At 59.8% G+C, this 57671-nt stretch carries 45 protein-coding genes, 4 tRNA genes, 1 pseudogene and 1 riboswitch (1 of these 51 only partly in view); of the genes and pseudogenes, 14 read left to right on the top strand and 36 right to left on the bottom strand.

Annotation, left to right across the window (positions count from 1 at the left end):
• The first annotated feature begins 522 nt into the window (after nt 1-522).
• Complete coding sequence (gene rne / locus ACI77D_RS19150; protein WP_407017260.1) at nt 523-3792, top strand: ribonuclease E; 3270 nt, start codon at nt 523-525, stop codon at nt 3790-3792.
• 176 nt (nt 3793-3968) lie between these two features.
• Here rne and ACI77D_RS19155 read toward each other — a convergent pair whose 3' ends face one another.
• The 3 genes from ACI77D_RS19155 to ACI77D_RS19165 all read right to left on the bottom strand — a co-directional run bounded on the left by ACI77D_RS19155 (nt 3969) and on the right by ACI77D_RS19165 (nt 7019).
• Nucleotides 3969-4559 (bottom strand): NTP transferase domain-containing protein, encoded by a 591-nt coding sequence (locus ACI77D_RS19155; protein WP_064453762.1) that lies wholly within the window; start codon nt 4557-4559, stop codon nt 3969-3971.
• Nucleotides 4556-5542 (bottom strand): XdhC family protein, encoded by a 987-nt coding sequence (locus tag ACI77D_RS19160; protein WP_407017261.1) that lies wholly within the window; start codon nt 5540-5542, stop codon nt 4556-4558. Before ACI77D_RS19160 ends, ACI77D_RS19155 begins: the two co-directional genes overlap by 4 nt.
• Nucleotides 5543-5684: 142 nt before the next feature.
• On the bottom strand, nt 5685-7019 hold the full coding sequence (locus ACI77D_RS19165; protein WP_064453764.1) for a dicarboxylate/amino acid:cation symporter: 1335 nt from the start codon (nt 7017-7019) through the stop codon (nt 5685-5687).
• A gap of 343 nt (nt 7020-7362) precedes the next feature.
• Here ACI77D_RS19165 and ACI77D_RS19170 point away from each other — a divergent pair, with 343 nt between their 5' ends.
• Nucleotides 7363-8361 carry an AraC family transcriptional regulator gene (locus ACI77D_RS19170; RefSeq protein ID WP_407017262.1) on the top strand — a complete coding sequence of 333 codons (999 nt, stop codon included), beginning with the start codon at nt 7363-7365 and terminating at the stop codon, nt 8359-8361.
• Nucleotides 8362-9470: 1109 nt separating this feature from the next.
• On the opposite strand, the gene ACI77D_RS19175 is transcribed toward ACI77D_RS19170, so the two are convergent.
• The 3 genes and pseudogenes from ACI77D_RS19175 to ACI77D_RS19185 all read right to left on the bottom strand — a co-directional run bounded on the left by ACI77D_RS19175 (nt 9471) and on the right by ACI77D_RS19185 (nt 11796).
• Nucleotides 9471-10817 (bottom strand): ATP-binding protein, encoded by a 1347-nt coding sequence (locus ACI77D_RS19175; protein WP_064453766.1) that lies wholly within the window; start codon nt 10815-10817, stop codon nt 9471-9473.
• On the bottom strand, nt 10814-11491 hold the full coding sequence (locus ACI77D_RS19180) for a response regulator (protein WP_017138377.1): 678 nt from the start codon (nt 11489-11491) through the stop codon (nt 10814-10816). The genes ACI77D_RS19175 and ACI77D_RS19180 overlap by 4 nt, the downstream gene beginning before the upstream one ends.
• An 18-nt stretch (nt 11492-11509) precedes the next feature.
• A pseudogene (locus ACI77D_RS19185) lies at nt 11510-11796 on the bottom strand (hypothetical protein).
• 136 nt (nt 11797-11932) lie between these two features.
• Here ACI77D_RS19185 and ACI77D_RS19190 point away from each other — a divergent pair.
• A complete protein-coding gene (locus ACI77D_RS19190; RefSeq protein WP_407017263.1) occupies nt 11933-12649 on the top strand; it encodes a 4'-phosphopantetheinyl transferase in 717 nt (238 codons plus the stop codon).
• A gap of 81 nt (nt 12650-12730) precedes the next feature.
• On the opposite strand, the gene ACI77D_RS19195 is transcribed toward ACI77D_RS19190, so the two are convergent.
• The gene (locus tag ACI77D_RS19195) at nt 12731-14341 is read right to left on the bottom strand and encodes an ATP-binding protein (protein WP_407017264.1); all 1611 of its coding nucleotides are present in this window, start codon (nt 14339-14341) and stop codon (nt 12731-12733) included.
• Nucleotides 14338-15063, bottom strand: a complete 726-nt coding sequence (locus ACI77D_RS19200; protein ID WP_064453770.1) for a response regulator — start codon at nt 15061-15063, stop codon at nt 14338-14340. Before ACI77D_RS19200 ends, ACI77D_RS19195 begins: the two co-directional genes overlap by 4 nt.
• A gap of 857 nt (nt 15064-15920) precedes the next feature.
• Here ACI77D_RS19200 and ACI77D_RS19205 point away from each other — a divergent pair.
• The gene (locus tag ACI77D_RS19205) at nt 15921-18815 is read left to right on the top strand and encodes a ribonucleoside-diphosphate reductase subunit alpha (protein WP_064453771.1); all 2895 of its coding nucleotides are present in this window, start codon (nt 15921-15923) and stop codon (nt 18813-18815) included.
• A 98-nt stretch (nt 18816-18913) separates the two neighbouring features.
• On the opposite strand, the gene ACI77D_RS19210 is transcribed toward ACI77D_RS19205, so the two are convergent.
• From ACI77D_RS19210 to flgB, 5 genes are all read right to left on the bottom strand, one after another.
• Nucleotides 18914-20023: a hypothetical protein gene (locus ACI77D_RS19210; protein ID WP_407017265.1), complete on the bottom strand. Its 1110-nt coding sequence runs from the start codon at nt 20021-20023 to the stop codon at nt 18914-18916.
• Nucleotides 20024-20220: 197 nt separating this feature from the next.
• Nucleotides 20221-21531, bottom strand: a complete 1311-nt coding sequence (gene flgE / locus ACI77D_RS19215) for a flagellar hook protein FlgE (protein ID WP_064453773.1) — start codon at nt 21529-21531, stop codon at nt 20221-20223.
• 31 nt (nt 21532-21562) lie between these two features.
• Nucleotides 21563-22294 (bottom strand): flagellar hook assembly protein FlgD, encoded by a 732-nt coding sequence (gene flgD, locus ACI77D_RS19220; RefSeq protein ID WP_064453774.1) that lies wholly within the window; start codon nt 22292-22294, stop codon nt 21563-21565.
• Nucleotides 22295-22310: 16 nt separating this feature from the next.
• The gene (gene flgC, locus ACI77D_RS19225) at nt 22311-22763 is read right to left on the bottom strand and encodes a flagellar basal body rod protein FlgC (protein WP_064453775.1); all 453 of its coding nucleotides are present in this window, start codon (nt 22761-22763) and stop codon (nt 22311-22313) included.
• A gap of 3 nt (nt 22764-22766) precedes the next feature.
• A complete protein-coding gene (flgB, locus tag ACI77D_RS19230; RefSeq protein ID WP_003214246.1) occupies nt 22767-23174 on the bottom strand; it encodes a flagellar basal body rod protein FlgB in 408 nt (135 codons plus the stop codon).
• Nucleotides 23175-23314: 140 nt separating this feature from the next.
• On the opposite strand from flgB, the gene ACI77D_RS19235 reads away from it, so the two are divergent.
• A complete protein-coding gene (locus tag ACI77D_RS19235) occupies nt 23315-24280 on the top strand; it encodes a hypothetical protein (RefSeq protein ID WP_407017266.1) in 966 nt (321 codons plus the stop codon).
• A 91-nt stretch (nt 24281-24371) separates the two neighbouring features.
• Here the strand turns inward: ACI77D_RS19235 and cheR are convergent, their stop codons facing one another.
• Together cheR and ACI77D_RS19245 are read right to left on the bottom strand one after the other, a co-directional pair.
• A complete protein-coding gene (gene cheR, locus ACI77D_RS19240; RefSeq protein WP_064453777.1) occupies nt 24372-25199 on the bottom strand; it encodes a protein-glutamate O-methyltransferase CheR in 828 nt (275 codons plus the stop codon).
• Nucleotides 25200-25243: 44 nt separating this feature from the next.
• Nucleotides 25244-26176 (bottom strand): chemotaxis protein CheV, encoded by a 933-nt coding sequence (locus ACI77D_RS19245; RefSeq protein ID WP_064453778.1) that lies wholly within the window; start codon nt 26174-26176, stop codon nt 25244-25246.
• A gap of 91 nt (nt 26177-26267) precedes the next feature.
• On the opposite strand from ACI77D_RS19245, the gene flgA reads away from it, so the two are divergent.
• From flgA to ACI77D_RS19265, 4 genes are all read left to right on the top strand, one after another.
• Nucleotides 26268-27032 carry a flagellar basal body P-ring formation chaperone FlgA gene (gene flgA / locus ACI77D_RS19250; RefSeq protein WP_221295487.1) on the top strand — a complete coding sequence of 255 codons (765 nt, stop codon included), beginning with the start codon at nt 26268-26270 and terminating at the stop codon, nt 27030-27032.
• Between the two features lie 143 nt (nt 27033-27175).
• Nucleotides 27176-27499 (top strand): flagellar biosynthesis anti-sigma factor FlgM, encoded by a 324-nt coding sequence (flgM, locus tag ACI77D_RS19255; protein ID WP_128588425.1) that lies wholly within the window; start codon nt 27176-27178, stop codon nt 27497-27499.
• A 48-nt stretch (nt 27500-27547) separates the two neighbouring features.
• Nucleotides 27548-28018, top strand: a complete 471-nt coding sequence (locus tag ACI77D_RS19260; protein ID WP_407017267.1) for a flagella synthesis protein FlgN — start codon at nt 27548-27550, stop codon at nt 28016-28018.
• Nucleotides 28019-28114: 96 nt separating this feature from the next.
• Nucleotides 28115-28864, top strand: coding sequence for a flagellar brake protein (locus ACI77D_RS19265; protein WP_064453782.1), 750 nt, complete (start codon nt 28115-28117; stop codon nt 28862-28864).
• A gap of 60 nt (nt 28865-28924) precedes the next feature.
• Here ACI77D_RS19265 and ACI77D_RS19270 read toward each other — a convergent pair whose 3' ends face one another.
• Nucleotides 28925-30310, bottom strand: a complete 1386-nt coding sequence (locus tag ACI77D_RS19270) for an MFS transporter (protein ID WP_064453783.1) — start codon at nt 30308-30310, stop codon at nt 28925-28927.
• 295 nt (nt 30311-30605) lie between these two features.
• A tRNA-Arg gene (locus ACI77D_RS19275) sits at nt 30606-30682 on the bottom strand.
• Between the two features lie 327 nt (nt 30683-31009).
• On the opposite strand from ACI77D_RS19275, the gene ACI77D_RS19280 reads away from it, so the two are divergent.
• From ACI77D_RS19280 to ACI77D_RS19290, 3 genes are all read left to right on the top strand, one after another.
• Nucleotides 31010-31237, top strand: a complete 228-nt coding sequence (locus ACI77D_RS19280; RefSeq protein WP_407017268.1) for a hypothetical protein — start codon at nt 31010-31012, stop codon at nt 31235-31237.
• 11 nt (nt 31238-31248) lie between these two features.
• On the top strand, nt 31249-31428 hold the full coding sequence (locus ACI77D_RS19285) for a PA3371 family protein (protein WP_407017269.1): 180 nt from the start codon (nt 31249-31251) through the stop codon (nt 31426-31428).
• A gap of 393 nt (nt 31429-31821) precedes the next feature.
• Nucleotides 31822-32148: an Arc family DNA-binding protein gene (locus ACI77D_RS19290; protein ID WP_003193592.1), complete on the top strand. Its 327-nt coding sequence runs from the start codon at nt 31822-31824 to the stop codon at nt 32146-32148.
• 116 nt (nt 32149-32264) lie between these two features.
• On the opposite strand, the gene mgtE is transcribed toward ACI77D_RS19290, so the two are convergent.
• From mgtE to ltaE, 8 genes are all read right to left on the bottom strand, one after another.
• Nucleotides 32265-33707 (bottom strand): magnesium transporter, encoded by a 1443-nt coding sequence (gene mgtE / locus ACI77D_RS19295; protein WP_064453786.1) that lies wholly within the window; start codon nt 33705-33707, stop codon nt 32265-32267.
• Nucleotides 33708-34055: 348 nt separating this feature from the next.
• Nucleotides 34056-34132 (bottom strand) — tRNA-Arg (locus ACI77D_RS19300).
• Between the two features lie 72 nt (nt 34133-34204).
• Nucleotides 34205-34281 (bottom strand) — tRNA-Arg (locus ACI77D_RS19305).
• A gap of 108 nt (nt 34282-34389) precedes the next feature.
• A tRNA-Ser gene (locus ACI77D_RS19310) sits at nt 34390-34480 on the bottom strand.
• Between the two features lie 62 nt (nt 34481-34542).
• Complete coding sequence (gene csrA / locus ACI77D_RS19315; protein ID WP_003175645.1) at nt 34543-34731, bottom strand: carbon storage regulator CsrA; 189 nt, start codon at nt 34729-34731, stop codon at nt 34543-34545.
• A gap of 174 nt (nt 34732-34905) precedes the next feature.
• Nucleotides 34906-36147 carry an aspartate kinase gene (locus ACI77D_RS19320; protein WP_064453787.1) on the bottom strand — a complete coding sequence of 414 codons (1242 nt, stop codon included), beginning with the start codon at nt 36145-36147 and terminating at the stop codon, nt 34906-34908.
• A gap of 97 nt (nt 36148-36244) precedes the next feature.
• A complete protein-coding gene (gene alaS / locus ACI77D_RS19325) occupies nt 36245-38863 on the bottom strand; it encodes an alanine--tRNA ligase (protein ID WP_064453788.1) in 2619 nt (872 codons plus the stop codon).
• Nucleotides 38864-39009: 146 nt separating this feature from the next.
• On the bottom strand, nt 39010-40014 hold the full coding sequence (gene ltaE / locus ACI77D_RS19330) for a low-specificity L-threonine aldolase (RefSeq protein WP_407017270.1): 1005 nt from the start codon (nt 40012-40014) through the stop codon (nt 39010-39012).
• Between the two features lie 190 nt (nt 40015-40204).
• Nucleotides 40205-40374, top strand: a riboswitch (FMN riboswitch).
• Nucleotides 40375-40487: 113 nt separating this feature from the next.
• Between ltaE and ACI77D_RS19335 the strand changes: the two genes are divergently transcribed.
• A complete protein-coding gene (locus tag ACI77D_RS19335; protein WP_064453790.1) occupies nt 40488-40997 on the top strand; it encodes a 6,7-dimethyl-8-ribityllumazine synthase in 510 nt (169 codons plus the stop codon).
• 163 nt (nt 40998-41160) lie between these two features.
• Here the strand turns inward: ACI77D_RS19335 and astE are convergent, their stop codons facing one another.
• The 7 genes from astE to ACI77D_RS19370 form a co-directional block, all read right to left on the bottom strand.
• A complete protein-coding gene (gene astE, locus ACI77D_RS19340) occupies nt 41161-42165 on the bottom strand; it encodes a succinylglutamate desuccinylase (RefSeq protein WP_262666072.1) in 1005 nt (334 codons plus the stop codon).
• Nucleotides 42166-42176: 11 nt separating this feature from the next.
• Nucleotides 42177-42467 (bottom strand): hypothetical protein, encoded by a 291-nt coding sequence (locus ACI77D_RS19345; protein ID WP_003214319.1) that lies wholly within the window; start codon nt 42465-42467, stop codon nt 42177-42179.
• A gap of 39 nt (nt 42468-42506) precedes the next feature.
• A complete protein-coding gene (astB, locus tag ACI77D_RS19350) occupies nt 42507-43853 on the bottom strand; it encodes an N-succinylarginine dihydrolase (protein WP_221295502.1) in 1347 nt (448 codons plus the stop codon).
• A gap of 175 nt (nt 43854-44028) precedes the next feature.
• Entirely contained in the window at nt 44029-45495 is a 1467-nt protein-coding gene (astD, locus tag ACI77D_RS19355; RefSeq protein ID WP_407017271.1) for a succinylglutamate-semialdehyde dehydrogenase, read from the bottom strand.
• Nucleotides 45495-46520: an arginine N-succinyltransferase gene (astA, locus tag ACI77D_RS19360; protein ID WP_053257616.1), complete on the bottom strand. Its 1026-nt coding sequence runs from the start codon at nt 46518-46520 to the stop codon at nt 45495-45497. The genes astD and astA overlap by 1 nt, the downstream gene beginning before the upstream one ends.
• 51 nt (nt 46521-46571) lie before the next feature.
• Nucleotides 46572-47591 (bottom strand): arginine/ornithine succinyltransferase subunit alpha, encoded by a 1020-nt coding sequence (gene aruF / locus ACI77D_RS19365; protein ID WP_064453794.1) that lies wholly within the window; start codon nt 47589-47591, stop codon nt 46572-46574.
• A 245-nt stretch (nt 47592-47836) separates the two neighbouring features.
• Nucleotides 47837-49057 (bottom strand): aspartate aminotransferase family protein, encoded by a 1221-nt coding sequence (locus tag ACI77D_RS19370; RefSeq protein ID WP_064453795.1) that lies wholly within the window; start codon nt 49055-49057, stop codon nt 47837-47839.
• A gap of 305 nt (nt 49058-49362) precedes the next feature.
• Between ACI77D_RS19370 and ACI77D_RS19375 the strand changes: the two genes are divergently transcribed.
• Nucleotides 49363-54408, top strand: coding sequence for a dermonecrotic toxin domain-containing protein (locus ACI77D_RS19375; protein WP_407017272.1), 5046 nt, complete (start codon nt 49363-49365; stop codon nt 54406-54408).
• On the opposite strand, the gene argR is transcribed toward ACI77D_RS19375, so the two are convergent.
• From argR to ACI77D_RS19395, 4 genes are all read right to left on the bottom strand, one after another.
• On the bottom strand, nt 54409-55389 hold the full coding sequence (gene argR, locus ACI77D_RS19380; protein ID WP_064453797.1) for a transcriptional regulator ArgR: 981 nt from the start codon (nt 55387-55389) through the stop codon (nt 54409-54411).
• 246 nt (nt 55390-55635) lie between these two features.
• Nucleotides 55636-56400, bottom strand: a complete 765-nt coding sequence (locus ACI77D_RS19385; protein WP_003214336.1) for an ABC transporter ATP-binding protein — start codon at nt 56398-56400, stop codon at nt 55636-55638.
• Nucleotides 56401-56427: 27 nt separating this feature from the next.
• Nucleotides 56428-57540: a succinylglutamate desuccinylase/aspartoacylase family protein gene (locus ACI77D_RS19390; protein ID WP_064453798.1), complete on the bottom strand. Its 1113-nt coding sequence runs from the start codon at nt 57538-57540 to the stop codon at nt 56428-56430.
• Nucleotide 57541: 1 nt separating this feature from the next.
• A protein-coding gene (locus ACI77D_RS19395) for an ABC transporter permease (protein ID WP_064453799.1) crosses the window boundary here: on the bottom strand, nt 57542-57671 show its final stretch. Its footprint extends 569 nt past the window's final position; 130 of the gene's 699 nt are visible here — the last part of the coding sequence; the start codon falls outside the window, past its right edge; its stop codon occupies nt 57542-57544.

Genomic DNA, 57671 nt, shown 5'->3' on the forward strand with positions numbered 1-57671 from the left:
ACTCGCGTTCTGCGCCGATATTTACGGCCAGTTCACAAAGTGCAGTCAGTCTTGAGCCAGACCATGGCGAATACTTCGGAAACAACGCCTGTTAAGAGCTGAGTGAGAGCGCAATCGCCCACACCTAGTCTTGTTTAGCCATGAGCGTGGACTCCCCATTGGAGAACACGGTAAATGCCAACCCGCTGCGGATTCTGCGCGCGGCAGCACCCGAATTATCAGGGATACGTGTAGGGTGGAGATGCACAACCGTCGGACCGTGTAGCACTAGGCTTATATTTAGACGCTTCATCTCGTCCACAGTCGCCGGTTGATTCCTCCTCCTGACCTTAGCTTTTGTTGAAGTGGTGCCTTTGTCACCACCGCTAACAAGCAGGACGCGTCCGTCGCGATACCGGCCCACATTGGCGGGTATTGCTGGACACTGGAGTGGCCAACCACTCTTGACGCACCTGACACCGACCGTGAGAAGTCGTGTGTGCCGAACGCCGTTTCCGGCAGCCCGGAAACCGACGGTACAACATGAAAAGAATGCTGATTAACGCAACTCAACCCGAAGAGTTGCGTGTTGCACTGGTAGATGGCCAACGCCTCTACGACCTGGACATCGAATCCGGTGCACGCGAGCAAAAGAAGGCCAACATCTATAAAGGCCGTATTACTCGCATCGAACCAAGCCTTGAGGCTGCCTTTGTCGATTTCGGCTCCGAGCGCCACGGCTTCCTGCCCCTCAAAGAAATCTCCCGCGAATACTTCAAGAAAGCCCCTGAAGGCCGCGTGAACATCAAGGACGTCCTGAGCGAAGGCCAGGAAGTCATCGTTCAGGTCGAAAAAGAAGAACGTGGCAACAAGGGCGCAGCCCTGACCACGTTCATCAGCCTGGCTGGCCGTTACCTGGTCCTGATGCCGAACAACCCACGTGCCGGCGGCATTTCCCGTCGCATCGAAGGCGAAGAGCGCAACGAGTTGCGTGAAGCGCTGAACGGCCTGGTTGCACCGGCCGACATGGGCTTGATCGTTCGCACTGCCGGCCTTGGCCGCAGCAGCGAAGAAATGCAGTGGGACCTCGACTACCTGCTGCAACTGTGGACCGCTATCAAAGAAGCGTCCCTGGATCGTTCCGCGCCATTCCTGATCTATCAGGAAAGCAACGTGATCATCCGCGCCATCCGCGATTACCTGCGCCAGGACATCGGCGAAGTGCTGATCGACAGCGTTGAAGCCCAGGACGAAGCCCTGACCTTTATCCGCCAGGTGATGCCGCAGTACGCCAGCAAGATCAAGCTGTACGAAGACAGCGTTCCGCTGTTCAACCGTTTTCAGATCGAAAGCCAGATCGAGACCGCCTTCCAGCGCGTCGTCGAACTGCCTTCCGGCGGCTCCATTGTTATCGACCCGACCGAAGCCCTGGTGTCCATCGACATCAACTCGGCGCGCGCTACCAAAGGTAGCGACATCGAAGAAACCGCCCTGCAGACCAACCTGGAAGCGGCTGAAGAAATCGCCCGCCAGCTGCGCCTGCGTGATATCGGCGGCCTGATCGTGATCGACTTCATCGACATGACCCCGGCCAAGAACCAGCGCGCCGTGGAAGAGAAAGTCCGCGAATGCCTGGAAGCTGACCGCGCCCGCGTACAAGTTGGCCGTATCTCGCGCTTCGGCCTGTTGGAAATGTCCCGTCAGCGCCTGCGCCCATCCCTGGGTGAAAGCAGCGGCATCGTCTGCCCGCGTTGCAACGGCACCGGCATCATCCGTGACGTTGAATCGCTGTCCCTGGCGATCCTGCGCCTGATCGAAGAAGAAGCCCTGAAAGACCGCACCGCCGAAGTCCGCGCGCAAGTGCCGATCCCGGTTGCAGCCTTCCTGCTCAACGAAAAACGCAACTCGATCACCAAGATCGAACTGCGCACCCGTGCCCGTATCGTCATCCTGCCGAACGATCACCTCGAAACGCCGCACTTCGAAGTGCAGCGCCTGCGCGATGACAGCCCGGAAGCTCACAGCGGCCAGTCCAGCTACGAAATCGCTGCTGCCGCTGCGGAAGTCGAAGAAGTCCAGCCGGCCGCCGCAACCCGCACACTGGTTCGCCAGGAAGCTGCCGTGAAGACTGCACCGGCGCGTGCCAATGCACCGGTTCCGACCGAAGTGGCTGCACCGGTTGCCGCCCCTGCCGCCATGCCTGAGCCAAGCCTGTTCAAAGGCCTGGTGAAGTCGCTGGTGAGCCTGTTCGCCACCAAAGAAGAGCCTGTGGCTCCGGTTGTGGTTGAAAAACCAGCCGCCGAGCGTCCGGCCCGTAACGAAGAACGTCGCAACGGTCGCCAGCAAAGCCGTAACCGCAACGGTCGCCGTGACGAAGAGCGCAAGCCTCGCGAAGAACGTGCACCGCGTGAAGAGCGCGCGCCACGTGAAGAGCGTGCACCTCGCGAAGCCCGTGAAGAAACCCCAACCGTAGCCCGTGAAGAACGTGCACCGCGTGAAGAGCGCGCGCCACGTGAAGAGCGTGCACCTCGCGAAGCCCGTGAAGAAACCCCAACCGTAGCCCGTGAAGAACGTGCACCGCGTGAAGAGCGCGCACCACGTACTCCGCGCGCACCGCGTGAAGATCGCAAGCCACGTGGCGAACGCGAAGAACGTGTGCGTGAACTGCGCGAGCCGCTGGACGCCGCACCGGCCGTTGCTGCCGAAGCTGCCAGCGAAGAACGTCCGGCTCGCCAGCCGCGTGAAGAACGCGCCCCACGTGAAGAGCGCCAGCCGCGCCCACCGCGTGAAGAGCGTCAACCACGCGCCGAGCAAGCCGCTGCCGCCAGCGAAGAAGATGAAGAAGTGCTGACCGGCGAAGAGCAGTTGCAGGAAGATGGCCAGGACAACGCCGAAGGCGATCGTCCACGCCGCCGCTCCCGTGGCCAGCGTCGTCGCAGCAACCGTCGTGAGCGTCAGCGTGATGCCAATGGCAATGTGATCGAAGGCTCGGAAGAGACCGGCGAGCACACTGAAGCCGCAACCGCAGAACCGACCGGCGCCGAACTGGCTGCCGGCCTGGCTGTGACGGCTGCCGTTGCCAGCACCGTCATCAGCGCACCGGCTGAAGCCCAGGCCTACGAGCAAGCTGAACGCGCTACTGCTGCCGTCGAAGAGACAGCAGTTGTAGAAGCGCCAGTCGCTGAAGCCCCGGCAGTTGAAACCCCTGTCGTCGAAGCAATCACCCCGATCGAAGCCCCAGCGGTTCCGGAAGTGGAAGTTGCGCCGGTTCGCGAAGCCCAACCAGAAGTGGAAGTGGTTGCTGTTGAGCCTGCACCGGTGGTTGAAGCTCAGCCAGTGGTTGAAGCCGCCGTTGAAGCACCGGTTGTCGAAGAAGCTGCCCCGGCAGTGCGTGAAGTTCGCGAAGAACAGACCGCCTTCCAGTGGACTGCCGAGCCAGCCGCACCGGTTGAAGCGCCAACCCCTGCCCCAGTGGCAGAAGAGGCACCGGCCCCGGCTGCCGACGTGGTTGAAGCTGCCCCGGTCGTGGTGCCTGCGCCAGTGGTTGAAGCGCCAGTGGTTGAGCCAGTGGTTGCCGAGGTCGCCGCTCCGGTGGTTGAAGCCGCTCCTGCCAGCGCCCTGACCGATAACGGCCGTGCGCCGAACGACCCACGTGAAGTGCGTCGTCGTCGCAAGGAAGCTGAAGCAGCCGCTGCTGCAGCCGCTGCCGCACCGGCTGCTGCCGAAGTGGTCGAGGCGCCAGCCCCGGTCGTTGAAGCTGTGGTTGAGCACAAGGCCTTGGAAGAAGAGCACGAACCTAAACCCTTCGTCTGATTCCATCCGCCACTAAAAAGCCCCGCCTGAGTGATCAGGCGGGGCTTTTTTATGGGCGATTAACGTGAGTCTTGTGGAGATCCCCCTGTGGGAGCGGGCTTGCTCGCGAAAGCGCTGGATCAGTCACCAGACTCATTGACTGGCACTGCGCATTCGCGAGCAGCCCGCCCCCGCGTTTAGTCCGCGCTGAAACTCAACCTGTGCGGCAGATCCACATCCCAAAGCACGCCACGGTCATGCACCTGAACCTCCACAACCTTCGCGCCGGCCAATAACGGCTTGGCGCCACGGTCACCGACCAGTGCCATCAAGCCCGGCCCAAACGCACGATCAAACGCCACCGGATGCCCATATTCACCCGCATGTACGAGCACGCTGATACCACCCTCCTCCAGCGCGTCAATCACCCGCTCAATACTCGAGGATTGAATAAATGGCATATCCCCCAGCACCACGAGCCAACCCTCCGCTGAACCGCTGGCCGTAACGGCCGCCGCGAGACTGTCACCCATGCCGGCCGAGTGCAGCAGCAACACGTCGCAGCCATGGGCCCGCGCTAGGCGAATCACTTCCAGGCGATCCGGCGAGGTCACGACCCAGCGCTTTACCACGCGCTCAGGCAAATTCACCAGCACCTGTTCGATCACCGGCCGTGTCACGCCATCGCGCCCCAAGCAATCAGCCAGCAATTTATCCTGATCCGCGCCCGCCTCAGCCCGAAAACGACTCCCCTGCCCGGCCGCCAGCACAATCGCTGTGACCGTCATTCAACCGCCATTGGCAGTGGCTTTTTTTGCACTGGCGCCACGCCATTCTTGATCGCGACAATTTCCGCCATCAACGACAACGCAATCTCCGACGGCGTATGGCTGCCGATATGCAAACCGATCGGCCCATGCAATCGTGCGATCGCCTCCGGCGACAAGCCCAGCGCAGCCAGGTACTCGCGGCGCTTTTGGCTATTAAGCCGCGAACCGAGCGCGCCGATATAGAACGCACTGGAATTCAACGCCGTCAGCAACGCCATGTCGTCCAACCGCGGATCGTGGGTCAGGCAGACGATGGCCGTGCGCTCGTCGGTCTGGATATTCAGCACCGCCTCATCGGGCATGCCTGGCACAAAACGGCCATGTTGCTCTTCCCACCCGTGGACGAACTCTTCGCGCGGGTCGCAGATCAACACTTCGAAATCCAGCAACCGCGCCATTTCCGCCACATAACGCGACAGTTGCCCCGCACCGATCAACAACAAGCGCCAGCGTGGGCCGTAAATGGCGCGTAAGCGTTCGCCATCGAAGGTCACCGCATCTGTCTTGCTCGCAGCACTCAAGCTCACCATGCCGGTGGCCAGGTCCAGCTCTCGGGCGACGACTTCATGCGCCTCGCAACGCTCCAGCAGTTCAGCGACCCAACGCCAGTCGTCCACGCGCTCTTCCGTCAGGCGCAACGTACCGCCACAAGGCAGGCCAAAACGCGCCGCCTCATCGCGGGTAACGCCGTAGGTCACCAACTGTACCGGCGGGCCGTCATCCACCAATCGGCCATCCTGCAACCGCGCGATCAAGTCATCCTCGATGCAGCCGCCGGACACCGACCCGATTACCACACCATCGCCGCGCAAGGCCAACATCGCCCCCGGTGGGCGCGGCGCACTGCCCCAGGTCTGGACCACGCTGTACAACATCACTCGCTGCCCGGCGCGGCGCCATTGGAGCACGCTGCGCAGGACATTCAGATCCACGCTATCCATCCAACCTCCGCCGCGTTATTGATGACGTATTGATTGACTGTAAAGCAAAAGATTCCAAAAGTGGCCGGGCACAAACGCAAACGCCCCGAACAAGTCGGGGCGTTTGCGAGTGGCTTCGGCGTCAGTTCACGCCATCAGCCTGTTACTTTACAGCAGCAGGGGCAGGACCTTCGGCCACACCCAGGTCATCTTCTGGACGGGTGTCGGAGATGCCGGTACCGCCGGACGCCAACTCGCTGTGCAGCTTGTCGGTGTCCAGTTCCTTGACCCACTTGGCCACAACGAGGGTGGCAACGGCGTTACCCACCAGGTTGGTCAGTGCGCGGGCTTCAGACATGAAGCGGTCGATACCCAGGATCAGCGCCAGGCCGGCAACCGGCAGGTGACCAACGGCCGACAGGGTCGCAGCCAGCACGATGAAGCCGCTACCGGTCACGCCTGCAGCGCCTTTGGAGGACAGCAGCAGCACCAGCAGCAGGGTGATCTGGTGGGTGATGTCCATGTGGGTGTCGGTCGCCTGGGCGATGAACACGGCAGCCATGGTCAGGTAGATCGAAGTACCGTCGAGGTTGAAGGAGTAGCCAGTCGGAATCACCAGGCCTACTACGGATTTCTTCGCGCCCAGACGCTCCATCTTGATCAGCATGCGTGGCAGTGCGGATTCGGAGGAGGAAGTGCCCAGTACGATCAACAGTTCTTCACGGATGTAGCGAACCAGCTTCAACACGCTGAAACCGTGCGCGCGGCAGATGGCGCCCAGCACCACGACCACGAACAGAATGCAGGTGATGTAGAAGCAGATCATCAACTGGCCCAGTTGCACCAGGGAACCTACACCGTAGGCGCCGATGGTGAACGCCATGGCGCCCAGGGCACCGAGTGGCGCGAGCTTCATGATCATGTTGATGATGTTGAACATCACGTGGGCGAAGCGATCAATGAAATCCAGCACCGGCTTGCCGTACGCACCCAGGCGATGCAGGGCAAAACCGAAGATGACCGAGAACATCAGCACTTGCAGGATGTCGCCGTTGGCGAAGGCGCCGACGATGGTGTTCGGGATCACATTGAGGATGAAGCCAACCACGCTCTGGTCTGCACCGGCAGTCACGTAGGCAGCGACTTTGGACGCGTCCAGGGTAGCGACGTCGATGTGCATGCCGGCACCCGGCTGCACAACGTTGACCACGACCAGGCCGATCAGCAGGGCGATGGTGGAAACAACTTCGAAGTAGAGCAGCGCGTAGCCGCCGGTTTTGCCGACCGATTTCATGCTTTGCATGCCAGCGATGCCGCTGACAACGGTGCAGAAGATGATAGGGGCGATGACCATTTTGATCAGCTTGATGAAGCCGTCACCCAGTGGCTTGAGGGCCACACCGGTCTGCGGGTAGAAGTGACCGAGCAAAATACCGATAACGATTGCAACGATCACCTGAAAATACAGGGATTTGTACAGTGGCTGACGAGTCGTCATTGCAAAGTTCCTCAATCGCACCGTGTGGCAAATATCCGCCATGCCCACGACACTTGAATTGCGAACCCTCCTGCACTGGAGGGATTTGTTGTTTGCGAGGTCTGGTCTGTAGGAACAATCCTGCGCTGTAATCTTTATCGCAAACGCCGTGCCACTTTGCTCAAAATTCCTGAAGGCCTTTAGACATCAGGGCCGGGGGTTTATGTGGGCCCACAGGGGCCACGGGCAACATGGCGGAAATCCGCCCACTCACCCCATCCCGTCCTACAATTTGGCGGATATCCGCCTTGTCGCCCGTCTTGGTGATGACTAACATCCATCACTCCATGGACGAGGCCCTCACATGCGTGAACGTACCATCGCCAGCCACTACGCCCGAGCCGCCCTCGGCGGTGCGCGCCGGGCGGGTTACAACTATTCGGGTTTGTTGCTCCAGATAGGCATTACCCCGGAGTTGCTCACCGAGCCCCGCGCCCGCATCGCCCCGGAACAATTCACCCGGCTGCTGCAAATGCTGTGGCTGGCGCTGGATGACGAATACCTGGGGTTTGCCGAAGGCCCGAGTAAGCGCGGCACCTTCGCCATGATGTGCCACGCGCTGATTCATTGCCGCACCCTGGAGAAGGCTCTGGAACGCGGCTTATTATTTTATAGCCTATTCCCACAGGGTCCGCGCTGGCAGCTGACAAAAGAAGGCGACATGGCCCGCTTGAGCCTGGACGATTCGCAGCTGTGGGACCCGGATCACTTCCTCACTGAATGCCTATTGGTGATCTGGCATCGCTTGGGCAGTTGGTTGATCGGCCAGCGCATCCGGCTGCATCAGGCAACATTCAGCTACGCGATGCCGGCGCATGCCGGCGAATATGATCTGCTCTTCCCCTGCCCTCAGGTGTTCGGTGCGCCGCACAGCAGCCTGGTATTTCCCAGTCGCTACCTGAGCCTGCCGCTGCTGCAGGACGAGCGGACCCTCAAGCACTTTCTTGAGCATTCCCCCGCCGACCTGCTGTCCCGGCCGGATGAAGGCGACAGCCTGAGCAGCCAGTTACGCCGCTTGCTCAGCCGCGACCGCAGCCCTTGGCCAGACCTTGAAGCCGTCGCGCAGCACCTGCATATCAGTGCGCAGACCCTGCGACGGCATTTGCGTGAAGAAGGCACCAGCTTTCAAGCGCTCAAGGATGAGTTGCGGCGAGACATCGCCATCTACCATTTGGGACGAGCAAATTTGTCTTTGCAGGAGATCGCCGAGCAGTTGGGTTTTTCCGAACCGTCGGCGTTTCATCGGGCGTTCAAGAAGTGGACGGGACTGACGCCGGGGGCGTATCGGGCGCAAGAGAGTTAGAGGGGGTTACCTGGGTGGGCCTCATCGCGGCATAGGTATCTACACATCTTTTTTTACGGGTTGAGTGCTTTGGTTGTCGGGGTGTGCTGAGTGCATATCCGTTGTTTGGGTTACGGCTGACATGGGTTCCGCCCTTACGGCGGGTCACTTTTGGAAAAGAGCCCCAAAAGGGCTCTTGCCCCACCACTCGGCACCTCGCCTAGGCTCGGTGTGCCCTCACTCCGGCTTCGGACCGTGGGCCGCCGCCATGGGCCATCCTTGGCCCATCGCGGCTAACCCGGCGTCCTGCCGGGTTACCCACGCTCCAAAGCCTGCGTTCGGCCAGCGTGGTTAACGGGGCGCCTAAGATCAACAGCAGATCAAGATCAAAAGCAGAGCACGGCGGCCTAGTAGCCGACCTGAGTGGTTAGATCAAAAGCGAGCCGAGGCGGCCTGACAGCCGACCTGATCTTGGAGACTAAACTCAGTCAAATGTGGGAGCTGGCTTGTCGGACCGCCGAACCGCTGCGATGGCATCAATTGGGTATGCCTGATGTACCGAGGTGTCTGCATCGCAGGCAAGCCAGCTCCCACAGAAAAGCAGCCCTGTTTTTGATCTGCTTTTGCCCTGCTTTCGCTTCTACCACTCAGGTCGGCTACCAGGCCGCCGTGCTCTGCTTTTGATCTGCTGTTGATCTTGATCTGACAGGCCCCGTTAACCACGATGGCCGAACGCAGGCTTGAATCCGTGGGTAACCCGGCAGGACGCCGGGTTAGCCGCACTGGGCCAGGGATGGCCCATGGCGGCGGCCCACGGATTCAAGCCGGAGTGCGGGCATGCCGAGCCCAGGCGAGGCACAGAGTGGTGGGGCAAAGCGTTTTTTGGTTACTTTTTTAGGGCGTCTGTAAAAAAGTGACCCGCCGTAAGGGCGGAACCCTAAGCCGCCGTTACCGCAGCAACGGATATGTACTCAATCTACCTAACCCCTCAAAGTCTTAAAGCGACACAAAGAGTTGCGTAGATACCTATGCTCATCGCGGGCAAGCCCGACTCCCACCTTTGATGCGTGCATACCTTCAAAATGTGGGCGCTGGCTTGCCTGCGATGAGGCTGGTACAGCCACTGCACATCAAACAGCCGGGAAGTGAATCTTGAACGCCGCACCACCCAATGGCGAATCCCCAAGGGTCAGGCGCGCGCTATAGCTTTCAATGATGTCCTTGACCACCGCCAGGCCGATCCCCTGCCCCGGGTGCTGGCGATCCAGCCGTTCACCCCTTTGCAGAATCCGCGCACGCTGATCAGGCGGTACGCCTGGGCCGTCATCTTCAATGCACAGCTCGATACCTTCGAGATTCTCCACCAGGCTGATGCGCACTTCGCTCAGGCACAGGCGATAAGCGTTTTCCAGCAGGTTGCCGAGCATTTCGAGCAAGGCGCCCTTCTCGATCGGTACATCGCACTCGGGCGGCAAGTCAAAAGACACGGTGACGCGCTTGTCGCGGTAAACCTTATCCAGGGTGTCACACAGGCTTTGCAACACCGGCTCGATACGTACCTGGTGACGCACCAGGCCACTTTTGCGCAAGCTGGCGCGCTGCAGTTGATAGCCAATCTGTTGGCTCATGCGTTCGATCTGCGATTGCAATACCCAGGCCTGACCGCGTTCTTCCGGCCGCTGGGCCATGTCTTCGCTCACCCCCTGCAACACGGCCAGCGGGGTTTTCAGGCTGTGGGCCAAATCGTCAAGGGAGTCGCGGTAACGCGCACGTTGCTCACGCTCGCTGTGCAGCAAACGGTTGAGGGAGCCGGTCAGACGCAGCAGTTCACGGGGGTGTTCTTCGGTAAGGCTTTCGCGGGTGCCGCCTTCGATCTGGTCAAGTTCCTGACTCAGGCGCCGCAGGGCTTGCAAGCCCCAGGTCAGCCCCAGCCACAGCAGGGTCAACAATACGAGCAAGGCCGCGCCAAACCCGAGGTAGAGGTTTTCCTGCAGGCCTTCAAGGGTCAGCTGGTATTCGCGCACCGGTTGCAACGCCACGATACTGAACGCCGCGCTCTTGCCGCCCAGCAGCTTGACCTCGACGTCATACACGAAGAACTCCTGGCCACTGGCCTCGCGAATACGCGCAAACTCGTTGCCGCGCCCGTCATAGCGCGGCTTGTAGTTGATGTTTTCTTCCTGGGTCGCCCGCGAGCGCCAGACCAGATGACCTTCTCGGTCGTAGATATAACCGAGCAGGCGGCTGTCAGTGAGGTTGAAGCGCTCGTCCGGCAACTGCGCCGGCATCAGCAAGCGGTTGTTTTCGACCCGCGCGGCGGATATCAGGGTGGTTACGTCCGACGCCAGGCGCTGCTCGATGGAATCCTGCAGCGCCAGGCTGAACGCGCCTTGCATGGCGGGCAACAAGCCCAGCATAAACAGCACGGCCAGGGTGGTGGCCGCGAGCATCAAGCGCACACGTAACGAGCGAATCAACGGCAGCGCTCATTGAACAGGTAGCCCAGGCCGCGCACGGTGTCGATCGGCTTGAACCCGGCCGGGCCTTCCAGCTTGCGGCGCAGGCGCCCGACCAGCACTTCGATCACATTCGGATCACGCTCGTCGTCATCGGGGTAGAGCTGCTCCATCAAGCGATCCTTGGCCACCACCTGCTGATGGTGACGCATCAAGTATTCGAGAATCCGATACTCGTAGGCGGTCAGCGCCAGCGGTTGCTCATCCAGAGAGGCTTGCTTGCGATTGAGGTCCAGCAGCAGCGGCCCGGCGACGATGGTCGACTGGGTAAACCCGCTGGAGCGGCGCAGCAAGGCGTTCATCCGCGCTTCCAGCTCTTCGAACTGGAACGGCTTGACCACGTAATCGTCGGCGCCGGCGGCCAGGCCCTCGACCTTGTCCTGCCAGTTGCCGCGCGCGGTCAGGATCAGGATCGGGAAGGTCTTAGCCTGACTGCGCAGTTGGCGGATCAGGTCCAGGCCGCCCATGCCGGGCAGGCCCAGGTCGATAATCGCCAGGTCATGGTTGAATTGCCCGGTCTGGTACAGGGCTTCCTCGGCATTGGCCACGGCTTCGACCACATGACCACTGTCAGTCAGGCGGGTGAACAGGTGATGACGCAGCAGCGCCTCATCTTCCACGACCAGCAATTTCATAAGGCTCTCCAAGGCAATTCAACTGTCCGACAGGGGAATATCATAGCGGCCCTGCAAGTCTTGCGGGCGCAGTTTAATGCCATTGTATTGGCCCGTCAGGTGTTCGTAGCCGGTGCGATAAGCGGGTTGAGGCGTGACTTGCCCCAGCGACTGCCCGCATCGTCGAAGCTGACACGCTGGATCAGGTTGCTGGATTTTTTGGTTTTTTCGCTACCAAATGCCGCAAATGCACCGTCCGAAGCCTGGACCCCGGCCGTAGCACTGAGCATGGTTAACGCCAACATCAGCTTTTTGATCGCAGTCATGGTGCTTACCTCTACGCGTTTGGCTGTTGAAGCCAGACTACGCAGGCGCCCCTGAACTCCCCCTGAACGGGCTCTGAACCTGGCCTGAACCGTTGCGGGCTATCCACTGGCGTGGCAACTCGGCAAAATACCGCACATGACGCCCCTACCCGCTTGCTGTACCCCACTCGATGCCCACTGGCCGCTGCCCGTTCCATTACCGGGCACGGTGTTTCTCAGCACTCGATTCGACCCGGCCTTACTGATCGCCGACGACTTCCAGCGCAGTGCCGTGCCACCGCCGGCGAGCATCCAGCGCTCGGTGGCCAAGCGTCAGGCAGAATTCCTCGCCGGCCGCGTGTGCGCCCGCGCGGCGTTGCTACAGCTTGATCAGCTCGATTGCGTGCCGGCCATCGGCGAAGACCGGGCGCCGGTGTGGCCCGGGCATATCAGCGGCTCGATCACCCACAGCACCGGTCATGCGGCGGCGATTGTCGCGCACAAGGCGCAATGGCGCGGGCTGGGGATGGACCTGGAGAATGTGCTGACACTGGAACGGGCGGAACGCCTGGCCGGGGAAATTCTCACTGCCGATGAATTGCAACGCATGGCCGCCTTGCCCCGCGAGCAGATCGCCTTGCTGGTGACGCTGACGTTCTCGGTCAAGGAAAGCCTGTTCAAGGCGCTCTACCCGATCGTGCAAAAGCGCTTCTACTTTGAGCATGCCGAGGTGTTGGAGTGGTCAGCGGCTGGGTATGTGCGGCTGCGGTTGCTGACGGATTTGTCTGCACAGTGGTGCCATGGCACGGAGTTGGAGGGGCAGTTTGTGGTGGACGGGGAGCAGTTGTTGAGCCTGGTCGCTATCCGCGCCTGATCTACCGTTGTCGCAGGCAAGCCAGCGCCCACAGGAGAATGCATTCCAACTGTGGGAGCGGGCTTGCCCGCGATAGCAGTGTCAGGGTTTATCCTGATCCCGCGGCCAACTCAGGCTAAAGCATGCCCCGCCCAAATTATTGCTCTTGCTGATCAACGCCCGCCCGCCGTGCCAATAGATAATCCGTCGCACAATCGACAACCCCAGGCCATGCCCGCCCGACGCACGGGTGCGGCTATCGTCCAGACGCAGGAATGGCGTAAAGATCCGCTCCCAGGCGCTTTCCGGCACGCCAGGCCCGTCGTCTTCCACATCGATGCGACAACGCACCTGGCCCACCTGATAGCTGATCAACACCTGGCCCTGGGCATGGCGCATGGCGTTGCTCACCAGATTTTGCAGGGCCCGGTGCAAGTAGCGCGGCTCGGCGTCGACCCAGGCGTCATCCCAATGTGCCGAAGACAGGCAGATGCCTCGGGCTACGCTGACCTGCGGGCGCAGTGGCGATAATTCGCCGATCACCTGATCCAGTAACGCATTGAGGTCGACCCGCTGGAAATTCAGCGCCGGTGCGCCTTGCTCCAGGCGTGCGTAGGTGAGCATTTCGTCCACCAGGCCGTCCAAGTCCTGGATGTCGCTGTCCATGCCTTCCAGATATTTGCGCCGCGCCTCAGGGGTGGCGGCGTCGCCGATCATCTCCAGACCAAAGCGCAGGCGTGCCACCGGGGTGCGCAGCTCGTGGGAGACCGCGCGCACCAGTTCGCGCTGGATCGCCAGCAATTGCTGCAAGTGCTCGGCCATGCCATTAAAGGCAGCCGCCAAGCGCCCCACCGAGTCGGCACCCCGAGCCGGTACGCGAACCTCGAGGTTGCCTTTGGCAATGCGGGTGGCCGCCGCCTCCAGGCCTTTGAGGCGTCGCTCAAGCTGACGCACCAGTAAATAGACGATCAAGCCAATCAAGGTCAGGCTGATCAGCGCGATCAGGATCAGCCATTGCGGCGGGTAAGGGCTCATTTGATACAGCGGGCCGATTTCCAGTACCCACGGCGTACCGACCATGCCGGCAAACACACGGATTGAATCGCCGCCCTTGCCCAAGGCCATCACCGTATCGCCTTCTGATACCCGGCGGCGCTGGTCGTCGTCCATGTCCGCCGCATCCAGGGTCATGAGGTGCATGTCAAAACCAAAACCCTTGGCTTCCTTGATATCTGCCAGTTTCTGCGGCTGCTCGGCGACAGGGAAGCGCACCAGTTCGTCCGCCAGCAGGTAAATAGTCGCGCGGGCCAGTTGTTCGCTGATCTGCTGGACTTCGCCGGTGAGTACCAGTTGCGACTGCTCACTGACCAGACGCAGCACGCGCGCCGCATGCGGCCCGGTCTGCTCCACCAGCACCTGGCCGCGTTGCAGGCGAGTGCGTTGGCCCAGGTCCAACTGCGCATCGGCCAGCGGGCGCAATTCCAGAGGGATGCCCAACAAACGCTCCCACACCGCCAGGGCGCGCTGGCGCTCGATCGGGCTCATGGGCTGCAGGTTGTCGCCCATCAGCGCAAAAGTGCCGTGGGCCAGGCGCTCACGGTACTGGCCGCTGCGCACTTCATTGAGCAGGTGCAAGGCCAGCACGCCCAGTAATGCGACTAAAATCAGGGCAGCACACATACCGCCGTAGATGCGCAGAAAGATCGAGTTCACAGCGGCATATCGGCGGCGGCTTCGGGGACGAACAGGTAGCCCTTGCTGCGAATGGTCTTGATCAGCCGTGGGTGGATCGGATCGTCGCCGATTTTCGGCCGAATGCGTGAGATACGCACGTCAATGGAGCGGTCCTGGCCGTCGTAGCCAATACCGCGCAGGGCGATAAAGATTTCTTCGCGCGACAGAATGCGCCCGGCATTGGCGACCAGCAGCCACAACAGGTCGAACTCGGCGCTGGTCAACTCGATGCCGCCCTCGTGCAGCCAGGCTTCGCGCAGGGCGTTATCCACCACCAATGGGCCAAATTGCAGGCGGCGCTGGTTTTCCACGGCAGCAGGTTCCGCGGGCTCGCTGCGCCGCAACAAGGCCTGGATACGTGCCAGCAACAAGCGCGGGCGCACGGGTTTACACACATAGTCGTCGGCGCCCATGTCCAGGCCAAGCACCTGGTCCATGTCGTCAGTGCGTGCGGTGAGCATCAAAATCACGCCGTCATAGCGCTCGCGGACTTTGCGGCAGATGCTCAGGCCATCTTCGCCGGGCAGCATCAGGTCGAGGATCACCAGGTCAGGCTGTTCGGCGATGATGCGTGCCGCAGCCTGGGCGCCATCGCTTTCTACCGACACCTGCAAGCCGTTGCTCTCCAGGTATTCACGGGTCAACTCGGCCAATCGCTCGTCGTCCTCGACAATCAATATTTGCCAGGCTTCTTGCTCCACGGGTGATCCTCGTCGCGCTATAGAGAGTCGTCATGAAACTGCGACCGAATGTGGGAGCTGGCTTGCCTGCGATAGCATCAACGCGGTGTAACTGATAGACCGCGGTGATGCTATCGCGGGCAAGCCCGGCTTCCACATTTTGATCTTCACCGGTCATACCCTATTTGTAATGTTGTACGGGCATAACAGCGACTGTAAGTAGGCCGATTGTAGCCACGGGCCAGCCCTCCAGCACAAGCCGGGAAATCCATTCGGTGATCACGTTTTTTTGTGATAGGGTTCGCGCCCCCAAAATTCCAATCGGCTGTTTTTACCTTGGAATATTCAGTGACAAACGGCGCAATCCAGCCGCACTGCGGCCTACACGGGCGTTCCATGTTTCATACACATTTTACCCACAGCGTTATCCACAGGTAGTGCGTTGCTAAGACCCCCAAAACGCATTATCTTGTACCTCGGCGCTAAAAAAACCCTACATGTAGGGTTTCAAGCGAAAAACCAAACACAGATCAGACAAGAAACTCAAGTGCTTTCTTGCTCCCGTTTGGTTGAACCAAAGCATTTTTTGAAAGCCCAAACCGCGCACGCGGATGGCAGCCGTTTTCCAGCCACAAGGGCGAAAAACGGTACGGGTGTTGCAGTGCTTGAAGCGAGCAACTGTCACCCAACAGGAATACGGCGCAGGGTTCTTTAAAGGCCCGAGCCGAAGACTTCGGCATGGAAGCGGCGCGATGAGCTCCCTTCCTCCTGTCCCGAAGTTGTTATGCCAGGCCAAGGCCTGTTGTAAGTGCTTCAGGACGGAACGGTGGGCACCGTGATGGTGCCCAAATAAATATAGAATGTGGAGACAACCCCCCATGCAAACCGACACAACTCGCGAGAACCCGCAGGGCTCCGTGCCGCAGGCCGCTGATTCGAACCTGGATCTGTCCGCCACCGCACCTGGCCAATTGCGCGTGATCAAGCGTAACGGCACTGTCGTTCCTTACACCGATGACAAAATCACCGTCGCCATCACCAAAGCGTTTCTTGCAGTTGAAGGCGGCACCGCTGCTGCCTCGTCGCGCATCCACGACACCGTTGCCCGCCTGACCGAACAAGTCAGCGCAACCTTCAAGCGTCGCATGCCATCGGGCGGCACCATCCACATCGAAGAAATCCAGGACCAGGTCGAACTGGCCCTGATGCGTGCCGGCGAGCAGAAAGTGGCGCGCGACTACGTGATCTACCGTGACGCCCGTTCCAAGGAACGCGCTGTACGCACCCCGGCTGAAGAAGCTGCCGTACAAGCTCACCCGTCGATCCGTATCACCCTGGCTGACGGCACGTTTGCGCCGCTGGACCTGGGCCGCCTGAACACCATCATCACCGAGGCCTGTGAAGGCCTGGAAGAAGTCGACGGTGACCTGATCCAGCGCGAAACCCTGAAAAACCTGTACGACGGCGTGGCCCTGACCGACGTCAACACCGCACTGGTGATGACCGCCCGCACCCTGGTTGAACGTGAGCCGAACTACTCGTTCGTGACCGCGCGCCTGCTGATGGACACCCTGCGTGCCGAAGGCCTGGGCTTCCTCGGCGTCGCCGACAGCGCTACCCACCACGAAATGGCCGACCTGTACGCCAAGGCCCTGCCTGCCTACATCGCCAAGGGTATCGAATTCGAATTGCTGAACCCGATCCTGGCCACCTTCGACCTGGAAAAACTCGGCAAGGCGATCAACCACGAGCGCGACCAGCAGTTCACCTACCTGGGCCTGCAAACCCTGTACGACCGTTACTTCATCCACAAGGACGGTATCCGCTTCGAACTGCCGCAGGTGTTCTTCATGCGCGTGGCCATGGGCCTGGCGATTGAAGAGAAGCACAAAGAAGACCGCGCCATCGAGTTCTACAACCTGTTGTCGTCCTTCGACTACATGTCGTCGACCCCGACCCTGTTCAACGCCGGCACCCTGCGTCCACAGCTGTCCAGCTGCTACCTGACCACCGTGCCGGATGACCTGTCGGGCATCTACCACGCGATCCACGACAACGCCATGTTGTCCAAATTCGCCGGCGGCCTGGGCAACGACTGGACCCCGGTACGAGCCCTGGGTTCGTACATCAAGGGCACCAACGGCAAGTCCCAGGGCGTTGTACCGTTCCTGAAAGTGGTGAACGACACCGCCGTAGCGGTCAACCAGGGCGGCAAGCGCAAAGGCGCTGTCTGTGCCTACCTGGAAACCTGGCACATGGACATTGAAGAGTTCATCGAGCTGCGCAAGAACACCGGTGATGATCGTCGTCGTACCCACGACATGAACACCGCCAACTGGATCCCGGACCTGTTCATGAAGCGCGTCTTCGATGACGGCCCGTGGACCCTGTTCTCGCCATCCGAAGTACCGGACCTGCACGACCTGACCGGCAAGGCCTTCGAAGAGCGTTACGAGTACTACGAAGCCCTGTCCCAGTACCCGGGCAAGATCAAGCTGTTCAAGACCATCCAGGCCAAAGACCTGTGGCGCAAAATGCTCTCCATGCTGTTTGAAACCGGCCACCCGTGGCTGACCTTCAAAGACCCGTGCAACCTGCGCAGCCCGCAGCAGCACGTGGGCGTGGTCCACAGCTCGAACCTGTGCACCGAGATCACCTTGAACACCAACAAGGACGAGATCGCCGTTTGCAACCTGGGCTCGATCAACCTGCCGAACCACATCACCAACGGCAAGCTGGACACCGCCAAGCTGGAACGTACCGTGAACACCGCCGTTCGCATGCTCGATAACGTTATCGACATCAACTACTACTCGGTGCCACAGGCGAAGAACTCCAACTTCAAGCACCGTCCGGTCGGGCTGGGCATCATGGGCTTCCAGGACGCACTGTACCTGCAGCACATTCCTTACGGTTCCGACGCTGCTGTCGAGTTCGCCGACAAGTCGATGGAAGCGGTCAGCTACTACGCGATCCAGGCTTCCTGCGACCTGGCCGATGAGCGCGGTGCCTACGAGACGTTCCAGGGCTCGCTGTGGTCCAAAGGCATCCTGCCGCTGGATTCGCAACAGATCCTGATCGAGCAACGTGGCCAGAAGTACATCGACGTTGACCTGAACGAATCCCTGGACTGGGCACCGGTACGTGCCCGTGTACAGAAAGGCATTCGTAACTCCAACATCATGGCCATCGCGCCGACCGCCACCATCGCCAACATCACTGGCGTGTCGCAGTCGATCGAACCGACTTACCAGAACCTGTATGTGAAATCGAACCTGTCGGGCGAATTCACCGTGATCAACCCGTACCTGGTTCGCGACCTTAAAGCCCGCGACCTGTGGGACTCGGTCATGATCAACGACCTGAAGTACTACGACGGTTCCGTGCAGCAGATCGAACGCATCCCGCAAGAACTCAAAGAGCTCTACGCGACCGCCTTCGAAGTGGACACCAAGTGGATCGTTGACGCTGCCAGCCGTCGTCAGAAGTGGATCGACCAGGCTCAGTCGCTGAACCTGTACATCGCCGGCGCTTCGGGCAAGAAGCTGGACGTGACCTACCGCATGGCTTGGTACCGTGGCCTGAAAACCACTTACTACCTCCGTGCCCTGGCTGCGACCAGCACCGAGAAGTCGACCATCAACACCGGTAAGCTGAACGCTGTTTCCAGCGGCAACCACGGTGATGATTCGGTACTCGCCGCCCCAGCCGGCCCGGCCCCCGTGCCAAAGGCTTGCGCGATTGATGAGCCGGATTGCGAAGCTTGCCAATAAGCTAAGCGAGTGAATAAAGCCCGTTAACCCTATAAGAGGTTAACGGGCTTTTTCGTTTTATTGCAGCGTGAAATGCCGCTTCACCTGCCGCTGTATAGCTATATAAATGCGTACGCCTCCCCGTGATCCTCCCGCTGAGGCCGACCGCCTCGCCCGCCCCATAGCTCTATCTGGCCGCCAATGACCGCCATCGAATGGCCGCCGTAGTTCACAACGCCCAACGCACCGCTGGCAAGCTCATCGCTCGTCGTCTGCCGGTACAGGCCTTTGAGGCCCAGACGATCCAGCCCCTCATTGGCGTGTTCACCGTCGTTCAAGCTCACCAACGCATCCATGTAGCTTCGGCGAGCGTTATGATCGTTACCGTAACCTTGCCCGTTATTACCTTCCATATGAGCCCGCATGGCGCTGGCGGCGTACATGAAGTTGGCGTCGGTCATCATGGCCGGATCGTCCCCCATGAACCGAGCCTGTTGTGCCGCCTGCTGTAATTGCCCCTTGCTCAAATGGAGCTGAAACCCGTCCCGCATCTGCACGTCATAGCCATCGCCTGACGCTTTCACGTCCTTGAAAACATCGGTGGGCTTCTGGCCGAACTTCATCATTGCGCTCTTTATGGCTGAAACAGTGATGCAGTTTCCGTCCGGCCCCTGTTTGAAACCACTCCAGATATTGCCGGTTTCTCTGCCCATACCCGGTTTTTTTGCAGGATTGCTATTGTCAGGCTTGTAGTCAGTGAAATTAGCCCCTTTGGTAAACGGCTTGTTACTCATGGACTCTACGGAGCCAAAATTCTTCGGGTTAACTCTACCGCCACCACCGCCACCGCCCGGCGATGGTTTTGGAGAAGGCGCCGGAGACGGAATCGCCTCTTCCGGAAAAAGATCCGGAAACAGCCTCTTCATCCGCGTGAGCCAATCCTCAAATATTTCTTTTTTCAGCTGCTCGAGGATTTCTTTGAATTTTTCATCTCCGAGCGCTTTCCGCTGTTCATTCAGCTTGTCTCGCAGATCCTTGACGGTCTGGCTCTTGGACGTTTTCTCGGCATCATCAAGCTCTCTGAGAAGCTTACCGACAACATCCTTATTGGCATCTACGTCGTCCTTTTTGTCCTCAGAGCGACTTACGCCCCCCAGGTGCTGCCCTGCCCCACCCACGTCATAACGCACACCCCCAGCCCCATGGCCGGGCACCGATGAATTCCACATACCAAGCCCCTTTTAAAGACAGGATCCAACGCCTTTCGGCTTGATATGTGGAAAGAACGGTGTAGTCAGTTCCAATCAGCGCGTGTCATCTCGCGAACGGGCAGGTGGTGGGAAAAGGGCTAAATGCCAAATGACAGGCAAAAAAAAGCCCCTCGACTGAGGGGCTTTCGCTTCGCTTGCGCGTCAGGGCTACAGCATCAGGTCATCTGAATGATGGTCTGCATGATGGTGCTCTGGGTGGAGATCGTCTTGGCGTTCGCCTGATAGTTGCTCTGGGCCTTGATCAGGTCCACCAGCTCGTTGGTCAGGTTGACGTTGGAGTTCTCCAGGGACTTGGACACGATCGAACCCAGCGTACCGGCTTGCGGGGTGTCGTAACCCGGCTGGCCCGACGCGAAGGTTTCTTTCCAGGCCGTGCCGCCAGCCGGCTGCAGGCCCTGCTCGTTGTTGAAACTGGCCAGGGAAAGCTGGCCGATGGCCTTGCTCTGCTGGTTGCTGAAGGTAGCGAACAGCACGCCGTTACCGTCAATGCTCAGGCCGGTGATCTGGCCGGTGGCGTAGCCATCGGTGACCGGCGGGTTGCGGTATGTGGCCGAGTTGTATTGGGTAATGTTGGCCATGTTAATGGCAATCCCGCCAGGGTTGGCGTTCGCACCGTTTTTGGTCCATACGCCGTTGGTCACGGTGCCCGGCACCCAACCGGTCAGCTGCAAGGTGGTGCTGGACGTAGTACCGGTGATAATCCCGGTGAGTTTGCCGGAACCGTCGAAGCTCAATGTCGATGCGACCGGAGGCGTCGAACCCGTGCCGGTAGGCGCCGAACCGTCAGGGTTACGACCATCGATCAGGGTGTAGGACTTCCAGGTGTTGGAATCCGTTTTGACCACGTACTGCACCATTGGGTGGGCGTTACCCTGGGTGTCATACAAAGTGGTGTTGTACTGGGTGCTGAAGGTGGTGGAATCGGTCGGATCAAACGGCTTGACCGTCTGGTCGATCACCGGCGACGAGGAATTCAGGTTACTGGTGGAATCCACCTTGCTGGAAGCCTTCGGCGGCAGGTTCGACAGGTTCAATTGCAGGTCGGTCAGCGCGCCTTTGACGATGTTGCCATCGCCGTCCGCCGCGTAGCCTTGCAGGCGCGAGGTGCCGGTGTTGTTGGTGATGTAGCCGTCTTTATCCGAGTGGAAGGCACCGTTGCGGGTGTATTCCAGCGAACCGTCGCTGCCCTTCTGCACAAAGAACCCGCCGCCCTGGATCGCCATGTCCAGCAGACCGCCGGTGTTGTTGACGTCGCCCTGGGTGAACTGCTGTGACACTGCCGCCAGGTTCACACCGCTGCCGACACTGTTCTGGCCGGTGCCCAGCTTGGACGCCGCGTAAATGTCCGAAAATTCCGCGCGGGACGATTTGAAACCGGTGGTCGCAACGTTGGCAATGTTGTTGCCGGTTACGTCCAGTTGTTTGTTGGCCGCATAGAGGCCGCTAAGGCCGATGTTAAAAGACATGTTTCTCTCCCTCTGCCGTATTTAGGCGGCTCTATGTACCGATAGTCTGGATTTGCGACAGCTTGACGCTGCCCATACCGCCTGCAAGATTCAGCAGCATTTCGCCGCCGGTCTTGCTCAACGTCACGCTGGTCACCGTTGCCGGCAGCGACGTTAGCAGGGCAACCGCGTCGCCCTTGTCATTCTTGGTGCTGGCCGCGAAGGTGTAAGTCCCGGCTGGCGCGACCTCACCGTTGTCGTTCTTGCCGTCCCAGATAAAACTGGAATCGCCGGCGCTTTGGGCGCCCATGTCGATAGTGCGCACCGCATTGCCGTCCTTGTCGGTGATCTTGACGGAGACGTTGCCTGTCGCCGCCGTCACCGCCACCGAGCCGGTCATGCTCTTGCTGGTATCCACCATGGCCGTGTTGGTCTGGGTGATGATCGAACGCCCGACCAGCGACGACGCCTGCAGCGCTTGCGAGGAGCTGAAGTTGCTGGAGATCGCATTCACCGAGTCGTTCAGGGTGTTAATGCCTTCCAGGCTGCTGAACTGCGCCAGTTGCGCCACGAACGCACCGTTATCCTGAGGCGACAGCGGGTTCTGGTTTTTCAGCTGGGTCACCAGCAGTTGCAGGAACGCATCCTTGCCCAGCGCCTGGTTACCCGTGGCCGCCGAGGCAGCCGAGCTGAGGCTGCTGTTGTCCGTCGCGGTCTTGACCTTGGTGTTGAACAGGTCCTGAACCGCCGTGTTGGGTGTAGAAGTGGTATCAACGATGGCCATTATTTGGCGCCCCTTATCACTGACCCAGGGTCAGGACCTTCTGCATCATGGTTTTGGCGGTATTCATCATTTCCGCGTTGGTCTGGAACGAGCGGCTGGCGGAAATCATATCGGCCATTTCCTCGACCACGTTGACGTTGGGGTAGTACACGTACCCCTTTTCGTTCGCGGCAGGGTGGTTAGGCTCGTAACGGGCTTCCAGGTTGCTCTGGTCTTCGACCACACCGAGTACCTGCACGCCCTGGCCTGCGGCATCCTGATTCTGGAACAGCGAATCGCCGCTACCGCTCTGGCTACCTTGGCCGCCCTGGAACATGGTGGCGAACACCGGGTGACGGGCACGGTAAGTCTGATCAATGCTCGAAGACACGGTCTCGGCGTTGGCGATGTTACTGGCGACGGTGTTCAAACGCGTGGTCTGCGCGCTCATGCCACTGCCGGCAATATTGAAAACACTGGCTAGGGACATGGCTTACTCTCCACGCAGGGCTGACATCAGCCCTTTGAATTTGCTGTTGAGCAGGGTGAAGCTGGCCTGGAAGTTCACCGAGTTCTCGGCGTAGGCCGATTGCTCAAGTTGGGCATCGACGGTGTTCTGATCGATCGACGGTTGCATCGGCGTGCGATACAGCAGCGACTCGTCACCATTGCCCAGGCCTTGCGCTTCAATATGACGGCTGTTGGTCATGTTCAAGGCAAAGGTGCCGTTCTTGGTCTTGTCCTGCTGTGCAGCGAGCACAGCGGAGAAGTCCAGGTCCCGAGCCTTGTAGTTCGGGGTATCGGCGTTGGCAATGTTGTTGGCCAGGACTTCAGCACGCTGGGCGCGGAAGCCCAGGGCTTGTTCGTGGATACCGAGCGCTTTATCGAAGCTGATGCTCATGGCGGAAACCTTTAGGCTGACCTGCTTTTCGTATCTGGGTTATAGCAAGGCGCATGCCAATTCGTTCAAAGCCCCTAATTCAAGGGTTTGCGAGGGGAGCGCCTGCGGCATTGCCAGAAAAGCGGCAACGAACTTCCGCGTTGCGCCAGGAAAGCGGCAACCGTGTTTGCCGCTTTTACGCAGTGGCGGCAAACGAGCATAAACACGGTGAGCCCGTTACCGGAGTTTCTTACCGTCCGTCTGCACTGTCATTTCTAACAGTTGTGAAGCACCGCTTCTTCGAAGCCTTATTGGAGCGGAAATCACTTCACTCAAGGCAGAGGCTCACAACGATGAAGGTACCGCCGCTCGGTTTCACACTGCAAGATTCCGCACAGCCGATTCCAAACCTGAATACCAACCTGCTGGTTGGCAACTGCGCAGAAGTCAGCTGTAATTTCCCCCTGCTGCCCATGGACTTTGTAAATATAAACATGATCAGCAGCATCCTGGGCGGCGACCATAACCAAAGCTTTTCAATTGGCCAAGCCTCACCCTCTCTCACTGCCCTGATACCGCGAGACCGTGTTGAAGCCAATGAGGGCAACAGCGTGCGACTACGGCTGACCATCAGGCGTAACGGGGTCTCCACACCTGCAAATGACGCGACCGTGACCATCAACCGTCGCCCGGTTGTCACGCCGACGCCAGATACAGTCTGGGATTTCAACGACGGCACGCTCCAGGGCTGGGTGCCTCAAGGGAGCTACGTGGGATTACTACGTGTTATCAATAATGAAGTGGTCGCAAACTTGCCCAACAGTGTGCCGGGTGCCTCCCACATCATTACCCGCTCAGTGCCGGTGATCGCAGGGCGCACCTATAATTGCAGCTTCAACGCCCGAACAGACTTGCCCGCTGCCGACGGCTCACGCTTGTATATGACGATGAATGGCAAATCGATCGGCCGCGCGGCACCGCTCCTGCCAGGCTTCACGCTATTAGAAAGCGGGACGTTCATCGCGCCGATTACAGGCAGCGTGCATCTGGGTATTTTCAACGAAGCGGTACCCAGGGGTATTCATCAATTGGCCTTGGACACTATCAGTATCACGCTCATGCCCTGAGTACGGCCAACGAAGTAGCACCGATACGTTGCGCCAATAAAAAACGGGAGGCCTTTTTCGGGCCTCCCGTTTTTTATTGCTTAGACGCCAATCACTTGGCCTGGTAAATGATGCCGGGACTGCACTGCACCATCTGGTAATGATCCGGCAGGCCGTTCAACGCCTCCGACGCACCGAGGAACAGGTAACCGCCGCGCTTGAGCGTGCCGTGAATACGCAGCAGGATGTCCTTCTTCACTTCGGCCGAAAAGTAGATCAGCACGTTGCGGCAAAACACCATGTCGAACTTGCCCAGGCTGGCGTAGCTGTCGAGCAGGTTGAACGAACGAAACTCCACCCGGCTCTTGATCGGCGCCTTCACCGCCCAACGCCCGGCCCCTTTCGGGTCGAAGTGACGTTGCAGGCGCTCCGGGGACAAACCACGGCCCAGGGCCAGGCTGTCGTACTCGCCAGTCTTGCAATTGGTGAGCATGGTGCCGGACAAATCCGTGGCCACAATTTGCGCACCGGCCTTTAATTGCCCCATGTTGGTCCGCTCGAACTCGTCGATGGACATCGAAATCGAATACGGTTCCTGCCCCGAAGAGCAGGCGGCCGACCAGATACGCAGTCGCTGGCCCGGGCTGGCCTTGATGGCCTCCGGCAGCACCTTGTTCTTGAGCACTTCGAAGGGGTAGGTGTCGCGAAACCACAAGGTTTCGTTGGTGGTCATGGCATCGACCACCATTTCCTTGAGCCCACTGCGCGGTTGACCCTGAATGCGCTGAACCAACTCACCCAGGGACTTGATGCCCTGCTGCTCCATCAGTTTGTTGAGACGGCTGGATACCAGGTATTGCTTGTTTTCACCAAGCAATATGCCACAGGCTTTTTCCAGGAAGACCCGGAACTGTTCGAAATCTAAATTACCCGTAGACAAGGATACCGCCTCTTTAATCGTGTGACCGCCAGGAGGAACTCCCCCTAGCCGTGATCTGCTGCCTTGATCCGGTCGACTACCCGGGATGCCAGGTCATCAGGGCGGAATTTGGCCAAAAAGTCATCAGCACCGACCTTCTTGACCATCGCCTGATTGAATACACCCGACAATGAAGTATGCAGGATGATATGCAATTTTTGCATGCGTGGATCGTTACGTATCTCGGCCGTCAGGGTGTAACCGTCCATTTCCGGCATCTCGATGTCGGAAATCATCATCAGGAATTCTTCTTCCGGCTTCTTGCCCTCATCCACCAGCTTGCGCAGGTAATCCAGGGCTTGGCGACCATCGTTGAGCGCCACGACTTCCACACCGACGGTTTGCAGGCAGCGACTCACCTGTTTGCGCGCTACCGAGGAATCATCCACCGTGAGTACACGCAGGGAAATCGCCTTGTGCGCGGTCTCGGCGTCCACTACACCCACCGAGATCGATTCCGAGGTAGGGGCCACTTCGGCGAGGATCTTCTCCACGTCGATGATTTCCACCAACTGGTTATCGACCCGCGTCACCGCCGTGAGGTAGTGATCGCGCCCGGTGCCCTTGGGTGGCGGATGGATCTCCTCCCAGTTCATGTTGACGATGCGCTCCACCGAGCGCACCAGGAAACCCTGGGTCTTGGTGTTGTACTCAGTGATGATCACGAACGGATTCTGGCGATCCTGCAGACCGGCGGAACTTGTGGCCAAGGCCAGGTCAAGAATGGGTATGGTCGCGCCACGAATGTTGGCCACGCCGCACACCACGGGGCTGGATTTGGGCATTATGGTGAGCTTGGGGCACTGCAGCACTTCCCGCACTTTAAACACATTGATGCCGTACAGCTGCTTGCCATCAAGGCGAAAAAGCAACAACTCCAGGCGATTCTGCCCTACCAGCTGTGTGCGCTGGTTTACTGAATCCATTACTCCTGCCATGCCATGACTCCTACGCTAAAACCTGGGGCGATACCTACAGGGCAGCGCGTACCCAACACTAAACGGCACGAGCTTTGCTATTTATTGATTTATGAATCTTAAAACGCCAGTTTCCCGACGCCTTCGCCTCCCACGGTACCGCAGATTGCTCTGCGTCTCGATGGCACTGCTCGCCCTGGGCTCGGGCATCACGGCACGTGCAGATAACGTCACATTGCCTGATCTCCTTATCGGCGTCACTCAAGGCTTTCTTGAGTTCACTGTAGAAGATTATCTGACGACCACCCAGACACCTGGGCGTTATGAAATTCAGGTCAACCCGTTAGACCCGCGCCTGCGCATGCCAATGTGCGACAAGGAATTGACGGCCTCACTGGAAAGCCCCGCCCAGCCCATCGGCCGCGTGACGGTAAAGGTGCGCTGCGAGGGCGCATCGCCCTGGACCGTGTTCGTGCCGGCGCAGGTCAAACTGTTTCGCGATGTAGTGGTGGTCACGCGCCCGCTCAAGCGCACGGGCATCATCGGTTTTGAAGACGTCGCCCTGCGCGAGCGGGATATCAGCCTGATCAATCAGGGCTACCTCACCTCGCTGGATCAGGCCGTCGGGCAGAAACTTACCCGACCAATGGTCACCGACCAGGTCATCACACTGGTTCATCTGGAACAGGCTGAAGTGATTCGCAAGGGTGATCAGGTGGTGATTTCCGCCAGCAGTGGCGGGCTGACCGTCAAAATGCCGGGCGAGGCGCTGTCCAACGGCGGCATGAGCGAACAGATTAGAGTCAAGAACCTCAACTCCAACCGGGTGATAAAGGCGCAAGTGACCGCGCCAGGCCAAGTTGAGGTCGCGTTATAGATCACTGGTGTCAAACGCCAGCTTTTCCTACACTGTGCGTTGGATGTCGGCCTGTACAGGTTTATTGTCAAACGAACCTAAAGTTTGTTCGGGTATGGCCGAAAACATGGCAAGCGTCCAAATACCCAGAGGTTTTTTTTATCATGGTCATTGATTTCAGTCGTTTAAATAACACCCCGGCGTTGCCCGGCAATACGCGCACCAGCGGTGCCAAGGACAGCGTAGAAGCCAAAGCCCAGCCCGTGCCCGTCAAGGCAGAACAGGCCGGCGCCAGCCAGAGTGGGGAATCGGTACACCTGAGCAATGAGGCTCAACAGTTGCAGAAGGTCACTGACTCGCTGCGCGATCAACCGGTTGTCAATAAAGCCCGCGTGGCCGAATTGAAGCAGGCCGTCGCCGATGGCAGCTATAAAGTCGACAGCAACCGTGTAGCCAGCAAGCTGCTTAACTTCGAAGCCGAGCGCTAGGCAAAGGCCTGCGCAGGGCTTTTGGACGCTTAAAACCCAAGGCCAGCCATGCACCACGACGAACATTTGCTTCAACTAATCATTGATGATCTGGCGCCGACGCAACATTTGCTCGAGCTGCTCAAAGAAGAATCCCTGGCCCTGTATGGTCGGGATATGCGCTTGCTGGAAGAAATTCTGGCGCGCAAGCAGTCGCTGATTGTGCTGCTGGAGCAGCATGGCAAGAAGCGCAGCGAAATTCTGATCAGCCTCGGCCTGCCGGCTGATCACGACGGCCTCGCACAGCTCGCCAGCCATTCTTCGGTCGGCGATCAGTTGCTGGCGCAGAGCACCACACTCAATCAATTACTCGCCCAGTGCCAGGAAGCCAACCTGCTCAATGGCCAGTCGATCCAGCTTCAGCAAGCTACGACCGCCAACCAGCTGCGTATACTTCACGGCGGAGAGCCTCCGGCGCTGTACAACGCCCAAGGTTCCACCTCGCGGCTGGTCAAGCCAAGCACCCGCAGCCAAGCCTGACGCCGGTTTACAGCGCGCCCTATCCAAGGCGCGCAACATACTGGCAAAATGCCGGTTCTTGCGTGTAGTCGTACTTTGTCTGGAGATGGAAGAACCGTGTTCAACGCCCTTAACGCGGAAGATGCTCCGCAGCCACCCAAGGTGCTCACCACGCCTCTGGAAATCGCCAGCACGTTGCGGATGCTGCAAGAAAGTCATGATCCGCTGATCATCACCTTCCACGAACGCAGCCAGCGCTTCCAAAGCTACCTGGTGGACGTTGACCGGGACAGCAAGACGCTGGCCCTGGACGAAATGATTCCCCGCGACGGTGAACGCTATCTCGAGAATGGTGAACCCTTTCGTATCGAAGGCTTCCATGACGGTGTGCGGGTCGCTTGGGAAAGCAACGGCACGCTGACCATCAGCGAAAAAGACGGTCATCGCATCTACACCGGCAGCATGCCTGCCGAGGTGGTCTACCATCAGCGCCGCAATGCCTTCCGCGCCGCGTTGAAGCTGGCGCAATTGGTCAGCATCGAGTTGGGCGGCGAAAAGCTCAAGGCACCTATCAGCGGCAAGCTGCTGGATATATCCGCCACTGGCTGCAAGTTGCGCTTTGAAGGTGATATTTCCGAGCGCCTGCAACTGGGCCAGGTCTACGACCGTTTTATCGCCGCCCTGCCCTTCGGCAGCATGACCACTTCCGTCGAGCTGCGTTACCTGCACTTCGAAGACAAGATCAACACCACCTTCGCCGGTGTGCGTTTCCACAACATGAGCGGCCTGGTGCAGCGCCAGGTGGAACGTTTTGTGTACCAGCTGCAGCGCGAAGCGCGGCGGTTCGACAAGGATGACGATCTTTAAGCCTTAACGACCGCGGTAAAAAAACGGGCAGATCCTGATGGGATCTGCCCGTTTTTGCTATCAGGGGCGCGCCCTGCTCAAATCGTGGGGGTGGTCGTCCGGGCCCAGAGGCTCCGGCGGCCCTTCGAAAGCCGGCTCATCCACTGGCGGTTGCGGATCAGTTTCAGGCTCCGGGTCCGGAACGGCGTTCTGCATCTGCTCCTGCACCACCGCCTCGTCCACGCGTGGGTCCAGGCACGCGACCAGCGGCGAGCTGGACATGCTGTCGGGCATCGCCACGTGATGCAGTGGCGCATCGTCCACTTGATGCAGGTTGGTCACCGCTTTTGGCCGGATACGCCACACCAGAATCAACGCACACAGGCTGAAAAACGCATACAGCATGTGACTGCCAAACAGCTTCATGACCACACCGGCCAAGAGCGGCCCGATACTCGCACCGACCCCGTAAGTCACCAGCAACATGGCCGTCAGCGACACTCGGCGATCACCCTCCACATGGTCGTTGGAAAATGCTACCGCCAGCGGGTATAGGCAGAATTGCACCAGCGAACACAAGAACCCTGCCACGAACAGCACTTCCAAAGGCACGTGGGTCATCACGGCCAACGGCAACGCCGCCACCGCCAGGCACAAGGCAAAGCAGCGAATCAACAAAGCTCGGTCATAGCGGTCCGACAACCAGCCCAACGGCCATTGCACCAGCAGCCCCGCGAAAATACAGCTACCCATAAACAGACCGACCTGCTCGGTGGTCAGCCCCTGCTGAGAGGCATAGAGCGGCGCCAAACCGTAGAACGAACCCACGATCAAACCCGCGCCCAACACCGTACTGAGCGACTGCGGCACCCGCTTGATAAAGAAGCGCGGCTCCATCGGAGCAGGATGCAGAGGCGCCGGGTGAATCCGCCGAGTCATGGCCACCGGCACCAGGCACAACGCAAAGCACAGAGCGACCAGCATCAGCAATTCGAGACCGAGCTCGGGGTGCATCACCAGGATCAACTGACCCAACACCAACCCCAGATAGGACGCGATCATATAGCCGCTGAACACCACGCCCCGCTGCTTGGCATCCGCCTGCTCATTGAGCCAACTTTCGATGACCATGTACTGGCACATCATGCCCAGACCCACGATCATCCGCAGCACGATCCAGGCTGGCAGCCAGTTGATCAGGCCATGTCCCAACACCGCCGCGCCGACAATCCCGGCGCAGGTGGCATATGCACGGATGTGCCCGACCCGGGCGATCAGGCGATGCCCGATCTTGCCACCCAGCACCAGGCCAAAGTAGTTGGCGGCCATGAGCGCACCCACCCACAGGCTGTCGACATGGTCGGCCGCCAGGCGCAAGGCAAGGTAAGTACTGAGCAGGCCGGACCCGATCAACATCATCAAGGAGGCGAAATAAAGGGCTCGAAAAGATTTCCAGATTTGGCGCATCGGCGTTCCGAGCGGCTCCTTGCAGTGAGGGACAGGGCTATCGGCATGATAGTCCGGTGTGACCAGGCCCGGACAGGCGATATAGGCTGTTTTCCGGGAATATTTTACTTAATAGCTCAGACGCTGCCTGGCCGGTTGCAAGGTACAAAGGTTGCGATAAATACCCACGCACCTGCTGTGAACGCTGATCACCGGCAAGGTTCGACCGGTGTTCGTCAAGCACGCACAAAAAAGCCCCGCCAGAGCAATCTGTGCGGGGCTTTATGTGCGAGGCTTTTTATACGGGCCACGAATCTGGTGTCCCAGGGCCGGTTCGAACGGCCAACCTTCCCCTTAGGAGGGGGATGCTCTATCCAATTGAGCTACTGGGACAAATGACAGCCATCCGGCCTACGGCGCAGCGACGGACGGCGTGCATGTTAACGGCCGAGGTGGGTTTTGTCATGTCGTCCGTAGGCTTTTTGAGTGTAGGCCGATCCTTGTTCGCAGAATGCCTGCTTCGCCCCGTAACCACGGGCACCCGAGCACCATCGTGCAAAATGCACTCCTCCAAAATGCCATCATTGCAAATTGCAACCTGTCGACCCTTTGAAGTAGACTCAAGCCATTGATTTTATTGAAATAATACATTGGCACGAGACCTGCAATACTTCTCCTACAAGACCCATTCAGCCACGGCGTTAAGCGGAGAACATGACCATGAACAGTGCCCTTCTGTTAGCCCTCAACACCATAGCCCTGGCTGCACTGGTGATGTTCCATTTTCAGTCGACTGGCAGCAACGATCCGGCCCAGATCAGCCAGGCAGTGCCGCACCATCTGCAACAGCGCCCGCAACTGGCGGTGATGACGCCCAACGCGCAATCGCCGGTACGCCTGACCCAAGGCACCCAGGCCGCGCCCGCATCTGAACATTGGGTATTCTGAGGAAACCGCTCGTGACCAAATCCGCCTGGCTACTTTTATGCCTGACCATTGCCGCCGGCATCCTGGGCCTGGGTACCCGCTCGCAAGATGGACAAACGACCGCGTATGTTGCCGCTGGCGTGTTTGCCAGCCTGCTCCTGCTGGCGCTCATCGTGGGCCGCAGAATCAAGTTCGACCCGGTTTTACGCTGACCCCGCCTGCGCCCCACCTCTCCCGACCTTATGTCGCCCCGTCCTAGTAAATTAGCCAATTGCCACTAGTCTTAAAGGTAAGGGCAAATTGCCACTTTGCGATAGGATGTGCGGCCTCAACCCCTGAGCAGACTTGGACTTACGGGAAGTTCCGTTGAAGAATCGCTCGTCGAAAAGTTTTCCAACCAGTCCGCAAAAATGCAAATGAGTGCTGGCATTACGCCTTTAGGCAGTTCAATATTTGTCACAGAATTGACGCCAAGGAACTGTCAAATCTGAGGCATGATGCGATCTCTTTGCAATTCGGGTTGAACTTTGGTCGTGAGCCTTGTCATAACACTCATCTTGCGGCCAATTCCAAAAACCGCTCCCCTGAACTAACCGGTTAAATATATGCGCCCATTGAAACAGGCAATTTATTCCAGCCGTACGGCTGACAAGTTCGTCGTACGTCTGCCAGACGGAATGCGGGAACGCATTGCCGAGGTGGCTCGCAATCATCACCGCAGCATGAACTCCGAAATCATCGCGCGCCTGGAACAGAGCCTTATTCAGGAAGGTGCGCTGGGCGAAGAGTTGAGCATGCGCCTGGACAGCCCAGAGCTGTCACTGCACGAACGCGAACTGCTGCAGCGTTTTCGTCAGCTCTCCCACCGCCAGCAAAATGCTCTCGTCTCGCTTATCGCGCACGACGTTGAGGCGGCCGCAGAAGCCAATTAATCTGCAGTTGAAAGCCGAAGCCAGCCATGTGCTGGCTTTTTTTTGCCTGCGATTTGGGAAAGGAACGTCAGGAAGAGCAAGCAAAGCGGGAGCAGATCTGCTCCCGCTGTAATGGATCAGAGCAGGAAGATGGTCGCCAATCCCAGGAAGATGAAAAACCCTCCACTGTCGGTCATGGCCGTAATCATCACACTCGCACCCATGGCCGGGTCGCGCCCGAGGCGCGCCAGCGTCATGGGGATCAGCACCCCCATCAGCGCAGCCAGCAGCAGGTTGAGGGTCATGGCGGCCGTCATCACGACGCCCAGCGACCAACTGCCATACAGCAAGTAGGCCACCACGCCGATCACGCCGCCCCACACCAAGCCGTTAATCAGCCCCACTACCAACTCTTTGCGCAGCAAGCGCGAGGAATTGGCCGTACTCACCTGGTCCAGTGCCATCGCGCGCACGATCATGGTGATGGTCTGATTACCGGAGTTGCCGCCAATACCGGCCACAATCGGCATCAGCGCCGCCAGGGCCACCAGCTTCTCGATAGAGCCTTCAAACAGCCCGATCACGCGCGAGGCGATGAAGGCCGTGATCAGGTTGATCGCCAGCCAGGCCCAACGGTTATGCAGAGAACGCCAGACCGATGCAAAAATATCTTCCTCTTCACGCAAACCCGCCATGTTGAGGACTTCGGTTTCACTCTCTTCACGAATCAGGTCGACCATTTCATCGATGGTCAAACGGCCTATCAGCTTACCGTTCTTGTCGACCACAGGGGCCGAGATCAAGTCATAGCGCTCAAACGCCTGCGCGGCCTCGTAGGCGTCTTCATCCGGGTGAAAACTCACCGTATCGCTGGCCATCAAATCCGCAACTTTCTTCTCGGGATCATTCACCAGCAGGCGCTTGATCGGCAGCACCCCCTTGAGAATGCCTTCGTAGTCGACCACAAATAATTTGTCAGTATGGCCGGGCAGCTCTTTGAGGCGGCGCAGATAACGCAGTACCACTTCCAGACTGACGTCTTCGCGGATGGTGACCATCTCGAAGTCCATCAGCGCACCGACCTGGTCCTCGTCATAGGACAGCGCAGAGCGCACGCGCTCACGCTGCTGACTGTCGAGGGCCTCCATCAGCTCATGGACGACATCACGAGGCAGCTCAGGGGCCAGGTCAGCCAGTTCGTCGGCGTCCATCTCCCTGGCGGCGGCCAGGAGCTCATGATCGTCCATGTCGGCGATCAGGGTTTCACGGACCGAGTCGGATACTTCGAGGAGGATGTCGCCGTCACGGTCAGCCTTGACCAACTGCCAGAGGGTCAGTCGATCGCCCAGTGGCAAAGCTTCAAGGATATAGGCGACGTCGGCAGAGTGCAGGTCATCGAGCTTGCGTTGCAGCTCGACGAGGTTTTGCCGGTGAACCAGGTTTTCAACGCGGTCGTGGTGCGGACCTTCCTGGCGGTGCGTGAGGTCTTCGACCACGCGCTGACGCTGCAGCAGCTCGATGACTTGAGCCAGGCGATCCTGCAGGCTGTCTTGTGTTTTCTTTACTTCTACTTCGGTCATAGGCGAACTCCACTCCCAGCAGCGGGGCACGCCGGAAGGATCAATCAGTCAATTCATGATTGGTAAAGCGGGGTACTGAGTAACTACTGGGTAAGTCCATGGAGGTATTCCACAAGCCCCGGCGGGGCTGACGGGCGCAATGATACACGCTGCGTGCGCCTTAACGCTAAAAAACTGGAAAGAACAAGCGCTTGCGAGCCAAAACTGAACATCGGCCGCACTTATGAACTGCGACGACACAGCGCGAAGGGAAAACACATGGGACGCAAGAAAAGATGAAGCCCAGGATCAATCCTACACAAACCCCAGACGGCAAAAAGCCCGCACTAGGCGGGCTTTTTGTTTGTATGGTGCACTCGACAGGATTCGAACCTGTGACCGCTCGGTTCGTAGCCGAGTACTCTATCCAGCTGAGCTACGAGTGCAGATTGTGTTTTTAGACCAGATCACAACTGGTTGAAGCCGAATCACCTGCATTACTGCAACTGACTCTTAAATGGTGCACTCGACAGGATTCGAACCTGTGACCGCTCGGTTCGTAGCCGAGTACTCTATCCAGCTGAGCTACGAGTGCATTTGTTGCCGCGCATTATAGGCCGTTCAATCTCTATGTAAAGCTATTTTTTCGAGTAATTTCAACAACTTACCGAAAAAACCAGATTGCAACGTACTAAGCAAATAATGGCGGAGAACGGGGGATTCGAACCCCCGACACCCTTTTGAGGTGTACTCCCTTAGCAGGGGAGCGCCTTCGGCCACTCGGCCAGCTCTCCGCAACACGGGGCGTATATTAACCACGTTCATCCCCGTTTGCAAACATAAAAAACGATAAAAATTAAAGGCTTGGTTCTTCGTCCTTCTCTTTCTTGATCCGCAGGTAGATTTCCTCGCGGTGGACAGCTACCTCTTTCGGAGCGTTAACCCCGATACGTACTTGATTGCCTTTGACGCCGAGCACGGTCACGGTGATTTCGCCATCACCGATAATCAGGCTTTCTGCGCACCGACGAGTCAGAATCAGCATACCTTTCTCCTCACGCATTTCAGTTCAGGAACAACAGTCTGCAAAAAAAAGGCGTTCGACCTACAGCCTGATGGCCATAGCCCTAACGGCCTAAGTATCGTCGAGCGCACGCAAAAGACCATGCGCCCCACAAAAAATGAAAGGCGCGGTAAACCGCGCCTTCCTGGCATCGCATCACTCGCCCGGTCGGGCCGGAGCGTCCAGCTCAAAAGCGGTATGCAGCGCGCGCACAGCCAGCTCCAGGTACTTCTCTTCGATCACCACCGAGACTTTGATTTCCGACGTGGAGATCATCTGGATGTTGATGCTTTCCTTGGCCAGGGCACCGAACATACGGCTGGCAACACCGGCATGGGAACGCATGCCCACACCCACGATCGACACCTTGGCAATCTTGATATCCCCGATCACTTCACGGGCGCCAATCTGGCTCGCAGTGTGCTCCAGGATCTTGTGAGCCGCATCGTACTCGTTGCGGTGCACGGTGAAGGTGAAATCGGTGGTGTTATCGTGCGAAACGTTCTGCACGATCATGTCGACTTCAACATTCGCGTCGCTGATAGGCCCGAGAATCTTGAAGGCCACGCCCGGGGTGTCTGGCACGCCACGGATCGTCAGCTTGGCTTCATCGCGATTGAAAGCGATGCCGGAAATGATCGGCTGTTCCATGGATTCCTCTTCATCAATAGTAATGAGGGTGCCCGGACCCTCTTTGAAGCTGTGCAATACGCGCAGCGGAACGTTGTACTTGCCGGCGAATTCCACCGCGCGGATCTGCAACACCTTGGAACCGAGGCTGGCCATTTCCAGCATCTCTTCAAAGGTGATCTTGTCCAGACGCTGGGCCACGGACACCACACGCGGGTCGGTGGTGTACACGCCGTCCACATCGGTATAGATCTGGCACTCATCAGCCTTGAGGGCTGCTGCCAGCGCCACGCCGGTAGTGTCCGAACCGCCACGACCGAGGGTGGTGATGTTGCCCTGCTCATCCACACCCTGGAAGCCAGCTACAACTACCACGCGCCCGGCTTTCAGATCTGTACGGATTTTCTGATCGTCAATCTGCAGGATGCGCGCCTTGGTATGCGCGCTGTCGGTGAGGATGCGTACCTGGCTGCCAGTGTAGGACACCGCCGGCACACCACGCTTGTTCAGCGCCATGGCCAGCAACGCGATGGTCACCTGCTCACCGGTGGACACGATCACATCCAACTCACGCGGCAGTGGCTGTTGATCACCACTGATTGCCTTGGCCAGTTCGATCAGGCGATTGGTCTCGCCGCTCATGGCCGACAGCACCACCACCAGGTCGTCGCCGGCATCGCGGAATTTCTTAACCTTGTCGGCGACCTGCTCGATTCTTTCGACAGAGCCGACCGAGGTGCCTCCAAATTTCTGTACGATCAAAGCCATTTCTAAGCCGCCTCAGCCCGTAAAGGGGCGCCCAATAAACAAATCGTCCAGCACCTAAGCAAGCCCATGACTAGACCATGGGCTCGTTAACAGTGCCTTAAATGCCAGCCTCGACAAACGGCACGGTCAGGGCCAGGGCCGCGTCCAGGGCACCGGCGTCTACACCACCGCCTTGCGCCATGTCCGGACGACCACCGCCCTTCCCGCCCACTGCCGCGGCGGCTTGCTTCATCAAATCACCGGCCTTGAGTTGGCCAGTCAGGTCCTTGGTTACACCGGCAACCAGAACGACCTTTTCCTCATGGACACCGCCGAGCAGGATCACTGCGCGGCCGAGCTTGTTCTTCAACTGATCGACCAAGGCCAACAGCGCCTTGCCATCCTGACCGTCCAGGCGCACCGCCAAAACTTTCACACCCTTGACGTCCAGGGCGGAAGCCGACAAATCGTCGCCCGCCGCGCTGGCCGCCTTGGCCTGCAACTGCTCCAGCTGTTTCTCCAGCGCACGGTTGCGCTCCAGAACGGCCGACAGCTTGTCGATCAGGTTGTCGCGGCTGCCCTTGACCAGGCCGGCCGCTTCCTTGAGTTGTTCTTCCGCCGCATTGAGGTAGGCCAGGGCCGCAGCGCCGGTCACCGCTTCAATACGACGTACACCGGACGCCACACCGCCTTCGCTGATGATTTTCAGCAGACCGATGTCGCCGGTGCGGTTGGCGTGGATACCGCCACACAGCTCCACGGAGAAACTGCCGCCCATGCTCAGTACGCGCACTTCGTCGCCGTACTTCTCACCAAACAGCGCCATGGCGCCTTTTTTCTTGGCGGTCTCGATATCGGTTTCTTCGGTTTCCACCGGCGTGTTTTTGCGAATTTCAGCGTTGACGATGTCTTCCAGCGCCTTGATCTGCTCAGGCTTGATCGCTTCAAAGTGGCTGAAGTCAAAACGCAGGCGCTGGCTATCGACCAACGACCCCTTCTGCTGCACATGCTCACCCAGCACCTGACGCAACGCGGCGTGCAGCAAGTGAGTGGCCGAATGGTTCAAAGCGGTTGCATGCCGTACGTCGGCATCGACCTGAGTATCGACCGGCGCACCGACCGTCAGGTTGCCCAGTACCAGCACACCGTGATGCAGGAATGCACCGCCGGTCTTGGTGGTATCGCGCACTTCAAAACGGCCCGACGTCGAGCTCAGGAAACCACAATCACCCACCTGGCCACCGGACTCGGCGTAGAACGGCGTCTGGTCGAGGACCACCACCGCTTCCTCGCCTTCATTCAACACGTCGACCGATTTACCGTCTTTATAGAGAGCAACGATCTTGGCCGAACCAACGGTCGCCTGGTAGCCGACGAACTCGGTAGGTACATCAACCTTAACCAAGGTGTTGTAGTCCAGGCCAAAGGAGCTGGCGGAACGGGCGCGTACACGCTGGGCCTCCATCTCACGCTCAAAACCGGCCTCATCGACGGTCAGCTCACGCTCACGGGCGATGTCGGCGGTCAGGTCCATCGGGAAACCATAGGTGTCATACAGCTTGAACACCACGTCGCCCGGCACCACGGTGCCTTTGAGCTCGGCCAGGTCCTGCTCCAGAATCTTCAAGCCATGTTCCAGTGTCTTGGAGAACTGCTCTTCTTCAGCCTTGAGCACGCGCTCGATGTTGGCCTGCTGCTGCTTGAGTTCCGGGAAGGCATCGCCCATCTCGGCCACCAGCGCGGCAACGATTTTGTAGAAGAAGCTACCGGTAGCGCCCAGCTTGTTACCGTGGCGGCAGGCGCGACGGATGATACGGCGCAGCACATAGCCGCGACCTTCGTTCGACGGCAGTACACCGTCAGCGATCAGGAAGCTGCAGGAACGGATATGGTCCGACACCACCTTGAGCGAAGACTGGTTGTCGTTGGCGCAGCCAATGGCCGCCGCCGAAGCGCTCAGCAGGTTGGTGAACAGGTCGATTTCGTAGTTGGAGTGAACGTGCTGCATCACCGCACTGATCCGCTCCAGGCCCATGCCGGTATCGACCGACGGCGCCGGCAGCGGATGCAACACGCCATCGGCGGTGCGGTTGAACTGCATGAACACGTTGTTCCAGATTTCAATGTAACGGTCGCCATCTTCTTCCGGCGAGCCGGGTGGGCCGCCCCAGATGTCGGCGCCGTGATCGTAGAAAATTTCGGTGCAGGGGCCGCACGGGCCGGTGTCGCCCATGGTCCAGAAGTTGTCGGAAGCGTAGGGCGCGCCCTTGTTATCGCCGATGCGGATCATGCGCTCGACCGGTACGCCGACTTCTTTGGTCCAGATGTCATACGCTTCGTCGTCCGTCGCGTAGACGGTGACCCACAGTTTTTCCTTCGGCAGCTTCAACACGCCGGTCAGGAAGGTCCAGGCGAACGTAATCGCATCTTTCTTGAAATAGTCGCCGAAGCTGAAGTTACCCAGCATCTCGAAAAAAGTGTGGTGGCGAGCGGTGTAGCCGACGTTTTCCAGGTCACTGTTCTTGCCGCCGGCGCGTACGCACTTCTGGCTGCTGGTCGCGCGGGTATAAGCGCGCTTTTCCTGGCCCAGGAAGCAGTCCTTGAACTGGTTCATCCCCGCGTTAGTGAACAGCAGGGTTGGGTCGTTGCCTGGGATCAAGGAGCTGGAGGCTACACGGGTGTGACCTTGCTCTTCGAAGAAGCGAAGGAAGGCTTCACGGATTTCTGCGCTTTTCATTAGGTTCTTCCACGGAGTCTGCGGCCAAAGGCCAGTGCGCAACATCATCAGACGGAGCGACGGCAAAGGGCCGCATTATATCGGCCCTTTGCCAGTGGTACAGCGTGTTTATGTGATAGAAACAGTCAATTAGACGGTCTGCACTGTCATTTTCGGGAAAACTCGACAAATGTCTGCACGACCTGCTCGATCTGCGCCCGGCTGACATCCATATGAGTGACCATGCGCAGGCGCGGCGCGGCGCTCAACTTGATTTCGCGCTCAGCAGCAAACGCCTTAAACGCCTGTGCCTGGTCGCCGACCTGCACATACACCATGTTGGTCTGAACCGGCTCCACCGCGTAACCGGCCTTGCGCAACGCCTCACCCAGCCATTGGGCATTGGCGTGGTCGTCGGCCAGGCGCTGCACCTGATGATCCAGCGCATACAGCCCCGCTGCCGCCAGGGAACCGGCCTGACGCATACCGCCGCCGACCATCTTGCGCAGGCGACGCGCCCTGGCGATCAAGGCCGTGGAACCGCACAACACCGAACCCACCGGCGCGCCAAGGCCTTTGGACAAGCACACCGACACGGAATCGAAATGCTGGGCAATCTCCCGCGCCGGCACCCCAAGCTTGACCGCCGCGTTATAAATACGCGCGCCATCCAGATGCAGCGCAAGGCCGTGTTCATGCGTGAACGCTCGCGCCTTCGCCAGGTACTCCAGCGGCAGCACTTTGCCCTGCATGGTGTTTTCCAGGGCCAGCAGACGGGTGCGGGCGAAGTGAAAATCATCGGGCTTGATTGCCGCCAGCACGTGGTCCAGGTCAAGGGAGCCGTCCGCCTGCACCTCCAGCGGCTGCGGCTGGATCGAACCGAGGACGGCCGCGCCGCCGCCTTCATATTTGTAGGTATGGGCTTGTTGCCCGACGATGTATTCCTCGCCGCGCTCACAGTGGGCCATCAACGCCAGCAAGTTGCTCATGGTGCCGGTGGGCACAAACAACGCTGCCTCGAAGCCCAGGCGCTTGGCCAACTCGGCCTCCAAATGGTTGACGCTGGGGTCTTCGCCGTAGACATCGTCGCCACTGACGGCACTGGCCATCGCGTCGAGCATGCCGGGGGTGGGTTGGGTCACGGTGTCGCTACGCAGGTCGATCACAGACATGAAACAAGCCTCTAACGGGTATGTAAGTTCCTTTTATGGATGATTACTGCGGGTAAAGCCACGGAATATCAAGCCCCCGTTAGCGTCAATCGAATACCAACCAAACAAACCGATATAGGTTATCGATAAGGCGATCGTGCAGTTTTTGAAAAACCATGTTAAAAACTCTCCGCCGCCAGGGTTCTGGCGGCAACGTTCTCAGGGCGGGGTGTAATTCCCCACCGGCGGTAATTGCACGCAACGTGCATAGCCCGCGAGCGCTTGGCGCCTTGAACTGCTCACGCAGGACGGCGGCAAGGTCAGCAGACCCGGTGTGATCCCGGGGCCGACGGTCATAGTCCGGATGAAGAGAGAACGGGATTGGCACCTAAGGGCCGCGCGCCGGGTTCATGCTTGCATGACGTGGCTGTTCGTACCCTTAAATCCCATTCGATTCATAACGCCCTGTTTTTTTCTTAAACAGGAGTCAGAACATGCAACCCACCGCAATCGACAGCAAAAGCAAAAACCACCACGGCGAGCGCGTCGCGTTTATCCAGGCCTGCTGGCACAAGGATATTGTCGACCAATCGCGTAAAGGTTTCCTCGCCGAAATGATCGCCCAGGGCTACCAGGAATCGGACATCGATTTCTTCGAAGTCGGCGGCGCCTTTGAAATGCCCCTGCACGCCAAGCTGCTGGCCAAGACCGGCCGTTACGCCGGTATCGTTGCCGCCGCGCTGGTGGTGGACGGCGGGATCTACCGCCACGAATTCGTGGCCCAGTCGGTAGTCAGCGGCCTGATGCAGGTGCAGTTGGAAACCGAAGTGCCGGTGTTCTCGGTGTCCCTGACCCCGCACCATTTCCACGCTGGCAGCGAACACCACACGTTCTTCTACGAGCACTTCGTGCACAAGGGCCAGGAAGCTGCGCGCACCTGCGCCGACACCCTGCACAAGGTCCGCGCGATCCGTCGCAGTGAGCCACGCGCCTTAGCCGTTTAAGCTACACCGCAAAACCAATGTGGGAGCGGGCTTGTGTGGGAGTCGAGCTTGCCCGCGATGCAGTCACCTCGGTGTGTCAGCCACACCGCGGTGATGCTATCGCAGGCAAGCCAGCCCCCACACAAGCCAGCTCCCACATGTAGATCCGGTTAAGCCTTAAGCTCTATGCCAACCCGGCATCCGTGGTCGGCACAATCAATATCCCCGCGCGCAAACCATTCTTCACCTTCGGGTTCGGGAAGATGATGCGAGCACCCTCCTCCTCGATCACCCAACGGGTCTTGGCCACGTCTTCGGCCAGCAGATACCCCTTCGCCAACGGCGAGAAGTTTTCCACATCCGCCGGCAAGTGCAGCAGGAACGCATCGCTGTGCTTGATGACTTCACGGGACACGGCAAACAACTGCAAGCCATCCAGACTCGCGGTCTCGGGCTCGGTGCCCTCGATGATCTGCTTGAGCCGGGTTTCCAGGCGGGACACATCCACACCCTGGTTCTGCCCGAACGGCCGCGCCTTGCCCAGTTCCAGCGTGAAGGCTTCGGCCTCCAGCTGCTCGTAGGTAAACGCCGTGAAGGTGATGGACGTCTTGCTCTGCAGCAGCACCGCCTGCATGCCGGCAGCGCACAGACGGGCCAGTTCGTGGCGCGAATGCTGACGCCCGTCTTTCCACGGGTACAGCGCAAACTGCTCGATCTTCGAGCCGCGAATGGCGGTGTGCAGGTCGTAATGCAGGCGCGAACGGCCGGGCAGGCTGAAAAAGCTGCGGGCCAGTTGCTCTAGCTCGGCGGCGCGCATGGCCTCCGGGCCGATGTTTTGTTCATGACGGCCGTTGAACAGCCGGTTGACGTCCAGTTCCAGGTAACGCTCGCCGCGCCGCATGGCCTCGGGGTTGCCGAACAGGAACAGAATACGGGTGCGGGGCTTGATCTCCCCACGGGCGATGCCATGCAACAGGCGGTCGAGCAGTTCGATCGGCGCCGTTTCGTTGCCATGGATGCCGGATGACAGCAGCACGTCGCTGCCGTTGTCCAGGGCCTGCGGCGGGCGCACTTCAAGTGCGCCCTCGCTGAGCCAGCGCATCTGCACGCCGTCGACAGTCAGTTGAATTTTTTGCGCCGGTTCACGACCGGCGAGGGTCAGTTCAAGCAATTTGCCGAGGGCGAGCATAAGCAGCTTCCTTAGTGGTTGCAGCCTGGGCCGTGGACGTGATCGTCGTCGTCACCTTCGACGTCGGCCGGTTCCATTTCCAGTTGCAGGCTCATCAGGTTGGTGGCCAATGGGCGCATCAGCAGGTTGGCGTACTCGGCGTCGCCTTCTTCCACATCCACACCGATCAGCAACTGGCCACGGCCGTCGTGCTGGATCCAGATTTCCTTGCCCTGCCAGACCACGGCGACGCGGGTGCAGGAGGTTTCCAGCTGGGTGCCATCGGTGTCTTCAAGGATCAGTTTCAGGGTGTCGGTGGTCATAAAATAGTTCTCAGCCCTAGGGTGTAAAAAGAGGTGGCGTTAATTGATCTGGAAAGGATAAACCGAGCCCAGTTTAAGGATTTGCGTCAGTTCATCCAGTGCCGTCCGGCACTCAAGCAGCAACTGCGGGTCAGCCAGGTCGGTTTCACGCAGGCTGTCGCGGTAGTGCTTGTCGACCCATTGGGTCAGTGTTTCGTACAACGGCGCGGTCATGATAACGCCTGGGTTCACCGCCGCCAGTTCAGTTTCGTTCAACGCCACACGCAGCCGCAGGCACGCCGGGCCACCGCCGTTCTGCATGCTTTGCTTGAGGTCGAAGACTTTCACTTCGCGGATCAGCCCACCGGATGCGGTCAGGCCTTGCAGGTACTGCCAGACGCGCTCGTTGGCGCGGCACTCTTCCGGCACGATCAGTAGCATCGAGCCGTCGGCGCGGGTCAGCAACTGGCTGTTGAACAGGTAGGAACGCACCGCGTCTTCGACACTGACTTGAGCGCGAGGCACGCACACCGACTGGAAGTTGCCGCCCAGCTTGCCCAACTTGCCTTGCAGTTCGCCCAGCATCTGTTCGGTATTGAGGAAGGCATCCTCGTGATAGAACAGCACCTCGCCGTTGCCCACGGCGATCACATCGTTATGGAACACGCCGGCATCGATCACCGCCGGGTTCTGCTGGGCGTAGACCACGCCGTCATCCTTCAAGCCGTGCAGGCGTGCGACGGCCTGGGAGGCTTCGAGTGTCTGGCGCGCCGGGTATTTCTGCGGGGCCGGGTAACGGGTGTCGAACGCACTGCGGCCGAACACGAAGAACTCGACACCGGCTTCGCCATAGTCACGGCAGAAGCGCGTGTGGTTGGCCGCGCCTTCGTCGCCGAACTGCGCCACCGCCGGCAACGCGGCGTGGTGGGCAAAGTGCTTCTGGTCGGCAAACATCGCCCCCAACACACGGCTGGTGGTCGGGTGTTCGATGCTGCGGTGGTATTTGCAGTTGAGGTTGGCGGCGGTGAAATGCACGCGGCCATCCGCTGTATCGGCACTCGGGCTGACAGTGGCGGCGTTGGCCACCCACATGCTCGACGCCGAGCAACTGGCAACCAGCAGCGGCATGGCGTGCTTGGCTGCTTGCTGGATTACCTGGGCGTCGGTACCGCTGAAACCGAGGTTACGCAAGGCCGCCACGTCAGGTCGTTCCTGCGGCGCCAGCACCCCTTGCACAAAGCCCATGTCCATCAGGGCTTTCATTTTCTGCAGGCCCTGCAACGCCGCTTCCTTCGGGTTCGAAGACTGCTGGCTGTTGCTCTGGGACGCGACGTTGCCGTAGGACAAACCGCCGTAGTTATGGGTCGGCCCCACTAGACCGTCAAAATTGACTTCATAGGATTTCATCGGCGAGGCTCCACGAACATCTGTTTTTATAGGCATCTGGTGCAGATCTATAGCTGTAAACCCATTCAACTGTGGGAGCTGGCTTGCCTGCGATCCAGGCTACTCGGTCTTTCAGTAAAACCGAGGTGACGCTATCGCAGGCAAGCCAGCTCCCACATTTAGATCAGTGTCAGCTTCACTTCAGCGTTATACCTGGCGTCAGCGTGGCTGGAACCACCAGGCTTGGCGTTTCCAGGGACGCCACCGGGTACGCGCAATAATCCGCTGCGTAATAGGCACTGGCGCGGTGGTTGCCCGAGGCCCCTACCCCACCGAACGGCGCGGTGCTGGCGGCGCCGGTCAGCTGTTTGTTCCAGTTGACGATACCGGCACGGCTTTCCAGCCAGAACTGCTGGTAACGCGCTTCGGAATCCGACAACAAGCCAGCGGCCAGGCCGTACTGGGTGTTGTTGGCCTCGGCAATCGCCGCGGCAAAATCAGCGTAGCGGATCACCTGCAACAGTGGGCCGAACAGCTCTTCATCTTCGCGCTCGGTCACACCGGTCACGTCGATGATGCCTGGGGTCAGCAACGCGGCCTGATCCTGCGGCTGAGTCATTTCCAGCAGTGCCACAGCACCATTGGCCAACATCAGTTCCTGGGCGTCCATCAAGGCTTTCGCCGCACCAAGGGAAATCACCGAGCCCATGAATGGCGCTGGCTGCTGGTCGAATGCGCCCACTTCAATCGTCGCGCTGACCGCCACCAGACGCGCCAGCAACGCATCGCCCCAGGCGCCTTCCGGCACCAGCAAGCGGCGTGCACAGGTGCAACGCTGGCCAGCAGAAATAAACGCCGACTGGATGATGGTGTAGACCGCCGCATCCACGTCGGCCACTTCGTCGACCACCAGCGGGTTGTTGCCGCCCATTTCCAGGGCCAGGATCTTGTCCGGGCGCCCGGAGAACTGCTGGTGCAGGTGGTTGCCGGTGCGGCTCGAACCGGTGAAGAACAAACCGTCGATACCCGGGTTGGCCGCCAGCGCGATGCCGGTTTCCCGCGCACCTTGCAGCAGGTTCAGCACACCTGCCGGCAAACCGGCTTCGATCCAGCACTGCACGGTCAGCTCGGCGACTTTAGGGGTCAGCTCGCTCGGCTTGAACAGCACGGTGTTACCCGCCAGCAGCGCCGGGACGATATGCCCGTTCGGCAAGTGGCCCGGGAAGTTATAAGGGCCGAACACCGCCACCACGCCGTGGGGTTTGTGGCGCAATACGGCGGTGGCGTCGCCCAGGGGGCCGCTCTTTTCGCCGGTACGTTCACGGTAGCTTTGCACCGAGATCGCAATCTTGTTGGCCATGCTGGTGACTTCGGTGGCCGATTCCCACAGTGGCTTGCCGGTTTCCTCACCGATGCAACGGGCGATTTCATCGGCACGGCTTTTCAGCGTGACGGCGAAGGTTTCCAGCACGCTGATGCGTTCTTCCAACGGGCGCCGGGCCCAGCCCGGGAATGCCTGGCGCGCAGCCTGCACGGCGGACTCGACCTGCTCGGCGGTGGCGCCATTGCCGGCCCACAGCACCTGCTGGGTCACCGGGTTGCGCGATTCAAACAGTTCACCCTGGCCGGTCAGCCAAGTACCTGCGATATACAGCGAATTCATTACTTGGACTCCCGGGCAGCAGACAACGGAACAGCACGCACTTGATCACCCACCACCAGTTGCAGGCGTTTGGCGGTCAACGGATCGACCACCAGGGTGCCTGCCGCCAGACGGGCTGGTGCGGCGGTAATGCGGCACTCCTCGCGCTTGCGGTTATGGATCAGGAACGGCGTGGCGTCGTCCCCCGGCGTGCCGATGGCCAACACCAGTGACTGGCTGTCGCGCACCGCACGGATTTTGCTGGTCTCACATTCCACCGCCGGGCCGGCGTCGAAGATATCGACATAGCCCTGGTAGCTGAAACCTTCGCTCTTGAGCATGCTCAGCGCGGGCTCGGTATCGGGGTGGACCTTGCCGATCACATTGCGCGCGTCTTCGGAAAGGAAGCAGCTGTACAGCGGAAACTTCGGCATCAGCTCGGCGATAAACGCCTTATTGCCCACGCCGGTCAGGTAGTCGGCCTGGCTGAATTCCATCTTGAAGAAGTGCCGGCCCAGGCTTTCCCAGAACGGCGAACGCCCGGCTTCGTTGGACACGCCGCGCATCTCGGCAATGATCTTGTTGCCGAACAGCTGCGGGAATTCAGCGATAAACAGCATGCGCGCCTTGGCCAGCATGCGGCCGTTGAGGCCGTTGCGGTAATCGGCATGCAGGAACAACGAGCACAACTCGGAATTGCCGGTGAGGTCGTTGGCCAGAAACAGTGTCGGAATCTCACGGTAGATGTTCAGCTCCTGGGAAGCGCTGACGGTCAGCCCCACCCGGAAGTTATACCAAGGCTCACGCAGGCCGACGGCACCGGCGATGGCAGAAATACCCACCACGCGGCCTTCGTCGTTTTCCAGCACGAACAGGTAATCGGCATCACCCCGCCCGGCTTCGCCGCGAAAGGTTTTTTCCGCCCAGCCAACCCGGTGGGTCAGGCGCTCTTCGTTGGCCGGCAAGGTGGTGAGGCCGGTGCCGGTGCTGCGCGCCAGATCAATCAGGGCCGGTAAATCGCTGCTGCGTACGGGACGAACGATCATGCTATCTCCTCAAACAGGCCGCTGTTGCCAGCCACCCGCGAAACTCTGTGTTTAAACCGCAACCAGACGCACGCTGGCACCTTCACCGACGCCAAGGGCCTCAGCGGTGTCCAGGTCCAGGGTCACCGGTTTGCCGGGCGCGTAGTCCAGGTCCAGCATCACCGCGCGGTAATCCTGCAACTGCGCGTTGCTCACCAGGTACTGGCGGCCGACACCCTTGAGCATCTCGCCGATCTTCACCGGCACCACGCGGCTCTGCGCGATCGAACGAATACCCGAAACCCGCGCGTGCAGCGTCGGGCCGCCGTCGAAGATGTCGATGTAATGGTCGGTCTCGAAGCCTTCGCGCATCAGGATGTCGAAGGTGATCTGCGCACGCGGGTGCACCTGGCCCATGGCTTCCTGCGCTGCGTCCGGCAGCAGCGGCACGTAGATCGGATAATGCGGCATCAGCTCGGCGAGGAACGTGCGGCTTTTCAGCCCGCACAGGCGCTCGGCGGCGGCGTAGTTGAGGTCGAAGAAGTTGCGGCCAATGGCGTCCCAGAACGGCGAGTCGCCGTTCTCGTCGCTGTAGCCGACAATCTCGGTCACCACCGAGTCGGCAAAGCGCTCGGGGTGGCTGGCGACGAACAACAGGCGACCACGGGAATTGAGTTCCGACCACGCTGAACCGACCAGCTCCGGCACCACGTAGAAACTGGTGAGCAAGCTGTTGCCGGTGAGGTCGTGGCACTGGGAAAGCACGTGAATCTTGTTGTGAATTTTCAGCTCGCGGGAGGCGTGCACGAAGGTTTCGTTACGGAAGCTGTAGAACGGCTCCGAGTAACCGGCCGACGCGACGATGGCCGAGCAGCCGGCGAGCTTGCCGGTGTCGGTGTCTTCGAGCACGAAGAAGTAGCTCTCTTCACCGTTGAAACTGACCTCGGCCGCGAAGGACGCTTCGCTGGCGGCGATCTTGTCGCTCAGGCGTTCCACATCATCCGGCAAGGAGGTGACACCAATCGGGCTGTCCGCAGCCAGACGCTGTACCTCGCCCAGATCAGCCATTTGCGCGGGGCGCATCACCAGCATGGTGTCACTCCTTAACTCGAAAAACTCACAGGAAAAAATGCCAGGCACGAATTTGAAACCAGCGAAGGACAAGTGTGGGAGCGGGCTTGATCGCGAATGCGGTGGTTCAGTCACCTGAAATGTTGAATGACACACCGCTTTCGCGAGCAAGCCCGCTCCCACATTGGATCTTCACGGCTCCAATCAAGAGGCCCGGCACAAAAATTTAGGTTCGATGCCCAATCGATTGAGCACCGAACGGCGTATCAAGCTTGCGTCAACGTCTTCACAGCACGTTCAAAACGGTCCAGGCCTTCCTGGATGTCTGCGTCGTCCACCACCAGGCTCGGGGCGAAACGCACCACGTCGGGGCCGGCTTGCAGGATCATCAGGTTTTGTTTTTCGGCCGCGTTGAACACGTCCTTGGCCTTGCCTTTGAAGGCATCGCTGAGCACACAACCTATCAGCAGGCCCAGGCCGCGCACTTCGGTGAAGATGCCGTATTGCTTGCCGATCTGCTCCAGGCGCGCCTTGAACAGGTCGTGCTTGGCGTTCACACCGGCCAGCACTTCTGGGGTGTTGATCACGTCGATCACTGCTTCCGCCACTGCACAGGCCAGCGGGTTGCCGCCGTAGGTGGTGCCGTGAGTGCCGACCACCAGGTGCTTGGCCAGGTCTTCACGGGTGAGCATCGCCGCAATCGGGAAACCGCCGCCCAGACTCTTGGCGCTGGTGAGGATGTCCGGCACCACGCCGTAGTGCTGATAGGCGAACAGGTGGCCACTGCGGCCCATGCCGGTTTGCACTTCGTCGAACACCAGCAGCGCGTTGTTCGCGTCGCACAGCTCGCGGGCGCCTTGCAGGTAAGCCAGTTCGGCCGGCAATACGCCGCCTTCGCCCTGGACCGGTTCCAGCACCACGGCGCAGGTCTTGTCCGACACAGCGGCTTTCAGCGCCGCCAGGTCGTTATAAGGAACGTGGGTGATGCCGGTGATTTTAGGCCCGAAACCATCGGAGTACTTCGACTGGCCACCGACGTTAACGGTGAACAGGGTGCGCCCGTGGAAGCTGTTCAGCGCAGCGATGATCTCGTACTTCTCAGTACCGAAACGGTCGAACGCGACGCGACGGGCCAGCTTGAAGGCGGCCTCGTTGGCTTCGGCGCCGGAGTTGCAGAAGAACACCCGCTCGGCAAAGGTGGCGTCGATCAGCTTATGCGCCAGGCGCAGGGCCGGCTCATTGGTGAAGACGTTGGACACGTGCCACAGCTTGTTGGCCTGTTCGGTCAGCGCACCGACCAGCGCCGGGTGGGCGTGGCCCAATACGTTAACCGCGATGCCGCCGGCAAAGTCGATCAGCTCGCGGCCCGCCTGGTCCCATACGCGCGAACCTGCGCCACGCACGGGGATGAAGGCGGCAGGTGCGTAGTTGGGAACCATGACCTGGTCGAAATCGGCACGTTGCACCGGGGCTTGCTCAACGGACATCGGAGTCTCCTGAAGAGGAACGCCTGCCTGGAACTGGCGGGCGATGCAGGGATTGTAAGGACAGTTTTCAGTGCGGCCTTGCCGCCAAGCGACAACTTCTTATAGCGCCAACCCCGGTTTTACGCGGGTTTACGGCAATGCGACAAATAGCGTCGCAATGGCGCAGTGTAAACCAGCGGCAGATTTTTCGGCACAACGCCCCGGGACCAGAACAACCCATGCCTATTGCAATAACCCAATAACGCCGCCGCACCATCGCTTGCCGATTTACTGGCGCTCTTTTATGACGCTCAAGGATTGGCAACATGCTCGACTCTGCACAACAAACGCCGCAAGCCACCCTATCGAACCAACCTGATAGCCACTACCAACCGCTGCAAAACGCCGTGCCGCGCTGGCTGGGCGAAACCTCCCCGCGCCACCGCCAAGCCTTGAGCAGCAACGTTGCGCGCCTGCCTCAATCCGTGCGCGATGCGAGCCCGGGCAACCGCGCTGAACTCAAACGCCTGGCCAGCGCCCACTGGGACGCCCAGAACACGGTCGAACACGCCCTGGCCAATGTGTTCGATGCCCCAGACTTTGCCGAGCCAATCCTCACCCTGGCACTGAAGACACGGTTCGACCTGGACCTGGACGTCAAAAACACCTTCCTGCGCCTCTACATTCCGCAGACGATTCCCGGCTTCCCGATCCGTTCGGGCGCGGCGCGCACCTGGACGGTGTCGTTGCTGGACGCCGTGTTGCACAACTTTGAACCCGAGGAAACCCAGGCAGATGCCTATGAAGCGGAGTCGTCCTTCATCACTCGCCCCGACGCCAGGGGCCATTTCGACACGTTGCCGGCCATCAAGCGCGCACTGTCCATCAGCGCCTTTGCCCAGCTCTGCCGCGATCTGGACATCGGCGCACTGTACGCCACCTACCTGCGCGAACAGCTCGGCCTGAACGAGCCCGTCGCCAAGGCCGTCGTGCGCAGCAAGGTTGAACACAGCCAGAAAACCGAATTACAGACTGCACTGCAGTGGGCCTTGATCACCGGTGACATCCAGCCGGATTATTTGCGCCTGATCCAGGGCCTGCTCGATGGCCTGGCCGGCATGCGCCTGGACGGCCAGGCGCTGCACTACCACGACCTGAGCCTGATGGGCGCGGACTTGCCCGGCATCATCGTGTTTGCCCCCAACCTGGAGACCACCCGCTCAGCGGCGCGTGTCGTGGCCTACATACCTGGCGACCCCGATCACCCGATCAAGGAATACCCCTCCTCCCAGGCGATGCAAAAAGAGCTGGTGCGCCAACTGCGCGACGTACGCTATCAACAGTTCTTCAGCCGTTTTGTGGCCCATGATCAGCGCGGTTTTTTCTTTGCCAACCTGGGCCAGTTGCTGAACAAGGTGACCTGGCACCCTTACGTCCAGGGCAGCAGCCTGCCGACCTGGCGGGAGACGCCCACAAATAATCCACGGCTGCGCTTTGTTGCGACACCACGCAGCGGCGACCTCAAGCGCCATCAGTACCAGCGCAAACTCAATCAACTCCTCAACGACGGTCGTACCACCGCAATCGCCACGGCAACCGTCGACCGCAATGCCCGATGGGCGCGGTGGGATTCATGGGTCAACGTCGCGTCGTCAATCCTGGAAGCCGCCGCGCTGATCATCGCGCCGTTTGTGCCGTTTGCCGGCGAATTGATGATGGGCTATATGGCCTATCAACTGCTCGACGAGGTGTTCGAAGGGATCATCGACTGGAGCGAAGGCGTGGGCAGTGAGGCCGTCGAGCATCTGGTGGGCGCGGTTGAAGCGCTGCTGCAATTGGGGGCCTTCGCCGTCGGCAGCACCATTGCCCTCAGCGAGTTCCGCAGGGTTTTACCCAAGCGCCTGGTCGCCTTCATCGACCGGCTTAAACCGGTAACGCTCGCCAATGGCCGCACGCTCTACTGGAAACCCGACCTTACGGTTTACGAACAGCCGATCAGCGTGCCTCCCGGAACCTATCGTGACAAGGCAGGCCTGTTCCAGCATCGCCAGCAAAGCCTGTTGCCCGTGGGCACCGGGGTCTATGCCGTGGAAAAAGCCCCGGCCTCCAGGTCCCTGCTCATCGAGCACCCTTCGCGTCCCGACGCCTACCGTCCAACCGTGCATCACAACGGCCATGGCGCCTGGCACACAGAGCTGGAGCAACCGCTGCAATGGGACCGGCAAACGCTGCTTCGCCGTCTGGGGTACAGCGTGGAAGGCATCAGCGAAGCAGACCAGGCGCTGGCACTGAACATCAGCGGCGTTGACGAAAACGCGCTACGCAAAATGCACGTCAACAGCGAGACGCCCCCCGCCCTGCTCACGGATGCCTTGGACCGCTTGCGGCTCGACCGGGAGATTCAAACGCTGATCGACCGGCTTGATAGCGACGACCCCCAGGCATACGGCAAGGTGGACCCTCAGACCAACCTGCAGTTACTGACCAGCTACGGCTACTGGCCTGAAACCCGGCGCCTGCAATTTATCGATACCCAAGGGAAAACCGCCTGGACGTTTGGCGACACCTCACTGCCCGCCATCCAAATACCCGAAAGCCTGTTGAACAATGGCGGTCTGCTCAAGGCAATACTCACCCAACTGCCACCTGAGGAGGCCGCCCGTGCGTTTGGCGCAGCGGTGGGTGATTCGCGCCTGAGCCTGGACACACGCACCGCTTATCTGCGAAAAAAACTCGCGGCCATTGCCGAGGAAAAGCGCGTTTCCTTGTTCGAATCACATTACGCAACCCTGCAAGCCACCCGCAACCCGCGGGCACAACGCCTCATGGACGCCGCCCCAGACCTGCCCGCCAGCGTTGCGGAGAAACTGCTGGAGCGCGCCACCGCACAGGAACTGGAAGAACTCGATAACCAACGCACGCCACCGCGCCTGACCCAGCTTGCGCGCAACGCCCTCGAAGAGGTACGCCTGAGCCGGGCGTATGAAGGGCTGCATTTTGGCGGCGAGAGCCTGGACACCCAACGTGCGGCCCTGCACTCGCTGCCCTCACTGCCGGGCTGGTCAAACCAGGTGCGCCTGGAGCTCAGGGACTACTCCGCCACCGGCAACCTGCGCGACCAGGTCGGCGCTGCCGAGGCGCCGATTGTGCGTACGTTGGTGCGTAGCGAAACCGGCGAATACACGCTCCACGACACCCTCGGTACGCTCAACGCCCCCACCGATTTTTACTCGGCCCTTCTCAGTGCGCTGCCCGACAGCCAACGCCAGGCCCTTCAGGTGGATGTCGGTGAAGGTTCACGCCTGCGCCAGCGCATTCGCCAACACCCCGTGGCGCGCAATCAACTGCGCGAACTGCTCAGCGCAGACCCAGTCCGTAAACCGACGTATGACCCGACCGTCATGAAGCTTCTGGGCGGCATGGATGGCTATGAGGCCCAGACGCCTTACGGTGAGGGCCCGCCGCCGCTGGCGGCGCAGGTACGCGAGCTGTTTCCCGCACTTGACGATGCCCAGGTAGAGACCACACTGGCCTACCTGCAAACGCAACCCGGCGGCGCCAGCAATGAACTTGCGCGCCTGCAAGAGGAACGCCGGATGTTGCGCCAAAACCTGCAAACCTGGCAGGAAGCCATCCCCACCATCGACCCCGAAACCCAGCGTGTCATGACCCCTGAGCGACGCGATTACGAGGAAAGAACGCGCCGCCTGGTAGCCGAACAATTGGAAGAGTGCTGGCGCAGGGAAGCCGAACGCGACGAGTACTTCATGGACCCCAATGCCAACGGTTATAGCCTCAGACTTCAGGCCGAAGGGTTAGCCGACCTGCCGGATCCGGGCTCAACGTTGAACCATGTCTCACTGCTGTCTATAACCGGCAGCCACCGCCTACTGGGCGTCGATAGTTTTTTGCAGGGTTTCCCTCGGCTGCGCCATCTGGAACTCAGGGCCATCCCATTGGGAGACGTGCCGCCACAGATCAGCACGTTCTCCACGTTGAACAGCCTGATCCTGAACGACTGCGACATTACGCTCACCCCGCAAAGCCACATCCGCTTGAGCGCAATGCAAGCCTTGAACACGCTGGACCTGCACAACAATCCCCTGGGGCTGATACCCCATGTCCAGGCCATGCCGGAACTGATCCATCTGGACTTGTCGGCCACCGGCATCGACCGCTTGCCCAACGGCGTGCTTGATCGCCCTCAGATGCAGGCGGTTATGCTGAATGACAATGAAATGACCGAGCTCCCCCCGGCCCTATTCAGCGTGACGCCCGAAACCGCAAGAAAGTTCGACCTTTCCGGCAACCCGCTTTCACGGCAGACACTGGACCAGATCAAGACCTACTGCCAGACCCACGGCGAGTCTTTCAGCGCCCAAGCCCCCAATACAGAACGTGCCAGAGTCATGAGCCTGTACCCGACCTTTTCGGACGCCGAAGCTGATCTCGCGATCTTCCGCCTGCCCGGCGACATGGACGCCGTTGCCCCGGCATTGACCCTGCTTGAAGCCGAGTACGCTCAACTGGGCACCGACCTTCAACAATGGGCCCTGAACGTACCTGACCGCCATCCCGTCCTCGGCATCCTGCTAGATGATCAGACCATCGCCCAGGAGCAACTGGCGCGCCAGCGCGTCAAGACCTTGCTGGAAGAGGCTTGGCGTCGTGAAAGCGAGGTGGACCAGGAAAGCCTGTCGGATGACCTGACCCATTCAGTGACCATCGAAACATCAATCATAGGCCGCCTGCCGGAACTGAACGCCTCGTTCGATCATGTCACCAACCTTGAAATCGACGGCAATGGCGTGACTAACGGTGTCGATGGCACTTTGCGCTGCTTCACCAAACTGGAAACACTGACACTCAGCCATTGCAGGCTCGGAAAGTTGCCGGTGGCCTTGGCCCGCATGCCGAAGCTCTCCACCCTGAACCTTGAAGAATGCGGGATCACCTTGGCCGCGCCGGACATCAACCTGCTGGGCGAAATGACCCAACTCGAGTACCTGAGCCTGACCAGTAACCCGCTGAGCCTGGCACCTGACATCAGTAACCTGCATCAGTTGAGCGCGCTTCATCTACGCAACACCGGGATAAACCAGGTGCCCCGCGGGCTGTTCAGCCTTCCGGAACTGGAGACGCTGGACCTGAGCGACAACCTGATCAGCGACATTCCCGCCGATCTGCTGGAAGCGACCACGGCCTATGGCCAGGATTGCGATTTCAGCCGCAACCCATTGTCGCCACAAAGCCTGAATTATCTGAGGCAGCACTACGCGCGCACCGGCATTGATTTTCAGGTAGATGCCGCCACCGTGGATGAGCAAGGCGTGCCCATCGTCGTAGTGGGGCCGCAGCCGATGGAAGAATGATCAGCCGCGCTCGGAAGGCACCGACGATAATTCGAACGGGCTGCTGCTGCGCCGCTGGTTGCGGTCTTCACGCGGGGTGGCACCGAAGAAGTTGCGGTAGGCGCTGGAGAAGTGCGGCCCCGAGGAGAAGCCGCACGACAGGCCGATCTGGATGATCGACTTGCTGGTTTGCATGAGCATCTGGCGCGCCTTGTTCAGGCGCAGTTCCAGGTAGTACTGGCTGGGGACGCGATTGAGGTATTGCTTGAAGATCCGCTCCAGTTGTCGTCGCGACACGCACACATGCTGGGCGATTTCGTCGGTGGTCAGCGGTTCTTCGATGTTGGCTTCCATCAACAACACCGCCTGGGTCAGCTTTGGATGGCTGGAGCCCAGGCGGTTTTGCAGCGGAATGCGCTGGCGCTCGCCGCCTTCGCGGATGCGCTCCACCACCAGCTCTTCGGAGACCGCACCGGCCAGCTCGGCGCCGTGATCACGGGCCAGCACCGCCAGCAGCAGGTCGAGCACCGACATGCCGCCGCAGGCGGTCAAGCGGTCACGGTCCCAGTCGAACAGATGGCTGGTGGCAATGACCTTGGGGAAACGCTCGGCAAAATCGTCCTGCCAACGCCAGTGCACGGCGGCGCGATAACCATCCAGCAAGCCGAGCTGCGCCAATGGATACACACCGGCCGACAGGCCACCGATCACACAACCGGCGCGCACCAACTGCTTGAGCGCGGTGCTCAGTTGCGAAGCAATGACGGTGGGCGGCTCATCCGCCAGCAGGAACAGTTTCTGGAAGCCTTCAAGCTTGCCGGCCCACGGCTCACCGGGTAATTGCCAAGCGCCATCGGTGCGCGGTTCCGCCAGCAAAAAAGACAGTTCGTACACCACGTCCGGATGCACCCGCTGAGCAACGCGCAAAGCCTCCTCAGCCAGCGAAAGCGTCAGGGCTTTTGTGCTGGGCCAAATCAGGAAACCAATTCGATGGGCGGTCATGGAGGGCTATCCGAAGCGAGTAACAGTAATGGAGACAAAGGCCAATGCTAGCCCGTAAACGAACACAAATCTCAAAACATATGGAGATCCAATGTGGGAGCTGGCTCGCCTGCGATAGCGGTGCATCAGAAACAGATGTGCCAACTGATCCACCGCTATCGCAGGCAAGCCAGCTCCCACAAGGAATTGGGGCCTATCTCAAGACTGCGAAGCATGCACTACTTCAGTGCACAAAAGCAGTCTTGACTATTTCAAGCTGCCCGAAAGGAACTGCTGCAAACGCTCGGACTGCGGGTTAACCAGCACTTCGCGCGGGTTGCCGCGCTCTTCGACGATGCCTTTGTGCAGGAACACCAGTTGGTTCGACACTTCACGGGCAAAGCCCATTTCGTGGGTCACCACCACCATGGTGCGGCCTTCCTGGGCCAGGTCCTGCATCACCTTGAGCACTTCGCCAACCAGCTCGGGGTCGAGGGCCGAGGTGGGTTCGTCGAACAGCATCACCTCAGGCTCCATCGCCAAGGCACGGGCAATCGCCACGCGCTGCTGCTCACCGCCGGACATGTGGCCCGGGAACGCATCCTTGCGATGGCCCACGCCGACTTTGGCCAGGTAGTGCTCGGCCTTTTCACGGGCGTCTTTTTTCGACATGCCCAACACATGCACCGGCGCTTCCATCACGTTTTCAAGCGCGGTCATGTGCGACCACAGGTTGAAATGCTGGAACACCATCGACAGGCGCGAACGCATGCGTTGCAGTTGCTTGGGGTCGGCGGCCTTCATGGCGCCGTCCTTGTTGGCCACCAATTTCAGCTCTTCGTTATTGAGCAGAATCTTGCCGGCGTGGGGTTGCTCCAGCAGGTTGATGCAGCGCAAAAAGGTACTTTTGCCCGAACCACTGGAACCGATGATGCTGATCACATCGCCGGCCGCGGCGGCCAGGGACACACCTTTGAGCACTTCATGACTGCCATAGCGTTTATGCAGGTCTTGGACTTCAAGTTTGTACATGCGGTCGGTTCTCACAAAAACAGGTGGTCAGTCGTTGAGCAAGCGCCCGTGACGCAGCGCATCGCGCCCCGCCACCTTGGCCAGCCAGAAACCCGCTTGGGCATAACGTAGCCGTTCAACGGCAAACAACACCCCTGAGGTGCCCGCGCAGACAATGCTGACGCGGTCGGTCAGGGGATCAATCACTTCAAAAATCGGCTCGCCGGTATCGACCCAGTCACCGGCTTTACGCAGGTAACTGATCACGCCGGCGTGGGGCGCAAACAACAACTCGGTGCCTTCGAAGGGCAAGCCTTCGCAGGGTTCGTGTTGCGGCGCAGGCCATTCGCCCTTGATCAGGCCTTGTTCTGCGAGGAACGCGAGAATGCCTTCAGCGTGGAAGATGGCTTCGTCGCGACCGGTGTCGGCCTGGCCGCCCAATTCCAGGGTCGTCGCCAAACACGCCAGCGGAATCTGCGCCTCGGGGAACGCCCGGGACAGACGCAACCACGGCAACGAGCAGGCTTCATCAAACGAGCTGCCGCCGGAATCTTCCGCCAGCAGGCCGACTTTCACATTCAAGTGCGCCGACAGCGAACGCCACTGCGGCCAATGCTGGGGCAGCGCGTACATGTGCAGCGCGGCGTCGGCGTCGCAATGCAGGTCGAGGACGATATCGGCAGTGCACGCGTGGCTCAGCAGTACCCGTTGCATGCCTTGCAGCTGGCTGCTCGGCTCGGGCAACGCGTCGAGCGCATCGGTCATCGCCTGGCGGATCAAGCGCACGTTGGCATGCGGATCATCGCCCAACGCGCCCTTGAGCAACTCGACAACCGGCGCGCTCAGCTCGACAAAATCGCGATTGAAATTCTTGCCGCTGCCAATCTCGAAACGCCCCTGGTGGCTGCCTTGCAGCAACTGGCCCAGGCCCATCGGGTTGGCCACCGGCACCAGCTCGATCACGCCATTGAGCGCGCCTTGCTGTTCCAGTTCGGTGAGGCGCTTTTTCAGCTCCCACGCCGCGCGCATCCCCGGCAATTCATCGGCATGCAGGCTGGCCTGGATATAGGCCTTGCGCTCGCCACTGCCAAAACGAAACACGCTCAGTTGGCGCTCGCAGCCCAGGTGACCCCAGGGCAACAGGTGATCGATACGTTCCATATCAATGCTTCCTTGGAGCCAGGTAGCTCAGCCAGCGGCCTTCGGCCAACTTGAACAGGCGTACCAGGATAAAGGTCAGGCACAGGTAGAACACGCCGGCCGTGATATAGGCTTCGAACGGCAGGTAGAAC

The organism is Pseudomonas sp. O39, from assembly GCF_045447295.1.
Classification (GTDB): Bacteria; Pseudomonadota; Gammaproteobacteria; order Pseudomonadales; family Pseudomonadaceae; genus Aquipseudomonas; species Aquipseudomonas antarctica_A.

Coding starts and splice junctions, on each gene's coding strand:
- rne (WP_407017260.1), top strand. CDS start 523: ATGAAAAGAATGCTGATTAACGCAACTCAACCCGAAGAGTTGCGTGTT.
- ACI77D_RS19155 (WP_064453762.1), bottom strand. CDS start 4,559: ATGACGGTCACAGCGATTGTGCTGGCGGCCGGGCAGGGGAGTCGTTTT.
- ACI77D_RS19160 (WP_407017261.1), bottom strand. CDS start 5,542: ATGGATAGCGTGGATCTGAATGTCCTGCGCAGCGTGCTCCAATGGCGC.
- ACI77D_RS19165 (WP_064453764.1), bottom strand. CDS start 7,019: ATGACGACTCGTCAGCCACTGTACAAATCCCTGTATTTTCAGGTGATC.
- ACI77D_RS19170 (WP_407017262.1), top strand. CDS start 7,363: ATGCGTGAACGTACCATCGCCAGCCACTACGCCCGAGCCGCCCTCGGC.
- ACI77D_RS19180 (WP_017138377.1), bottom strand. CDS start 11,491: ATGAAATTGCTGGTCGTGGAAGATGAGGCGCTGCTGCGTCATCACCTG.
- ACI77D_RS19190 (WP_407017263.1), top strand. CDS start 11,933: ATGACGCCCCTACCCGCTTGCTGTACCCCACTCGATGCCCACTGGCCG.
- ACI77D_RS19205 (WP_064453771.1), top strand. CDS start 15,921: ATGCAAACCGACACAACTCGCGAGAACCCGCAGGGCTCCGTGCCGCAG.
- ACI77D_RS19210 (WP_407017265.1), bottom strand. CDS start 20,023: ATGTGGAATTCATCGGTGCCCGGCCATGGGGCTGGGGGTGTGCGTTAT.
- flgE (WP_064453773.1), bottom strand. CDS start 21,531: ATGTCTTTTAACATCGGCCTTAGCGGCCTCTATGCGGCCAACAAACAA.
- flgD (WP_064453774.1), bottom strand. CDS start 22,294: ATGGCCATCGTTGATACCACTTCTACACCCAACACGGCGGTTCAGGAC.
- flgC (WP_064453775.1), bottom strand. CDS start 22,763: ATGTCCCTAGCCAGTGTTTTCAATATTGCCGGCAGTGGCATGAGCGCG.
- flgB (WP_003214246.1), bottom strand. CDS start 23,174: ATGAGCATCAGCTTCGATAAAGCGCTCGGTATCCACGAACAAGCCCTG.
- ACI77D_RS19245 (WP_064453778.1), bottom strand. CDS start 26,176: ATGGCAGGAGTAATGGATTCAGTAAACCAGCGCACACAGCTGGTAGGG.
- flgA (WP_221295487.1), top strand. CDS start 26,268: ATGAATCTTAAAACGCCAGTTTCCCGACGCCTTCGCCTCCCACGGTAC.
- flgM (WP_128588425.1), top strand. CDS start 27,176: ATGGTCATTGATTTCAGTCGTTTAAATAACACCCCGGCGTTGCCCGGC.
- ACI77D_RS19260 (WP_407017267.1), top strand. CDS start 27,548: ATGCACCACGACGAACATTTGCTTCAACTAATCATTGATGATCTGGCG.
- ACI77D_RS19270 (WP_064453783.1), bottom strand. CDS start 30,310: ATGCGCCAAATCTGGAAATCTTTTCGAGCCCTTTATTTCGCCTCCTTG.
- ACI77D_RS19280 (WP_407017268.1), top strand. CDS start 31,010: ATGAACAGTGCCCTTCTGTTAGCCCTCAACACCATAGCCCTGGCTGCA.
- ACI77D_RS19290 (WP_003193592.1), top strand. CDS start 31,822: ATGCGCCCATTGAAACAGGCAATTTATTCCAGCCGTACGGCTGACAAG.
- mgtE (WP_064453786.1), bottom strand. CDS start 33,707: ATGACCGAAGTAGAAGTAAAGAAAACACAAGACAGCCTGCAGGATCGC.
- csrA (WP_003175645.1), bottom strand. CDS start 34,731: ATGCTGATTCTGACTCGTCGGTGCGCAGAAAGCCTGATTATCGGTGAT.
- ACI77D_RS19320 (WP_064453787.1), bottom strand. CDS start 36,147: ATGGCTTTGATCGTACAGAAATTTGGAGGCACCTCGGTCGGCTCTGTC.
- alaS (WP_064453788.1), bottom strand. CDS start 38,863: ATGAAAAGCGCAGAAATCCGTGAAGCCTTCCTTCGCTTCTTCGAAGAG.
- ltaE (WP_407017270.1), bottom strand. CDS start 40,014: ATGTCTGTGATCGACCTGCGTAGCGACACCGTGACCCAACCCACCCCC.
- ACI77D_RS19335 (WP_064453790.1), top strand. CDS start 40,488: ATGCAACCCACCGCAATCGACAGCAAAAGCAAAAACCACCACGGCGAG.
- astE (WP_262666072.1), bottom strand. CDS start 42,165: ATGCTCGCCCTCGGCAAATTGCTTGAACTGACCCTCGCCGGTCGTGAA.
- ACI77D_RS19345 (WP_003214319.1), bottom strand. CDS start 42,467: ATGACCACCGACACCCTGAAACTGATCCTTGAAGACACCGATGGCACC.
- astB (WP_221295502.1), bottom strand. CDS start 43,853: ATGAAATCCTATGAAGTCAATTTTGACGGTCTAGTGGGGCCGACCCAT.
- astD (WP_407017271.1), bottom strand. CDS start 45,495: ATGAATTCGCTGTATATCGCAGGTACTTGGCTGACCGGCCAGGGTGAA.
- astA (WP_053257616.1), bottom strand. CDS start 46,520: ATGATCGTTCGTCCCGTACGCAGCAGCGATTTACCGGCCCTGATTGAT.
- aruF (WP_064453794.1), bottom strand. CDS start 47,591: ATGCTGGTGATGCGCCCCGCGCAAATGGCTGATCTGGGCGAGGTACAG.
- ACI77D_RS19370 (WP_064453795.1), bottom strand. CDS start 49,057: ATGTCCGTTGAGCAAGCCCCGGTGCAACGTGCCGATTTCGACCAGGTC.
- ACI77D_RS19375 (WP_407017272.1), top strand. CDS start 49,363: ATGCTCGACTCTGCACAACAAACGCCGCAAGCCACCCTATCGAACCAA.
- argR (WP_064453797.1), bottom strand. CDS start 55,389: ATGACCGCCCATCGAATTGGTTTCCTGATTTGGCCCAGCACAAAAGCC.
- ACI77D_RS19385 (WP_003214336.1), bottom strand. CDS start 56,400: ATGTACAAACTTGAAGTCCAAGACCTGCATAAACGCTATGGCAGTCAT.
- ACI77D_RS19390 (WP_064453798.1), bottom strand. CDS start 57,540: ATGGAACGTATCGATCACCTGTTGCCCTGGGGTCACCTGGGCTGCGAG.